General features: G+C 59.9%; 31 protein-coding genes (1 of these 31 running past the window's edge). 18 read left to right on the forward strand and 13 right to left on the reverse strand.

The window, feature by feature from the left end:
* Window positions 1-658: the 3' portion of an OprD family porin gene (locus AC1Q6D_RS08150; RefSeq protein ID WP_103405676.1), read on the forward strand. Its footprint begins 644 nt before the window's first position; only the last 658 of its 1,302 coding nucleotides appear in the window; the start codon falls outside the window, past its left edge; it ends in the stop codon at window positions 656-658.
* 117 nt (window positions 659-775) lie between these two features.
* On the opposite strand, the gene AC1Q6D_RS08155 is transcribed toward AC1Q6D_RS08150, so the two are convergent.
* The 3 genes from AC1Q6D_RS08155 to AC1Q6D_RS08165 form a co-directional block, all read right to left on the reverse strand.
* On the reverse strand, window positions 776-1,720 hold the full coding sequence (locus tag AC1Q6D_RS08155) for a carbohydrate kinase family protein (RefSeq protein WP_103405675.1): 945 nt from the start codon (window positions 1,718-1,720) through the stop codon (window positions 776-778).
* Between the two features lie 73 nt (window positions 1,721-1,793).
* Window positions 1,794-3,086 (reverse strand): glycosyltransferase, encoded by a 1,293-nt coding sequence (locus AC1Q6D_RS08160; RefSeq protein ID WP_103405674.1) that lies wholly within the window; start codon window positions 3,084-3,086, stop codon window positions 1,794-1,796.
* A gap of 77 nt (window positions 3,087-3,163) precedes the next feature.
* Window positions 3,164-3,523 carry a response regulator gene (locus AC1Q6D_RS08165; protein ID WP_103405710.1) on the reverse strand — a complete coding sequence of 120 codons (360 nt, stop codon included), beginning with the start codon at window positions 3,521-3,523 and terminating at the stop codon, window positions 3,164-3,166.
* Window positions 3,524-3,780: 257 nt separating this feature from the next.
* Between AC1Q6D_RS08165 and AC1Q6D_RS08170 the strand changes: the two genes are divergently transcribed.
* From AC1Q6D_RS08170 to AC1Q6D_RS08190, 5 genes are all read left to right on the forward strand, one after another.
* Window positions 3,781-7,269, forward strand: a complete 3,489-nt coding sequence (locus tag AC1Q6D_RS08170) for a response regulator (RefSeq protein ID WP_103405673.1) — start codon at window positions 3,781-3,783, stop codon at window positions 7,267-7,269.
* On the forward strand, window positions 7,269-8,102 hold the full coding sequence (locus tag AC1Q6D_RS08175; protein ID WP_103405672.1) for a CheR family methyltransferase: 834 nt from the start codon (window positions 7,269-7,271) through the stop codon (window positions 8,100-8,102). The genes AC1Q6D_RS08170 and AC1Q6D_RS08175 overlap by 1 nt, the downstream gene beginning before the upstream one ends.
* On the forward strand, window positions 8,099-8,692 hold the full coding sequence (locus AC1Q6D_RS08180) for a chemotaxis protein CheB (RefSeq protein WP_103405671.1): 594 nt from the start codon (window positions 8,099-8,101) through the stop codon (window positions 8,690-8,692). Before AC1Q6D_RS08175 ends, AC1Q6D_RS08180 begins: the two co-directional genes overlap by 4 nt.
* A complete protein-coding gene (locus AC1Q6D_RS08185) occupies window positions 8,686-9,867 on the forward strand; it encodes a hybrid sensor histidine kinase/response regulator (protein WP_090469526.1) in 1,182 nt (393 codons plus the stop codon). Before AC1Q6D_RS08180 ends, AC1Q6D_RS08185 begins: the two co-directional genes overlap by 7 nt.
* A gap of 77 nt (window positions 9,868-9,944) precedes the next feature.
* Window positions 9,945-10,322, forward strand: coding sequence for a response regulator (locus tag AC1Q6D_RS08190; RefSeq protein ID WP_047528667.1), 378 nt, complete (start codon window positions 9,945-9,947; stop codon window positions 10,320-10,322).
* Between the two features lie 14 nt (window positions 10,323-10,336).
* On the opposite strand, the gene AC1Q6D_RS08195 is transcribed toward AC1Q6D_RS08190, so the two are convergent.
* The 3 genes from AC1Q6D_RS08195 to AC1Q6D_RS08205 form a co-directional block, all read right to left on the reverse strand.
* Entirely contained in the window at window positions 10,337-11,995 is a 1,659-nt protein-coding gene (locus AC1Q6D_RS08195) for a response regulator (RefSeq protein ID WP_103405670.1), read from the reverse strand.
* Window positions 11,992-13,494 (reverse strand): ATPase domain-containing protein, encoded by a 1,503-nt coding sequence (locus AC1Q6D_RS08200; protein WP_103405669.1) that lies wholly within the window; start codon window positions 13,492-13,494, stop codon window positions 11,992-11,994. The genes AC1Q6D_RS08195 and AC1Q6D_RS08200 overlap by 4 nt, the downstream gene beginning before the upstream one ends.
* Before the next feature lie 116 nt (window positions 13,495-13,610).
* On the reverse strand, window positions 13,611-14,666 hold the full coding sequence (locus tag AC1Q6D_RS08205) for a HEAT repeat domain-containing protein (protein WP_103405668.1): 1,056 nt from the start codon (window positions 14,664-14,666) through the stop codon (window positions 13,611-13,613).
* A gap of 197 nt (window positions 14,667-14,863) precedes the next feature.
* Between AC1Q6D_RS08205 and AC1Q6D_RS08210 the strand changes: the two genes are divergently transcribed.
* Genes AC1Q6D_RS08210 through AC1Q6D_RS08220 form a run of 3 tightly spaced genes read left to right on the forward strand, consistent with a single transcriptional unit; the run spans window position 14,864 to window position 18,153 of the window.
* A complete protein-coding gene (locus tag AC1Q6D_RS08210; RefSeq protein WP_103405667.1) occupies window positions 14,864-16,999 on the forward strand; it encodes an FUSC family protein in 2,136 nt (711 codons plus the stop codon).
* Window positions 16,989-17,189: a DUF1656 domain-containing protein gene (locus AC1Q6D_RS08215; RefSeq protein ID WP_047528674.1), complete on the forward strand. Its 201-nt coding sequence runs from the start codon at window positions 16,989-16,991 to the stop codon at window positions 17,187-17,189. The genes AC1Q6D_RS08210 and AC1Q6D_RS08215 overlap by 11 nt, the downstream gene beginning before the upstream one ends.
* A 4-nt stretch (window positions 17,190-17,193) precedes the next feature.
* Complete coding sequence (locus AC1Q6D_RS08220; protein WP_103405666.1) at window positions 17,194-18,153, forward strand: HlyD family secretion protein; 960 nt, start codon at window positions 17,194-17,196, stop codon at window positions 18,151-18,153.
* A gap of 184 nt (window positions 18,154-18,337) precedes the next feature.
* Here the strand turns inward: AC1Q6D_RS08220 and AC1Q6D_RS08225 are convergent, their stop codons facing one another.
* The 4 genes from AC1Q6D_RS08225 to AC1Q6D_RS08240 form a co-directional block, all read right to left on the reverse strand.
* On the reverse strand, window positions 18,338-19,759 hold the full coding sequence (locus tag AC1Q6D_RS08225) for an efflux transporter outer membrane subunit (protein ID WP_103405665.1): 1,422 nt from the start codon (window positions 19,757-19,759) through the stop codon (window positions 18,338-18,340).
* Window positions 19,756-22,947 (reverse strand): efflux RND transporter permease subunit, encoded by a 3,192-nt coding sequence (locus tag AC1Q6D_RS08230; RefSeq protein ID WP_103405664.1) that lies wholly within the window; start codon window positions 22,945-22,947, stop codon window positions 19,756-19,758. The genes AC1Q6D_RS08225 and AC1Q6D_RS08230 overlap by 4 nt, the downstream gene beginning before the upstream one ends.
* A gap of 15 nt (window positions 22,948-22,962) precedes the next feature.
* On the reverse strand, window positions 22,963-24,216 hold the full coding sequence (gene mexE / locus AC1Q6D_RS08235) for a multidrug efflux RND transporter periplasmic adaptor subunit MexE (RefSeq protein ID WP_103405663.1): 1,254 nt from the start codon (window positions 24,214-24,216) through the stop codon (window positions 22,963-22,965).
* Between the two features lie 542 nt (window positions 24,217-24,758).
* Window positions 24,759-25,340, reverse strand: coding sequence for a helix-turn-helix domain-containing protein (locus AC1Q6D_RS08240; RefSeq protein ID WP_103405662.1), 582 nt, complete (start codon window positions 25,338-25,340; stop codon window positions 24,759-24,761).
* A 154-nt stretch (window positions 25,341-25,494) separates the two neighbouring features.
* On the opposite strand from AC1Q6D_RS08240, the gene AC1Q6D_RS08245 reads away from it, so the two are divergent.
* Window positions 25,495-26,388 carry a DMT family transporter gene (locus AC1Q6D_RS08245; protein ID WP_103405661.1) on the forward strand — a complete coding sequence of 298 codons (894 nt, stop codon included), beginning with the start codon at window positions 25,495-25,497 and terminating at the stop codon, window positions 26,386-26,388.
* 415 nt (window positions 26,389-26,803) lie between these two features.
* Here AC1Q6D_RS08245 and AC1Q6D_RS08250 read toward each other — a convergent pair whose 3' ends face one another.
* Window positions 26,804-27,718, reverse strand: a complete 915-nt coding sequence (locus tag AC1Q6D_RS08250) for a LysR family transcriptional regulator (protein ID WP_047528682.1) — start codon at window positions 27,716-27,718, stop codon at window positions 26,804-26,806.
* Between the two features lie 269 nt (window positions 27,719-27,987).
* On the opposite strand from AC1Q6D_RS08250, the gene AC1Q6D_RS08255 reads away from it, so the two are divergent.
* Window positions 27,988-29,010, forward strand: coding sequence for a zinc-dependent alcohol dehydrogenase family protein (locus tag AC1Q6D_RS08255; protein WP_047528683.1), 1,023 nt, complete (start codon window positions 27,988-27,990; stop codon window positions 29,008-29,010).
* Window positions 29,011-29,346: 336 nt separating this feature from the next.
* On the opposite strand, the gene AC1Q6D_RS08260 is transcribed toward AC1Q6D_RS08255, so the two are convergent.
* Window positions 29,347-29,589 (reverse strand): hypothetical protein, encoded by a 243-nt coding sequence (locus tag AC1Q6D_RS08260; protein ID WP_146041513.1) that lies wholly within the window; start codon window positions 29,587-29,589, stop codon window positions 29,347-29,349.
* Here AC1Q6D_RS08260 and AC1Q6D_RS08265 point away from each other — a divergent pair.
* From AC1Q6D_RS08265 to pgm, 3 genes are all read left to right on the forward strand, one after another.
* Entirely contained in the window at window positions 29,575-31,059 is a 1,485-nt protein-coding gene (locus AC1Q6D_RS08265; protein WP_256590349.1) for a hypothetical protein, read from the forward strand. The two genes, AC1Q6D_RS08260 and AC1Q6D_RS08265, sit on opposite strands and share 15 nt — an antisense overlap.
* Before the next feature lie 37 nt (window positions 31,060-31,096).
* On the forward strand, window positions 31,097-32,497 hold the full coding sequence (locus AC1Q6D_RS08270) for an aminotransferase-like domain-containing protein (protein ID WP_103405660.1): 1,401 nt from the start codon (window positions 31,097-31,099) through the stop codon (window positions 32,495-32,497).
* A 111-nt stretch (window positions 32,498-32,608) separates the two neighbouring features.
* Window positions 32,609-34,255 (forward strand): phosphoglucomutase (alpha-D-glucose-1,6-bisphosphate-dependent), encoded by a 1,647-nt coding sequence (pgm, locus tag AC1Q6D_RS08275; protein ID WP_047528822.1) that lies wholly within the window; start codon window positions 32,609-32,611, stop codon window positions 34,253-34,255.
* Window positions 34,256-34,366: 111 nt separating this feature from the next.
* Here pgm and AC1Q6D_RS08280 read toward each other — a convergent pair whose 3' ends face one another.
* Window positions 34,367-35,062: a pirin family protein gene (locus AC1Q6D_RS08280; RefSeq protein WP_090469564.1), complete on the reverse strand. Its 696-nt coding sequence runs from the start codon at window positions 35,060-35,062 to the stop codon at window positions 34,367-34,369.
* A 278-nt stretch (window positions 35,063-35,340) separates the two neighbouring features.
* Between AC1Q6D_RS08280 and AC1Q6D_RS08285 the strand changes: the two genes are divergently transcribed.
* The 4 genes from AC1Q6D_RS08285 to AC1Q6D_RS08300 form a co-directional block, all read left to right on the forward strand.
* Window positions 35,341-37,815 (forward strand): UvrD-helicase domain-containing protein, encoded by a 2,475-nt coding sequence (locus AC1Q6D_RS08285; protein WP_103405659.1) that lies wholly within the window; start codon window positions 35,341-35,343, stop codon window positions 37,813-37,815.
* A 256-nt stretch (window positions 37,816-38,071) separates the two neighbouring features.
* Complete coding sequence (gene tssI, locus AC1Q6D_RS08290) at window positions 38,072-40,087, forward strand: type VI secretion system tip protein TssI/VgrG (protein ID WP_492618454.1); 2,016 nt, start codon at window positions 38,072-38,074, stop codon at window positions 40,085-40,087.
* On the forward strand, window positions 40,080-40,955 hold the full coding sequence (locus AC1Q6D_RS08295) for a DUF4123 domain-containing protein (protein WP_492618455.1): 876 nt from the start codon (window positions 40,080-40,082) through the stop codon (window positions 40,953-40,955). The genes tssI and AC1Q6D_RS08295 overlap by 8 nt, the downstream gene beginning before the upstream one ends.
* Window positions 40,952-42,184: toxin VasX (locus AC1Q6D_RS08300; RefSeq protein WP_492618456.1), on the forward strand; the 1,233-nt coding region annotated here is incomplete at its 3' end. The genes AC1Q6D_RS08295 and AC1Q6D_RS08300, both read left to right, overlap by 4 nt.

Raw genomic sequence — 42,184 nt, forward strand, 5'->3', positions numbered from 1 at the left:
CGCTGATCACTTCGATATGTACGGCGTCGATTACACGATCAACGATCGCCTGACAGCCCAGTATCACTACTCGGAGCTCGAAGACATTTACCGCCAGCAGTTCGTGGGCTTGCTGGGCAACCAACCGTTGGGCAGCGGTGTGCTCAAGGCCGATATGCGCGTGATCGACAGTGCCGACAGCGGTGCCGCCCGCGCCGGGTCCATCGACAACCGCGCCCTGAGCGCAATGCTTGCCTACGCCATCAACAGCCATACGTTCAGCGCAGGGTGGCAGCGCATGAACGGCGACAATTCGATGCCGTATCTGGATGGCTCCAACCCGTACCTGGTCAACTATGTGCAAGTCAACGATTTCGCGGCCGCGCAGGAACGTTCATGGCAGTTGCGCTACGACTATGACTTCAAGGGCATCGGCCTGGATGGCCTGACATTCCTGACCCGCTATGTGAACGGCGATCACATCAAGGTGCCTGGCAGCGACGTGGAAGGTAAGGAATGGGAGCGCGACAGCGAGCTCAAGTACGTGGTGCAGAGCGGCACGTTCAAGGATGTGAGCTTGCGCTTGCGTAACGCGACGTACCGAACCAACTACGAAAAATTCGCCCGGGATGTGGATGAGACACGGTTGATTGTCAGCTACAACTTCTCGGTGTTGTAAGCACGGCTGTTTCTGCGCCTGAAGGATCGTCATCGCGAGCCAGCTCGCTCCCACACCGGTCGCTGTGCATGACCAGGAATCGTAGGCGTGAGCTTGCTCGCGATAGGGCCCCCCGGTTCAGCGAAGGTCCAACTGATGGCGATACGGCAAGTCCGGTCCGGTCTTACTGCACGTCAGCGCGGCGGCCTGAACCGCAAACCTGAGCATCGCGTCGATCTGCTCGCGACTCAGTTTTCCAAGACCTTCAACCGAATCCAGTTGGTGCTCGGTCAACCAGGTAATCAATGCCGCCTGGAAAGTATCGCCGGCACCGACGGTGTCGGCGATTTTCACCGAACAGGCGGGAACCGACCATGAACCATGAGCGCGACTGAATACGGTGGCGCCTTCGCCACCCCGGGTCAAAAACACCAACTGGCAACGGTGTTGCATCCAGCCATCGATCACTCGCGCAGGGGCTTGTCCGGGATACAGCAGGCTCAAATCTTCGTCGCTGACTTTGATCAGGTCGGCGTGCTCGACCAGCGTGGCCATCCGTGAGCGCCACAGCTCGATATCCGGCTCGGGATTAAGCCGCACGTTCGGGTCGAGGCTGATCAGGCGCCGGCCACTTTCGCGACGCACCAGTTCCAGTAGTGTGTCGGCCACTGGCTGCACCACCAGCGAAAATGAACCGATGTGCAACCCGCGCACCTGCGGCCCCAGTTCTGGCAGATGTTGCGGTTTCAGTTGGCGGTCGGCGCAGCCTTCACCACGGAAGCTGTAGTGCGGCGAGCCATTGGCCCCGACCGCGACCATGGCCAGGGTGGTGGGCGCCGCGAAATCCACCAGATAGTCGGTGCCTACGCCTTCATCCTGCAACACTTGCAACAAGCGCCGCCCCAGGTAGTCGGTCGACAACCCGGCAAACAGCGCCACGTCCACGCCCAAGCGGCGCAATCCTACTGCAACGTTGAACGGCGAGCCGCCGGCAATCGCCTTGAAATTCACTTTTGAAGCCAGGCCGCTGGCGTCGTTTTCACTGAAGAAATCGAACAGCGCTTCGCCACACACCAGATACATAGTTATTCGCTCTTTAAAGGGAAAGCCGAACACGGTTTTTGGCGCGTCACGTTATTTGAAGCGCAATAGACTTTTAGGGAATGCGATTCTTTGCCTCGATCCATTGCGCCATGTACTGAGTGCTCTTGTGATGATGGTGACGCAACATGCTGCCGGTAAAGTTGTCCCGGCGGATCTGCGCCAAATGCCGTTGGCAATTAACCAGCCTTTCAATCAGGGCGGGCCCGTGAATGGATTGCTGGTAACGGCTGGCTAGCAGAGCCTGCGCTTGACCCTGCGTACGCTGCCACAGAACCTTGTCGGTATACAGCCGCACAGCGTTGTCGGCGAAGTCGCGAGCGGACCGGGTCACGGCGCCGGGCCACGCTTGCTCGCCGTGCATGGCTTCCGCCCCCATCGGGGTGGTGACATTGGGCGTGCCGCAGAGCATCGCATCGACGAGTTTGCCTTTGATTCCCGCACCAAAACGCAGCGGCGCCAGGCACACTCGTGCCGCTGACATGACTTGCAACGCGTCTTCCGCCCAGTTCATCACGTGAAAACCCTGGGCGGCATTGTGCAGCGCGGTCGCCTTGGGCGGCGTGTAAGCACCATAGATGTGCAACTGCGCGTCAGGTATTTGCTCGCGGATCATTGGCCAGATGACGGTTTTCAGCCAGAGCACCGCATCCCAGTTAGGCGCATGCCGGAAGTTGCCAATGTGCAGGAAATGCGCGCGATCTTCGAACGATGCCGGCGGTTGGTTTGGCAGATCAACCATCAGTGGGCACCAGTGCAGCAGATCTCGCGCAAGTTTGAATTGCTCAACCAATAACTCGATTTCCACTTCGGAGGTCATCAGGTTCAAATCACAACGATAAATCGCTGCGATTTCCCGTTTGGCCAGATCGGTATCGGCCATGAACTCGAACTCTTCACGCAATGCAGGCGCGAACAAGTCCGTGAAATCATTGACGTCGTCACTGGCCTTCAGCCGCGCCTTGAGTCGCTGATGCCGGGCATCGCGCAGGCTTTGCAGGTCAGAGGTTTCAAGCACGCGCAGCGCGGCAGGACAATGTTTCTCCACGCGCCAGCCGAACTGTTCTTCCATCATGAAGCGATCGAACACCACCACATCCGGCGCCAGTTCGTGGATGAACGTGTCAAAACTGCTGTTGTTCAACTCGATCGGCACTTCGCGAATGCCCAGCGCCGTGAGGTCGGCCCGGTGCTCACCGCTGCCGGCCGGGCTGCTGAAGGTGATATCCCAACCCTGCTGCAGGAAAGTCTCAAGGATTTGCATCATGTGGCCACCGGCTGCGGAGGAGCGGGGCTCGGGCCAGACGTAGCCAATGACCAGGACGCTGGTTGCGCGAGGTTGACTCATGTACGGGGGTTCCTTGAAGCGTGCAGGGGGCAGGCAAGTAAAAGAGGGGCGGTATTACACCACGGCGGGTAGCAGGATCACTCGAGAATGCTCTTGACCTTGTCCCGCAACTGATCGATGGAGAAGGGTTTGCCAATCACATGCATGCCTTCGGGCGCTTCGATGCTTTCGGCATAACCGCTGGCAAACAGCACCGGCAATTCATGGCGCAGCATGCGCGCCTGCTCGGCCAGTTCCCGACCATCCATCACCGGCAGGCCGACATCGGTCATCATCAAGTCGATGTGCTGGTCTTCGTCATTGAGGAAATCCAGAGCCTGTTCGCAGCCATCGGCTTCAAGAACTTTGAACTCAAGCTCCTCCAGCACATCGACAATCAACATGCGCACGATGGCATCGTCTTCGACGACCAGGATGATGGGAGCGTTGGCGGACATGGTGGCATCTCGAAAATTGGTGAGGGTTGCCAGTCGATCTAAATCGCCGGCGTCTTGCATGAGTAAATGACGACTGCCGACAAGTTCCCCGACAGGCTATAAAAAGAGTAGTGACACAGTACATGGAAGGATAACCGCTCCTGTGGCATCAAATCAGCTGAATGTAGGAAATCGCACAAAAACGCATCAGAAATTGGATCAATGCGCCATTTATGGGGCAAACTCCTTGGTTTTCACCGGTTGGACAAGGCTTGACTATGACCTCTGAGTCTTCAGTTGATGAGCAACGGTTCCGCAAACTCCTGAGCCGCAATATCAGCCTCCCGCTGGGTGTCGGCGCTGTCAGTGCGGTGTTCTTCGTTTCGTTGATCATGTACCTGCTGTCGACGATCCAGTGGGTCGAGCACACGGATCGAGTGATCAATAACGCCAATGAAGCGCTCAAGCTGACGGTCGATCTGGAAACCGGCATGCGCGGCTTCCTGCTCAGCAGTGACGAAAAATTTCTCGAACCCTATGAAACGGCGAAGCCGAGAATCGAGGTCGTCCTCAAAACCTTGCTCGAATTGACTGGCGACAACCCGGCCCAGACCGACCGTCTGCACCGCCTGCAGGCGTTGCAACAGGAATGGGCCGATTATGCGCAAGGCATGATCGATTTGCAGCGAACCAGCGGCGATTATCGCGGCGCGGTAAGGGCTGGGAAAGGCAAGCGCTTGACCGATGAGATCCGCAAGCAATTCGAAGACGTGATCGACATGGAGCAACAACTGCGCACCACCCGCAACGATGAGGTGCGGCGCACGACGGTCTGGAGTATCGGTCTCTACCTGTTGTTCATCGCTGGCATCAGTGGCTTGCTGGCTTACATTGGCCGTCGCGACTTGCTCAATCTGTCCAACAGTTACAGCGCCAACCTTGCCGCGCAGCAGGCCAGCGCCCATCGCCTGGAGCAGCAAGCCTGGCTGCGCAATGGCCAGACCGAACTGGCTGAACAAGTGCTGGGGCAACTGAGCCTCAATCTGTTGGGGCGCAACATCCTGCAGTTCTGTGCGCAGTACCTGGGCAGCGCCGTGGCCGCGCTGTATGTCCGCGAAGAGCACGGCGGCCTCAGGCGCGTGGCGTCCTACGGCTTTTCCCGTGAGCAGGAAGCCCTCGATCAGCAGATCTACAGTGACGAAGGCATTGTCGGCCAAGTGGCGCAACAGGCACGCCTGATCCGCCTGGACAACGTGCCGAGCGATTATTTCAAGGTCACCTCCGGCCTCGGCCAGGGCTTGCCGCACAGTGTGCTGGTTGTGCCGACCAGCGACGACGATCGGGTCAATGGCGTCATCGAACTGGGTTTCCTGCGCCCACTGATCGATCGCGACATCGAACTGCTTGAGCTGATAGCGGCCAACATTGGCACCTCCATCGAGGCCGCGCGTTATCGTCAGCGCCTGCAGGAAGTGCTGGCCGAAACCCAGCAACTCAACGAAGAGCTACAGGTGCAGCAGGAAGAGCTCAAGACCGCCAACGAAGAACTCGAAGAGCAGTCGCGAATCCTCAAGGAGTCCCAGGCACACCTGGAAACCCAGCAGGTGGAGCTGGAGCAGACCAACGAACAACTCGCCGAACAAGCAACCATTCTGGCCGAGCAGCGCGACGCCATGGACCTGAAGAACACCGAGCTCAATCAGGCCCAGCGTCAACTCGAAGAGCGCGCCGAAGAGCTGCAGCGTTCCAGCAAGTACAAGTCGGAATTTCTCGCCAACATGTCCCACGAACTGCGCACGCCGCTGAACAGTTCGTTGATCCTGGCCAAGTTGCTGGCGGAAAACCCTCAGGAGAACCTCAGCGCCGAACAGGTCAAGTTCGCCGAATCGATCTATAGCGCCGGTAATGACTTGCTCAACCTGATCAACGACATTCTCGATATTTCCAAGGTCGAGGCCGGCAAACTCGAGATCCGCCCGGAAAACACCAGCGTTGCGCGTCTGGTGGATGGCTTGCGCGGGATGTTCCAGGCATTGGCCACGGACAAGCAACTGGCATTCCACGCCACGCTGGAAGACAGCGCTCCCGCGTTGATCTTTACCGACCGCCAGCGGCTGGAGCAGGTCATCAAGAACCTGCTGTCGAACGCGGTGAAGTTCACCGAAAAGGGCAGCGTCAGCCTCAGCGTTGCCTCGGCGCCCAACCACGGCATTGCCTTTACGGTGCGCGACACAGGGATCGGCATTGCCGAGGATCAGCAGGAAAGCATTTTCGAAGCCTTTCGCCAGGCCGATGGCACCACCAATCGACGTTACGGCGGCACCGGGCTGGGCCTGTCGATCTCCCGCGACCTGGCCGCTTTGCTGGGCGGCTCCATCAGCGTCAGCAGTACACCGGGAGAGGGCAGCGTGTTCACCCTGGTGTTGCCGCAACAATACGTCGAAGCGGGGGACGACCCTGTCGAACCGATGCGTCCAGTGGTGGTAGCGGCAGCCCCGCCCGTGGCGCCGGCCATCTCGGCACCGCTGATTGTCGAAGACATTCCGCGCTTCGACGATGACCGCAACCGGGCGCCGTTCGCTACCCGCTGCATTCTGGTGGTCGAGGACGAGCCGAACTTTGCGCACATTCTCTACGATCTCGCCCATGAGCTGGGTTATCAGTGCCTGGTGGCCCACGGTGCCGATGAAGGCTACGACCTGGCCCGCGAGTTCAGCCCCGACGCGATCCTGCTGGACATGCGCCTGCCCGATCATTCCGGGTTGACCGTCCTGCAACGCCTCAAGGAGCACGCGCAAACCCGACACATACCGGTGCACGTGATTTCCGTTGAAGACCGGGTCGAGGCGGCGATGCACATGGGCGCCATCGGTTATGCGGTCAAGCCCACCACTCGCGAAGAACTCAAGGACGTCTTTGCGCGCCTTGAAGCCAAGCTGACCCAGAAAGTCAAACGCGTGCTGCTGGTGGAAGACGATGACCTGCAGCGCGACAGCATTTCCCGTCTGATCGGCGACGATGACATCGAAATCACCGCCGTCGGCCTGGCGCAAGATGCACTGGACCTGCTGCGTACCACGATCTTCGATTGCATGATCATCGACCTGAAACTGCCGGACATGCTCGGCAATGACCTGCTCAAACGCATGTCGACCGAGGACATCTGCTCGTTTCCGCCGGTGATCGTCTACACCGGGCGCAATCTGACCCGGGACGAAGAAACCGAACTGCGCAAGTATTCGCGCTCGATCATCATCAAGGGCGCGCGTTCGCCCGAGCGCTTGCTGGATGAGGTCACACTTTTTCTGCACAAAGTCGAATCCCGGCTGTCCCATGAACGACAGACCATGCTCAAGACCGCCCGCAGCCGCGACAAGGTGTTCGAAGGGCGCAAAGTGCTGCTGGTGGACGACGACGTACGCAACATCTTCGCCCTCACCAGCGCACTGGAGCAAAAGGGCGCAGTCGTGATCATCGGGCGTAATGGCCTTGAGGCGATTGATCGATTGAATGAAGTCGAGGACATCGATCTGGTGTTGATGGATGTGATGATGCCGGAGATGGATGGCTTCGAAGCCACCACCGAAATCCGCAAGGACCCGCGCTGGCGCAAACTGCCGATCATTGCGGTGACGGCCAAGGCCATGAAGGACGATCAGGAGCGCTGCCTGCAGGCGGGCGCCAACGATTACCTGGCCAAGCCCATCGACCTGGATCGCCTGTTTTCGCTGATTCGTGTGTGGTTGCCGAAGATGGAACGTATCTAGTGGAGCGCAACTATTCAGGTGAGCGAAACAGCGAAATCGAATTGCGCTTGTTGATCGAGGCGATCTACCTTAAGTACAGCTACGATTTTCGCGATTATTCCGGCGCTTCGATCAAGCGCCGGGTGACGCACGCGCTGAGCCAGTTCGAGTGCGGCACCATTTCGGCCCTGCAGGAGAAGGTTCTTCACGATCCGAAGGCATTCATGCAATTGCTGCAGCTGCTGACGATTCCAGTCAGTGAAATGTTCCGTGATCCCTCGCATTTTCTGGCCATACGCAAGGAAGTGGTGCCGCTGCTCAAGACTTACCCGTCGATCAAGATCTGGATCGCCGGCTGCAGCACGGGCGAAGAGGTCTATTCGATGGCGATTTTGCTGCGCGAAGAAGGCCTGCTCGATCGCACCATCATCTATGCCACCGACATCAACCCGCGCTCCCTGGAAAAAGCCAAGCAAGGCATTTTTTCGATGGAGAATGTCCGGGCCTATACGTCTAATTACCAGCACGCCGGAGGCCAGCGCTCCTTCGCCGATTACTACACGGCTGCCTATGGCTACGCGATTTTCGACAAGTCGCTGTGCGAGAACGTGACGTTCGCCGACCACAGCCTGGCGACCGACAGTGTATTTTCAGAAACACAATTAATTTCATGTCGTAACGTATTGATTTATTTCAATAAAAAATTGCAGGATCGCGCGTTCGGGTTGTTTCACGAGTCACTGTGCCACCGTGGATTTCTGGTGCTTGGGAGCAAGGAAACCCCGGATTTTTCGGCCTATGGCAATCAGTTCGAGTCCTTGGCCAAGCAGGAGCGGATCTACCGTAAATCATGAACGACGCCATGGGCTTGCCTTCTATAGAAGCAATCGTGATCGGCGCGTCGGCAGGCGGGGTTGAAGCGCTGCTCAATATCCTTACCCCGCTGCGCGAAGGCTATGGGTTGCCGATCGTTGTGGTACTGCACCTGCCGGATGAGCGGCGCAGCCACCTGGCGGAAGTATTTGCCCGACGGGTGGCCCTGCCGGTTCTGGAGGCCAGCGACAAAAGTCGCATCGAAGCCGGAACCCTGTATTTCGCCGCGCCCGGCTATCACTTGTCAGTGGAGCAGGACCGCAGCTTTTCCTTGAGCCTTGAAGACCGCGTGCATTATTCGCGACCCGCCATCGACTACTTGTTCGAATCGGCTGCCGATGCCTATGGGCCGAAACTGGCTGCCGTGCTGCTGACCGGCGCCAACCGCGATGGCGCCCACGGCCTGGCGCAGGTCAAGCGACGTGGCGGACTGACGGTCGTGCAGGACCCGGACGAGGCGCAGGTCGCGACCATGCCCCAGGCGGCGCTGGATATTCACCAGCCTGACCACATACTCACTATCCGCGGCATTGGCCGTTTGCTTGTCGAGCTGGAACAAATCGCATGCTAAGTAATTTCCAGGCCAAACTGCTGATTGTCGACGATCTGCCGGAAAACCTGCTGGCGCTCGAAGCGCTGATCAAGCGCGAGGATCGCATCGTCTACAAGGCGCTTTGCGCCGATGAAGCCTTGTCGCTGTTGTTGCAGCACGAATTCGCCATGGCCATTCTCGATGTGCAGATGCCCGGCATGAATGGTTTTGAACTGGCCGAGTTGATGCGTGGCACGGAAAAGACCAAAAACATTCCGATCGTGTTCGTCAGTGCCGCCGGTCGCGAGCTGAATTACGCATTCAAGGGCTATGAAAGCGGTGCCGTGGACTTCCTGCACAAACCGCTGGACATTCATGCGGTCAAGAGCAAGGTCAATGTGTTCGTCGAGCTGTTTCGTCAGAGCAAGGCCATGAAGCAACAGGTCGAGGCGCTGGAGCAGAGTCGGCGCGAGCAGGAAGCGCTGCTCAAGCGCTTGCAGAGTACCCAGCTGGAGTTGGAGCAGGCCGTGCGGATGCGCGATGACTTCATGTCGATCGTCGCCCACGAAGTGCGCACGCCGCTCAATGGCCTGATCCTCGAGACCCAGTTGCGCAAGATGCACCTGGCCCGGGATAACGCTGCGGCGTTTACCCTCGACAAGATGCAGGCCATGGTCGAACGCGATGAGCGGCAGATCAAAAGCCTGATTCGCCTGATCGAAGACATGCTCGATGTGTCGCGTATTCGCACCGGCAAGCTGTCGATTCGACCGACACGCTTCGATCTGTCGGAACGGGTTCGCAACCTGTTGCAGAACTTCGCCGCACAGATCGAGGCCGCCGAGTCGTCGGTGACCCTGGTGGCCGAGCAACCGGTGGTCGGCCAATGGGATGAGTTTCGTATCGAGCAGGTCATTTCCAATCTGCTGACCAACGCCCTGCGTTACGGGGCCAAGAGTCCGATTACCGTGAAGGTGTACAGTGAGCGTGGTGAAGCACGGGTGGAAGTGCGTGACTTCGGGATCGGCATCAGTGAAGAGAACCAGCACAGGATTTTCCAGCAGTTCGAGCGCGTCACGGCCAAACACGCCGTCGCCGGGCTTGGGTTGGGATTGTTTATTTCTGAACAGATAGTGACCGCCCATGGCGGTACCATTACCGTCGAAAGCCGGATTGGCGAAGGCGCCCTGTTTCGCGTTTGTCTGCCGCTGTAGGAAAACAGTCCGATAAACGCAACCTCTGATCGACCCCATGGTCGTATCAGCAGCTATTGACCGAACAAAGGCTTCCCATGAGTGAAGATGCACAAGATGTCGTATTGATCGTCGAAGATGACCCCTCGATTCTGATGGTGCTGTCGGCCTATCTGTCGGGGGAGGGCTACCGGGTACTGCAGGCCGAAAACGGCGAGCAGGCCTTCGAGATCCTCGCCAGCAAGCCGCACCTGGACATGATGATCACCGACTTCCGCCTGCCGGGCGGAATCTCCGGGGTGCAGATCGCCGAGCCCGCGATCAAGCTGCGACCGGAGCTGAAGGTGATATTCATCAGCGGCTATCCGCAGGAAATCCGTGAAACCGACAGCCCGATTACGCGCACGGCGCCTATCCTCGCCAAACCGTTCGACCTGGATGTGTTGCAGGAAATGATGCAGGACATGCTGTCCTGAGGAGGGCGGGTGCTTCAGACGCTGATCATCTCCCGCACCTTCGCCGTTAACAGGTCGAAGGTGAACGGCTTGGTGATCATCTGCATGCCAGGGTCGAGGAACCCCCCGCGCACCGCCGCGTGCTCGGCATAGCCGGTGATGAACAAGACCTTGAGCCCGGGCCGGTACTGCCTGCCGATTTCCGCCAGTTGCCGGCCGTTCATGCCGGGCAGGCCGACGTCGCTGATCATCAGGTCGATACGCTGCCCCGAATCGAGAACCGGCAACGCGGCGGCTGCATCGCCAGCCTCGACGAAGGCATAGCCCAGCTCGCTCAATACGGTACTCACCAACACCCGGACCGCCGGGTCATCCTCGACGATCAGTACCGTTTCGCCATTCTGCGCGAACAGAGGATGCTGGCGAACGACCGGATTGTCCCGGGGCAGGTCGCCACCGAAGCGCGGCAGGAACAGGCTCACGGTCGTGCCTTGGTCCACTTCGCTTTGAATGGCGACATGGCCCCGGGATTGTTTGCTGAAGCCATAGATCATCGACAACCCCAGGCCGGTAGGCTTGGTGGTGAAGAACGGGTCAAAAGCGCGGCTGATGGTGCTTTGCGGCATGCCGCAGCCATTGTCGGTGACACTGAGTACCACGTAGTCACCCGGTTTGAGGTTGCTGTGGGCTTCGGTGAAGCGGGCGTCCAGTTGCTGGTTCGCGGTCCGCACCACCAGTTTGCCGCCATCGGGCATGGCATCGCGGGCGTTGATGACCAGGTTGAGCAGGGCACTTTCCAGTTGATTGGGATCGGCCTCGGCCACCCACAGGTGCTCGCTCAGCTGCATTTCCAGACGGATGCTTTCGTTGATGCTGCGTTGCAGCAATTCGCCCATGGAAATCACCAGGTTGTTCATCTCCACCGGTTTGGAATCCAGCGACTGGCGACGGGAGAATGCCAACAGACGGTGAGTCAGGCCCGCCGCGCGATTGGCCGAGGTCACGCCAAGGTCGATCAGGCTGTCCAGGTCTTCGGTGCGGCCACGGGCCAGACGCCGGCGCAGCATCTCCAGGCTACCGATGATGCCCGTCAGCATGTTGTTGAAGTCATGGGCGATACCGCCAGTGAGTTGGCCGACGGCCTCCATTTTTTGCGACTGGCGCAACACTTCTTCGTTTTGACGCAGCTGTGCGGTGCGTTCTTCGACTTGCTGCTCAAGGGTTTCGAGGGTGTTCTGCAAGCGCAGTTCGCTTTGGCTCAAGTCGATCAGCCGGTCCCGGGCCTCGTACTGTCGTCGACGTCCGCGCAGCGCAGTGGTCACCAGGCTGATCAATGTCTCCGGATGAAAGGGCCGCTCAAGGAAGGTGACATTGCCCAGCTGCGGGCCAAAACGTGAGGCGGGGTTTTGTTCCGGGCCGCCATGATGGGTCAACAATACGATCGGCAGGTCCGACCAGGCCGGCTGTTGCTCGATCAGGCCCAGCAAGGGGTCCAGATCAACGCCCAACAAGGCCTCGGCGGAAATCAGCAGCAACCCCGCACCTTGTTCCAGTTCCCGGCAGAGCTCGACCAGACCTGCGCAGACAATCCCATCGAATCCCGCTTCTCGGAGCAACATCAAGGCGATCTGGCCGTCACGCCCCAGCGGCGCGAGGATGATCGCACGCTCGGACGTGGCTTCGATCGCCGTCATGGGCTTTCTTCCCCGAGCAACGGGTTGCTGGCGCCCAGATAAGTGGGTACGCCGCGCAAAACGCCCTGGAATGATTCCAGCGGCTCACCGATGGTCATGCCATGGCTGCTGATGCGGTACTCGCGAATGGTGGATTCATGGCTGCCGGTGCGTTTCTTGATCACCGAAATCGCCCGGCGCACCTTGCCCACGGCTTCGAAGTAGCGCAGCAGAATCACCGTGTCCGCCAGATAAGTGATGTCCACCGGGGCCTGCATATCGCCGACCAGTCCATGCTGGGCGACGGTCATGAAGGTCGCGGCGCCCTGACGGTTGAGGTACAGCAGCAGCTCGTGCATGTGCAGGACCAGGGCGTTCTCTTCGGGCATGGCCGCCTGGTAGCCATTGATGCTGTCGATGACCACGGTCTTGATGTTGCGCTCGTCGACGCAGCGACGAACCCGGTGGGAGAACTCGCCGGGGGACAGTTCAGCGGCATCCACCTGTTCGATCAGCAAATTGCCGCCGTGCTGCAGTCCCTGCAAATCGATACCGATGTTTTTCATGCGCTCGAACAGCAGGCCCAGTTCCTCGTCGAAAATGAACAAGGCGGCTTTTTCACCCCTGGCCACGGCGGCGGCTGCGAAGATCATGGAAATGAGGGATTTGCCGGTACCGGCCGGACCGAGAATCAACGTGCTGGAGCCGGTTTCAATCCCGCCGCCGAGCAGCGCGTCCATTTCCGTGATGCCGCTGGTCAATTGCTGGCGCAGGTAGCGCCCGCGGTGTTCGGCGGCCACCAGGCGTGGAAACACATGCACGCCGTCGCCCATGATGGTGAAGTCGTGAAAGCCGCCACGGTATTTCTGGCCCCGGTACTTCACCACCCGGATACGCCGCCGTTCGGCGCCGTAGTTGGGGGTCAGCTCCTCCAGGCGGATCACGCCGTGGGCCACGCTGTGCACGGTTTTGTCGAGGGACTCGGTGGTCAGGTCGTCGAGCAGCAACACGGTGGCGTCATAACGCACGAAGTAATGTTTGATCGCGAGGATCTGCCGGCGGTAGCGCAATGAGCTCTGGGCCAGCAGACGGATCTCGGACAGGCTGTCGAGCACCACGCGGGTTGGCTTGAAGCGTTCGACCACTTCGAAGATTTGCTTGGTGGCCTCGCCCAATTCCAGGTCAGAGGAGTACAGCAGCGACTGCTGGTGCTGGGCATTGAGCAGGCTTTCCGGCGGCGTCAGTTCGAAAATATGCACGTTTTCGCCCAGTTCCCAACCGTGGGAGCGGGCGCCCTGGCGCAGTTCACGTTCGGTTTCGGACAGGGTGATGTACAACGAGCGTTCGCCGGCCTGGGCGCCAGCCAACAGAAAGTGCAGGGCAACGGTGGTCTTGCCGGTGCCCGGTTCGCCCTCCAGTAGAAACACGTGGCCGCGAGAGAGTCCGCCATCGAGGATGTCATCCAGCCCTTCGATACCGGTGGCGGCTTTTACACTGATCAACTCGTTGGATATAGACAAAAAATGCCCTCTCTTGACTAGGGGAACGAGGCAGTGGGCGCTGAGTGCCACAAGGGTCTGCCTGTTCACTTGACCTTGGGTCGAGACGAGCGTTCAACAAAATTTACGCAGGGATGTCAGAGTCCCTGCTGCAGGGCCGGGTCGTCCGGATTCATCTGTTCGAGTTGCGCCGACAGGATCTGCACATTCTGCAGTTGTCCGCTTTCCTTCCAATAATTGATCAACAGCACTCGCGCCCTGCGATCGTTCGGGTGGCGCTGGACGATCTCCTGCAATTGCTTCTGCGCCGCTTCCAGCTCCTGTTCACCGTGCAGGGTGGTGGCCAGGTCATAGCGATAGTCCTTGTTGTCGGGCTCAAGTTCCACGGCTTTGGACAGGCCCAACAGCGCGAATTCACTCTGGCCATGATTGAGCAGCCAAAGCCCCAGGGCATGCTGCAAATAGGCGGAGTCGGGCTGTGCTTTCAATTGCCTGGCCAACAACTGCCGGGCGGCATCGCTTTGTCCCAGCTTGTCCAGCACATCAATCTGCATGACCAGCGCCGGGAGGTTGTCGGGGGCCAGGCGCAGGGCGTTTTCAAGCGCCTGCTGGGCCTCCTTGAATTCGGCGTTGTGCAAATGCAGTCGAGCCAGCTGATAGTGATTCTCGGCACTTTCCGGCGCGCTTTTGAGTACCTGCTCCCAGGCATCGATGGCTTGTTCCAGTGGCCCGAAATACAAGCCGAGGTCGTCCGGTGACAAGCCCAGCAAGGCGTTGACGGCGGCCAACCGCACATTCTGGTCCCTGTCATCGAGCAACGGCCCGAGCAATAAGCTGCGCTGGCCGCTGGGCACCAGCCCGCTGATGCTTTTGATCGCCGCGATACGTACTTCGGGCGACTCATGTTGCAAATCGGCGTCTGCCAGTTTCAGGGCCACCGAACTCGGGTAGTTTGGCAGTTCGGCGTGCAGCCAGATGCGCCGCTTGGGCGATAGATCGGGGCGGCCCAATTGCTGGTACAGCACCCGCGCAGCGCCCGGATGGCCGGCGCGGGCCTGGGCCAGCGCCTCACTGTAGCCGCGCTTGATCGCTTCGGGCACCACTGGCGCCGTGCTGCGCAGGTACACCCAGGCGAGGCCGATGACAAGCAAGGCGCAGAGACTGATAAGCAGATAACGGCGGGACTGGGGCATGCAGAATCCGGAAGCTGGCAAGCTTTTGCAAAGTCAGCAGCTTCGGTCAGGCGGAGCGCTGAGTCAAACCCTGGCTCATCTGAATGCCTGCTGAGGGGGAGCGGGATCGACGGCTTTACCTCCAAGTTGCGTCGACGCGCTGTCGAGACGCGGAAGCTGTGACTACGCTTGCTGGATAAGCGCCAACGAGCACCCCCATGCAAGCACTGTTGCAGTACTTCAAGGCGATTCTCCACCCCGGTCCCGGGGTGTTGCTGTTTGCCTTGAGAACCATTGCGGCCGGGCTGTTGACGCTTTACCTGGCCTTCCTGTTCGACCTCGACCAGCCCAAGTGGTCGATCATGGCCGTGGTCATCATCAGTCAGCCACTGGGCGGCATGGTGCTGGCCCGCAGTTTCGGCCAGGTCATCGGCACCACCATGGGCGCGGTCGTGGCGGTAGCCACCATGGCGGTCTTTCCCCAGGCGCCCCTGCCTTTCATTACCACCCTGGCCTTGTGGCTCGCGTTCTGTACCGCCGGTGGCACCCTGTTGCGCTACACCAGCTCCCAGGCGTTCGTCCTCAGCGGCTACACCGCCGTGGTCATTGCGCTACTGGCGATTCCCGACCCGGACGGCACATTCCTGCTGGCGGTGACCCGAGTCACCGAGACTTTGTTAGCCGTCGCCTGTGTGTGCGTGGTCAGCCTGCTCACCGCGCGCCCCGAAGCCGTCGCCCGGGACTATTTCGCCAAAATCGATCAGATCACCAAACTGCTGGCGACCCATGCCAGTGCCGTCCTGCGCACCGAGGAAAGCGAGGCGGATTTCCAACGTCGGCAAATGCAACTGCTGGGTCAGATCAGCGCCCTGGAGGGCGTACGTCGGCATTTGTACTTCGATGCACCTCGCTTGCGTAGCGCCAACGGCCTGGTGCAACTGCTGGGCAATCAACTGGTGCTGCTGACCGCGCGGCTCACCGCCCTGCGTCACCAGCGGCTACTGCTGACGGAGCGCTGGGAAGGGGCGTTGCCCGAGGAAATACAGCGTCTGCGCGCCGAAGAGCTGGCCTTTCTCGATGAACTGGCGCAACAGGGCCGCTCGCTGTCGAGCGAAAAGCGCCACCATTTCACCTCGTTGCGCCAACGCTTCGACGAACTGGCCTACAGGGCCGAGCAATTGACCGAGGCCATGCCGGCCACCTTGCGCTCGCTGGCCTGGTCGCTGCGCTGGGAACAAGCGCGCCTGCTGCAACAACTCGAACAGATACTGGAACTGAGCGACGCCATCCAGAGCGGGCGGCCCGCCAGCAGTGTCTTTCGCGGCCAGGAAAACCCGCTGCACCTGGATTTCACCCTGGCGACCATGAACGCCATCCGCGCATTCTCCGCGATATTGGTGGCTGGCCTGATCTGGATCGAAACCGGCTGGGACGGGGCGCGGGGCGGCATGGTGCTGCTGGGGATTCTTTGTTCGCTGATGTCGACGTTTCCACGGCCGCTGCTGGTGGTTCAAAGCTATGCCAGAGGGTTTGGCCTGGCGTTGCTGGCGTCGGCACTGCTGCAGTTCATGTTTGTCCCGATGATCAGTAACTTCGAAATGCTCGCATTGCTGCTGACACCCTTGCTTTATGCCGTCGCCGTGGGGCTGTCCAGCCCGCCCACCACCGGCACCGGTATAGGGCTGGGGCTGACGACATTTCTGCTGCTGGGCCCGTTGAATGTCGGGCTTGGACAAAACACCGCCATCCAGTGGTTCGAGTTTGCTGGCGCCTACATGTGCGCGACGGTGCTGGGGTTGAGTGTCTACGCGCTGATCTTTCCGTTCAGGCCGGTATTGCGGATGCGCCGGCTGTTCAAGGAGAACTGCGAGCAGGTGTACGCCTTGCTGAAAGTCCCGGCCACCGATGAAAACCAGTTTGCCTTCGAGAGCCGCATGGTCGATCGCCTGACCATGATGCTGGGATTGCTGCCGGCGACCCAGGACCAGGGATCGCGGGATGTGTTTGAAGTCAGTCTCGGTTGCATGGCCCTGGGTATCGCCTTGAACCAGCTGCGGCAACAGGGACAGGGCAACGCGTTGTTGACGCCCGCTGTGCAAAGCCAGGTGTTCGCCACGGTCCGTGAAACCGGGCGGCTGGTCGCTGGCCGCCCCGGCATTCAGGCGGATCACGTGATCGACAGCCTGCATGCCTTGGGTGATGAACTGGACGCCCTGCATTCCAGCGTTCATGAACATCTGTGGTCGGTCTTTCGCATGCGCGTGGCGCTGTTGATCGTGGTGTCATTCCTGGAGCGCCATCGCCGTCACTTCGAACCGCTCGCCCCACAAGGAGTACCTGCGCTTGCCCATTGATCTGGAAATAGGCGGTGTCTACCTCCCGCCCATCGCCCAGGCGCTGCTGCTGGGCCTGCCGATTTTCCTGGCGCTGGACTGGGTGCTGCGGCGCCTGGGCGTGCTGCGTTTCGTCTGGCATGAAGCGTTGTTCGAGGGCGCGTTGTACGCCTGCGTGTGTGCGACGCTGATTTTGCTGATGGGAGCCTGATGCCTTGAAGAAGATCCTTTCGCACCTGACGACCGTGGCTGTGGTCGTGCTGGCGTTCGTCCTTGGCTGGTTTGCCTGGGAGCATTACACCCGCGCCCCCTGGACCCGGGACGCCCGGGTGCGTGCCGATGTGGTGACCCTGTCCGCCGATGTTTCGGGGCGCATCGTCAGCCTCGGCGTGCAGGATAACCAGCACGTGGATAAAGGCCAGTTGCTGCTGGAGATCGACCCGGCGCGCTATGCCCTGGCGGTTGAACATGCCAAACGCTCCGTGGAAGTGGCGAAAGCATCGCTGGGGCAGTCTGAAGCGACCATCGTCTCCAGCCAGGCGTTGTTACGCCAGCGCCAGAGCGAAGAGCGGCGCCGGCGCACACTGAAGGAACGCTCCGCCATCTCGGGCGAGGAATGGGAAAAATCCAACACCGAAGTCTCGGTGGCCCAGGCTGATTTGTTGCGTAACCAGGCCAACCTGGGGCTGGCGCAGGCCAACGTCCAGCTGGCGATCGCGGCATTGACCCAGGCCGAACTGGATCTTCAGCGCACGCGCGTGGAATCGCCAGTCAGTGGCTACGTCACCAACCTGCTGACCCGTCAGGGTGACTACGCCACGGTGGGTGGCCCGCTGTTGGCGCTGGTGGACAGTGACAGCTTTTATGTCAGCGGCTACTTCGAGGAAACCAAGTTGCCGCGAATCGCCGAGGGCGATCGGGTCGACATTGAATTGATGAGCGGCGAAAAATTCGGTGGCACGGTGCAAAGCATTGCCTTCGCCATCGCCGACCGGGAAAACCTGCCCGGTGGCCGGCTACTGGCCAACATCAACCCCAGCTACACCTGGGTCAAGCTGGCGCAACGGGTGCCGGTGCGGATCAGGATTGACGAGGGTTACGCCGGTAAAGACAAGCTACGCGCGGGGACCACGGCCACCGTCACCGTCGAGGAAAATCCCAAACCTAAAGACTAACGCTGTTCTTGCGAATCCCGCGGGCACGCCTCCCACTTTGGTTGCCTGGCAGGCCCCGGCAGGTGGTGCGTTATCGGCGTTTCCCGGGATTGCCTGAAAAGCAAAAAAAAGCCCCGCGACCGAATGAGGCGCAGGGCAAGGGAATTGGTTGGTTGCGGCCAACCAAAGGAGCGCTTGAAAAAGTTTAGTTGCTGGCGACCGTTTCCGGCTGCCAGCCACCGCCGAGCGCCTTGTAGATCGCGACGATGCCGCGATACAGGTCGACTTCGGCCTGGGCCTGGGTGTCTTCGGCCGCCAGGCGCTCACGCTGGGCATCGAGCAACACCAGGAAATCGGCGGTGCCTTCGCGGTAGCGGATCTCGGCGAGGTCGGCAGCGGAGCGGCTCGATTCGCTCTGGCGAATCAGCGAGATCAGGCGTTGTTGGCGTTTGCCGTAGTCGCTGAAAGCGTTCTCCGATTCTTCCAGGGCCAGCAAGACTTGCTGCTCGTAGCTCGCCAGGGCGCCTTCGGCGTCGGCGTCGGCACCGCGCAAGCGGGCCTTCACGCTGCCCAGGTCGAACGCCGCCCAGGTGATGCTCGGGCCAAGCGCCCAGGCGTTGGCCGCCGAGGAACCGATCTGCGAACCACGCCCGGCGGTGAAGCCAAGGAAGCCGCTGAGGCTGACCTGCGGGAACAGATCAGCCTTGGCCACGCCGATGCGCGCTGTGGCCGAGGCGAGTTTGCGTTCGGCGCTACGAATGTCCGGGCGACGTTGCAGCAATTGACCCGGATCACCAATGGGCAACGCCTTGGCAATGGCCGGCAAGTTTTTCGGGCTCAAGTCGATGCTCAACTTGTCCGGGCGTTGACCGAGCAGGGTGGCAATGCGGTTTTTCTGCCGAACCTGTTCGGCCTGCAATTGCGGCACGCTGGCTTCGACCGACGCCAGTCGTGCGTCGGCGCGTTCCACGTCAAGTTGATCGCCGACGCCGGCATCACGCAGGCTGATGGTGATCTTGCGCGACTCTTGCTGGTTTTCCAGGTTGGCCAGGGCGATCTTTTCCCGCAGTTGTGCGCCGCGCAGTTGGCCGTAGGAGTCCACCAGCTCGGCAATCATCGTGACTTGCAGTTGATACAGATCGGCCTCGACCGCTTGTTGCTCGGCGTTGGCCGATTCCAGGTTGCGCTGGATGCGGCCAAACAGGTCGATCTCCCAGGCCATGTCCAGGCCCAGGTCATAGCGTTCGCTGTTGACCCGGTTGGTGGTCTGGCCGGGAATCTGCCCCTTGGCCAGGTCACTGCTGACCCGGCTGGTAATGGTCGGCATGGCATCATTGCTGACGTCATCGCGTATCGCCCGCGCCGCTTTCCAGCGGGCGAAGGCGACGCGCAAGTCGCGGTTGCCCTTCAGGGACTCGGTCACCAACTGGTTGAGGGTCGGGTCCTCGAATTGCTGCCACCAGATGCCTTCGAAACGGGAGCGGTCGAAATTCTTCTGACCGGCCGCGCCATCGGTGGCGGTGGTGATGTGGGCCGCCTCGGTGGCCGGGGTCTTGTAGTCCGGGCCCACGGCACAGGCGCTCAGCGCCAGTACCAGGAGACTCGGCAGGAAGGCTTTCACACTCATGAATGCGACTCCAGCGGCTTTTGCAGTTTCAGCGCCTTGGCGGCTTTTCGTGCCTCACCGCGCTCGACAAAGTTGCGAATCAGTACGTAGAACACCGGTGTCAGCAACAGACCGAAGAAGGTCACCCCGAGCATTCCGGAGAACACCGCCACACCCATGGCGTGACGCATTTCGGCACCGGCACCGCTGGAGAACACCAGTGGCACCACACCCATGATGAACGCGAAGGAGGTCATCAGGATCGGCCGCAGACGCAGGCGGCAGGCTTCCAGTACCGCGGCCAGCGGGTTGAGACCCTCCAGCTGTTTATCCTTGGCGAACTCGACGATCAGGATCGCGTTCTTACACGCCAGGCCCACCAGTACGATCAGGCCGATCTGGGTGAAGATGTTGTTGTCGCCACCGGACACAATCACCCCGGTGATGGCCGACAGCAGAGTCATCGGCACGATCAGGATCACCGCCAGTGGCAGGCTCCAGCTTTCGTACTGCGCCGCGAGCACCAGGAACGCCAACAGAACACACAGCGGGAACACGAACAGCGCGGTGTTGCCGGACAGAATCTGCTGGTAGGTCAGGTCGGTCCATTCGTAGGTCATGCCGTTCGGAAGTTCTTCCTTGAGCAGTTTCTCGATGGCTTTTTCGGCCTGGCCGGAGCTGTAGCCGGGGGCAGCGGCACCGTTGATTTCAGCGGTGATGAAGCCGTTGTAGTGCATCACGCGGTCCGGGCCCGAGGTGTCGCTGACCTTGATGAAGGTCGCCAGCGGGATCATCTCGCCTTTGTTGTTGCGTACTTTCAGCTGACCGATCTGGTCCGGTTCAAGACGGAACTGCTGCTCGGCTTGAACGTTGACCTGATAGGTACGACCAAAGCGGTTGAAGTCGTTGGCATACAGCGAACCCAGGTAGATCTGCAGGGTGTCGAAGATGTCGCTGACGGCCACGCCGTGGGTCTTGGCTTTTTCCCGGTCGATGGCGGCATCGACCTGCGGCACGTTCACGGTGTAGCTGGTGAACAGGTTGGCCAGTTCAGGAACGCTGTGGCTCTTGGCAATGATGTTCATGGTTTGCTTGTACAGCTCGTCGTAGCCCAGGTTGCCCCGGTCTTCGATTTGCAGGCGGAAACCACCGATCGTGCCCAGGCCCTGTACCGGCGGCGGCGGGAAGATCGCAATGTAGGCACCTTGGATGTCGGCGAACTTGGCGTTCAGCGCGGCCGCAATGGCACCCGCCGATTCGCTTGGGTCCTTGCGCTCGTCAAACGGCTTGAGCGGGGTGAACACGATGCCGGCGTTGGGGCTGTTGGTGAAGCCGTTGATCGACAGGCCTGGGAAGGCCACCGAGTTGGCGACGCCAGGTTGCTTGAGGGCAATCTCGGACATCTGCTGGATCACTTCATCTGTGCGATCCAGGCTTGCAGCGTCCGGCAGCTGGGCAAACGCCACCAGGTATTGCTTGTCCTGCGCCGGGACGAAACCGGTCGGGGTGCTGGAGAAACCGAAGAACGTCAGGACCATCAGACCCGCGTACAGCAACAGGGCGATGCCGCTGCTGCGGATCACGCGGCCAACGGTGCCGACATAGCCATGGCTGGCCTTTTCAAAGAAACGGTTGAAGGGACGGAACAGCCAGCCACCGAATACCTTGTCCAGGAGTTTGGAGAAGCGGTCTTTCGGCGCATCATGGCCTTTCAACAGGACCGCAGCCAGGGCGGGCGACAGGGTCAGCGAGTTGAAAGCCGAGATCACCGTGGAAATCGCGATGGTCAGGGCGAACTGCTTGTAGAACTGGCCGGTCAACCCGGAAATGAAGGCTGCCGGGATAAACACCGCACACAGCACCAGTGCCGTGGCGATGATCGGCCCGGTCACTTCACGCATGGCGCGCTTGGTCGCTTCGACCGGATTGAGGCCCAGTTCGATATTGCGTTCGACGTTCTCCACCACCACGATCGCGTCGTCCACCACGATACCGATCGCCAGTACCAGGCCGAACAATGACAGGGCGTTCAACGAGAAGCCGAACAGGTGCATCACGGCAAACGTACCGATCAGCGACACCGGCACCGCCACCAACGGAATGATCGAGGCGCGCCAGGTTTGCAGGAACAGGATCACCACCAGCACCACGAGGATCAGCGCTTCGAAGAGGGTGTGAACCACCGCCTCGATGGAGCCGCGCACGAAGATCGTCGGGTCATAGACGATGCTGAAGTCCATGCCTTCGGGGAAGCTCTTCTTCAGCTCCGCCATCTTGTCGCGCACTTCGTTGGAGATCTCGATGGCGTTGGAGCCTGGACGCTGGAAGATCGGGATCGCCACCGCCGGCTGGTTGTTGAGTTGCGAACGCAGGGCGTACTGGCTGGAGCCCAGCTCGACGCGCGCAATGTCTTTCAGGCGCGTGATTTCACCGTTGTCGCCGGAGCGAATGATGATGTTCTCGAACTCTTCTTCGGACACCAGGCGACCCTGGGTGTTGACCGACAGCTGGAACGCGGTGGCGTTCGGTGCAGGCGGCGCACCCAGTGCACCGGCGGCGACCTGACGGTTCTGTTCGCGGATCGCAGTGACCACGTCGGTGGCAGTCAAGTTGCGCGAGGCGGTCTTGTTCGGATCGAGCCAGACCCGCAGCGAGTAATCGCCCATGCCGAACAATTGCACATCACCGACACCGCCCAGGCGCGCCAGCTCATCCTTGATGTTGAGCAAGGCATAGTTGGACAGGTACAGCATGTCGTAGCGTTTGTCCGGCGAGGTCAAGTGCACGACCATGGTCAGGTCGGGCGACGCCTTGTCCACGGTGATACCGATGCGCGTCACTTCTTCGGGAAGTTTGGGCTCGGTCCGGGTCACGCGGTTCTGGACCTGCACCTGCGCGTTGTCCAGGTCGGTACCCAGGGCGAAGGTGATGGTCAGGGTGATCTTGCCGTCGGCGGTCGACTGCGAGGACATGTACAGCATGTTCTCGACGCCGGTGATGGCTTGCTCCAGTGGAGCGGCCACGGTTTCACCGATGACTTTGGGGTTGGCACCGGGGAAGTTGGCGCGGACCACGACGGTCGGTGGCACCACTTCCGGGTATTCGCTGATCGGCAGCTGGAACAGCGAGATCGCGCCGGCGATCAGGATCAGCAGCGACAGCACCGCGGCGAAGATCGGCCGTGAAATGAAGAATTGGGAAAAATTCATCGGAGTCGTTATTCCTTAACCGCGTGGAGTCGCAGCAGCCAGTTTCACAGTCGTACCCGGCGCAACCTTGGCAGGCGCGACCTGAGGCAGATTGCTGGCTTCCAGCGCTTGGCGTTGTTGTGCCAGGGCCGCGAGGGTTTGCTCGCTGGCCATCGGGATCACTTCAGGGGTGACTGGCGAGCCGGGGCGTACCCGTTGCAGACCCTTGACGATGATGGTGTCGTCCTTGTTCAAACCGTTGCGCACGATGCGCAAGCCTTCGATTTTCGGGCCCAGCTCGACCGCGCGGTAGGCGGTTTTATTGTCGGCATCCATCACCAGCACGAACTTCTTGCCCAGGTCGGTGCCGACGGCTTCATCGTTGATCAGCATGGCGTTGTAGGTACCGCTGCCGACCAGTTTCAGGCGCGCATAGAGGCCCGGGGTGTAGCTGCCGTCGCTGTTGTCGAAGACGGCGCGACCACGGATGGTGCCGGTTTTCGGGTTGACCTGGTTGTCGACGAAGTTCATCTGGCCCAGGTGCGGGTTGCCGTCTTCGTTGGACAGGCCCATGTAAACCGGGGTGGTGGCGCCACGTTTGCCCTGGCGGGCGAGCTGGGTGTACTTGAGGAACACACGCTCGTCAGCGTCGAAGTAGGCGTAGACCTTGTCGGTGGAAACCACGCTGGTCAGCGCGGTGGTATCGGCGGTCACCAGGTTGCCGGCGGTGATTTCCGCGCGGCTGACGCGACCGCTGATGGGCGCGGTGACGCGGGTGAAACTCAGGTTCAGTTTGGCCAGGTCCAATTGCGCCTGAAGCGCGCCGACGGCGGCGCGGGATTCTTGAGCGGCGCTGGTACGCGAATCGGCCAGTTCAGCGGAGATGGCATTGCTGGTGCGCAGGCGTTCACCGCGCTGGGCTTCATTTTCGCTGCGGGTAGCGTTGGCGCGAGCCTGGGCGACCAGCGCTTCGAGGCGGCGGACCTCGGCCTGGAACGGACGGGGATCGATCTGGAACAGCAGGTCGCCTTTCTTGACCAGGGCGCCCTCGGTAAAGGCCACGTCATCGATCTGGCCGGAGACCCGTGGACGAATTTCTACGGTTTCCGGGGCTTCAAGGCGCCCGGTGAATTCGTCCCACTCGTTGACCGGTTGCTCCAGCACCTTGGCCACGCTGACCTTGGCCGCCGGCATCGTGGCTGCGGTTTGTGGAGCTTTGCCGCAGGCGCTCATCACCACGACGGCCAACACGGCCAACGGGAAGCGCAAATATTTGAGTGATTGTTCCATGGATGCATCCGCCAATGTATTGAGATTGGCGAATGATGCGCGGCAGGGTTGGTGCGGACGAATCGAACGGGGCGAAGATAACTATCATTCGGAATGATGAGAGAGGCCCGGCGAGCTCTCTAGCCTGCGCCTTATATCAAGTCAGGATCAACCCGGTTGATGGCATTTGTGTGTTGCCGCCGACGCAATGGTCTGGTTGGCAGCCTGGTCGCGACCATCGCTGGCTAGTAGCGATGGCGCCGGATGCCTTCACAAAGCACTCAAGCCAGACTGTCCGGATCCGCGAAGAACATTTTGACCAGGCTCTAGAACAATATTTTCAGGCAGAAAAATGTCAAATATGCCACCAATGTTGCCCCCTACTTTTACCCCCCAAGTCGCTCTTGATACACGAACGAAAACGGCGAGAGCTGGCCGAACTCCATTAGGGTTCTAATGGTTACTGTTAACTCCACATTGGAGTCAGGGGCATCGCCAGTCGCTGTCAGCGCGTCCAGGAAATGCAAGGCGATTCAACATTTGGCGTGTCCATGGCGCCTACCTTAGGAATGCTCTATCACCATCACCGCAGTAGTGTCCGCCTCGAGTGCTTCGAACACGTGAGGCACATTCGCCAGGTAGCTGATGTAGTCGCCAGCGTTCAGCAACACAAGTCCGCTCGCCGGGCCAATACGGGCGCTGCCACTGCACAACACCACGTGCTCTACGGTTCCCGGTGGGTGAGGCTGAGACAGCCGAACTTCACCGGGCTGCACCTTGAGCCGGTAGATGTCGCGCTGTACTCCCGCCGGGCAATCGGCAAGCAGTGTCGCTGCGTAATTGGCAGTCTCGGCATAGGTGGTCATGCCCTCGTTGGCGCGAATCACCCGTAACGGCTGTTGGGGTTGCTCGAAGAACCGGGTGACTTGCAACCCCATTGCCATCGCCAGCGACCACAAGGTTTCGATACTGGGGTTACCGATTCCCGACTCTAATTGAGACAAGGTCGACTTTGCCACCCCGGCGCGCTTCGCCAGCTCGGTCAAGGAAAGCCCGGCGGCCAAGCGTTCGCGTTTGATTGAAAGCGCCAGCAGATCGATTCGGCTCGGATGACTTTTTGGCAGGGCGTTCGTTATATCGGTCATTTGTTTTATAAATCATCCTTAAGTGATTGACGCTCTTGGGTGTCCTGTTCATTATAGTGGTCATTAGTTCATTATAAAGTTCGTTTTGCCGAACCAACCCCTGCGAACGGCGGCTTAGGTTACGGCAATGTCGACGGCAAGGAAGCAGTGAGTGATGAAGTCGCAAACCCGTGGGACGCTCGAAATGATTTCGGCCATGGTCATCTCCGGCACGGTGGGCTGGTTTGTCATCGTGTCGGGGCAGAGCCCGGAGGCCGTGGTGTTCTGGCGTTGCTTGTTCGGCGCCATGGCGATGCTGGTCACATGCCTGGTGCTTGGGGTGCTGCGCCGCTCCCTGATCACCGCCCGGCAGTTCATTCTGGTGTGCCTGGGCGGGGTGGCGCTGATCCTTAACTGGGTGCTGCTATTCAGTGCCTACAAACATTCCTCTATCGCCATTGCCACGGTGGTCTACCACGTTCAGCCGTTCATGCTGGTCGGTCTGGGTGTGCTGTTTTTCGCTGAACGCCTCAGCGTCGCCAAGGTTGGCTGGCTGCTGTTGGCCTTCGCCGGGCTGATGCTGATCGTGTCCGCCAAGGGCAGTGGTCAGGCCACCGGCGCCGACTACGTGCTCGGCGTCTGCCTGGCCCTGGCTTCGGCCTTTTTCTACGCCGTGGCGGCGGCGATCACCAAGCGCCTCAAGGACTTGCCCGCGCACCTGATCGTGCTGATCCAGATGGTGGTAGGCGTGCTGGTCCTGGCCCCGTTCGTGGATTTCAGCAGGGTCGATACAGCCGAGGGCGCCTGGACATATCTGATCATTATCGGCGTGGTCCATACCGGGCTCATGTCGACCCTGCTGTACAGCGCCATCCAGAAAATCCCCACGGCGTTGGTCGGCGCACTGTCGTTCATCTATCCGATCGTCGCCATTCTGGTCGACTGGGTTGCCTTCGCCCATCCGCTCAGCGCCCTGCAAGTGCTTGGCGCGAGCGCGATCCTGCTGGCGGCGGCGGGCATGAATTTTGGTTGGTCGCTGGGCCGCGCCCCGCGTCAGGAAGTGACCTAGGGTCGGACGTGACACCGCACGCCATCTGATATCTGCATCGGCTGTTTTTTGGGTTTTGGAGGTTCAGGGCTGGAAGATGCAGATTCCGCCGCTCAAGCTCTTCTATAACCCTGTAAAAAATGGATCGGTGGAGAGCCACTGATGCGACCTCGACTCATCCACTGATGTCTCAAGCCTCCAACGGATGCACATATTCTCCAGTCCGCACGTCGGGATAGTTAGGGGTCTTACATCTCCCTCAGTGCACCCGTTCTCATCAATAGCCTGCTTGGCCTCAGGCTGGGGGCATCCTTTTCAAACCATCCAAGCATGCCCTCAGATGTGCCCCCAATGTAGCAATCCACTGGAAGTGATTGGAGCTCCATGGTTTGTGGAAAGGCAAAAATGATCAGCTGAACAACCTGTTAGACGACCCCTAGAGACTATCCGGATCCCCGAAAAACATCTGAATCCGCGACCGCAACCAGCGTTCGCCCGGATCGTTGTCCTGCGACCCACGCCACGCCATGTGCAATTCGAAGCTGCGCACCGGCAGCGGTGGATCTTCGGCCCGCACACCGCCTGCGGCGGTCAGCGCGTCGGCTGTATAGTCCGGCACGGTCGCCACAATGTCGGTGCCGGAGAGGAGGGTGCTCAAGCCGTTGAACTGCGGGACGGCCAGTACCACGTGACGTTTGCGCCCGAGCTTTTCCAGTTCTTCATCAATGAAGCCGCTGAGATCGCCCGCGAATGACACCAGCGCATGGGGCCGTGCGCAGTAATCATCCAGGCTCAAAGGCCCCGGCACAGTGTCGGCCCGCAGCAGCTTGGGCTGGCTGCGGCGCAGTACTTTGCGTTTGGCGTTCGCCGGCAAATCAGTGGTGTAGCTGACACCGATGGAAATTTCGCCGGATGCCAACAGTCCCGGCATCAGGATGTAGTTGACCCGTCGCACCACCAGGACGATCCCCGGGGATTCGGCGCGCAGTCGCTTGAGCAACATGGGCAGCAAGGCAAATTCAACGTCGTCCGACAGCCCGATGCGAAACACAGCGGTACTGGTGGCCGGGTCGAACTCGGCCGCACGGCTGACTGCGGTGGAAATCGAATCCAGCGCCGGCGAGAGCAGGGCGAAGATCTCCACGGCCCGGGCGGACGGCTCCATGCTGCGGCCGGTGCGCACAAACAGCGGATCATCAAACAGCCCGCGCAGGCGCGAAAGCGCCGCACTGATGGCCGGTTGGCCGAGGAACAGTTTCTCGGCAGCGCGAGTCACACTGCGCTCGTGCATCAATGTTTCGAATACGATTAACAGGTTCAGGTCGACACGACGCAGGTCATTACGATTCATCTGGAGTCCTGGCAGAGTCAGCAAACTTGACGTGTGCAGCCATATGAGAACAATGGCCAGCGAGAATATTACGGGGAAAGGCTGGTACTCTGCACCGAGTAATTCAGTTTTCCTACAAGGACGGCTTCGGTTTCCTACGACATTTGAGAATGTTGGCGCTGCGGCGGAATCAATGACAGGCATGTCGACTATTAATAGCCACTGATAGTCTTGGGCTAAAAGCCCAGCTAGAGTTCAGGGCATTAGAGGTTTAATTGGCGAGGTTTGCGATGTCCCGCACGATCCGTTTTCACAAGTTTGGTCCAGCCGAGGTGCTCAAATGCGAAGAGCATGCGGCGTCTCTGCCTGCACCGGGTGAAGTGCAGGTGCGCGTCGAAGCCATTGGGATCAGTTGGTACGACACACTGTGGCGCCAGAACCTGGCGCCGTCCCACGCCCGTCTGCCGTCCGGCCTTGGCCAGGAAATGGCGGGTATCGTCACCGCTGTCGGTGAAGGTGTCGATGACCTGGCAGTCGGTGACAAGGTCGCCAGTTTTCCGGCCGAAAGCCCCAACGACTACCCGGTCTACGGCGAGCTGATCGTGCTGCCGCGCACATCACTGACCCGCTATCCCGACGTACTCAGCCCGATTGAAGCGAGTGTGCACTACACACCGCTGCTGATCGCCTATTTCGCTTATGTCGATCTGGCGCGGGTCAAACCCGGGCAATTTGCGCTGGTTACCGACGCCAGTCACTGTGCCGGCCCATCGTTTGTACAACTGGGCAAAGCCTTGGGCGTCCGGGTGATCGCGGCGACCAAAACTGCGGATGAACGTGAATACCTGCTGTCGCTGGGTGCCGAGAAAGTGATCGTCACCGAGGAAGAAGATCTGCTGATGCGGATCAACAAGATCACCGACAACCGTGGTGTGGATGTGGTTTTCGATGGCTTGGGTGGGCCGCAGATGTCGCTGCTTGGCGATGTACTGGCGCCTCGGGGCAGCCTGGTCCTGTATGGCCTGCAAGGGGGCAACCAGACGCCATTCCCGGCCTGCGCAGCGTTCCAGAAGAACATTCAGTTCTTTGTGCACTGCATCGGCAACTTCACCGGCAAGCCGGAACTGGGCATCATCCAGGATCAGGTGGCATTGCACCGTGCCCTGCGCGACATTAACCAGCTGACCGCTGACCGCGTGGTATTGCCACTCAAGACTCGGGTCTTCCCGTTTTCCGAGTTTGTCGAAGCACACCGCTATATGGACGAATGCCCATGCCGTGAGCGGGTTGCGCTACAGGTCGAACCGGCCTGATCCCCCCCAAAAAGTCCGTGCTTGCACGGACTTTTTACTGTCGGCACCTTGTGCCATGAGACACCCCATCGGCCTGCCGACGGGCCGGTTCAGCAACTGAACTGGTTTTTGCTCTCGATCTGTAGCTTCTAATCAGCATCTAAGCCCTGATAATTGAATGATTACTTTCATCTCAAGGAATGAGTCATGGTCAGGTATCAGATCGATACTTTTCGCTATGCAGCACTAATACATATCCAAAAAAGAGTGGGCTGTTACGCCGTTACCGAACATTCGCGGGCAACTTCTTTCTTTATTTTTTGTATTACGCGTCTGTGGGGCTCTGTCGGAAACTTCCTAGGACGTCGAGCGCAAACGGAAGAAACCTTGCCAGCAGGGCGTTTCCTCAGCGCAGACGGCATTCAATACGTTGGTAACGTCCAAACCGTTCAAATCTTGGCCAGAAAACTTAAGTGCTAACATTTGGCAATCATGTTCCGTAACTAAATCATCTCCAGACAATTCTTTGCGCTGTGCATGCAGTTGTTGCGCGATATCGAACTTATGAGCATCAGGTAAATAAAAATGACCAGCATCCATGATCAAGCGATGAACTATGTCTATCAACAAGTGTTGCAGCGCCTGCTGGGTTTTTTTTCCCGTGCCGAACGAACTGCGTTGCAGTTGTTGATCCAGCGCCTGGCAGTGGCGGCTGGCGGTATGGATCAAATAGCGGACTTCAAGGTGCTGGCGATCCAGTCCGGTTCCCGTGACAGTTGCTACACCCTGGCGATGCTGCGCGCCGCGCAATTGACGATCGCCACCCGGTCCCCGGCGACATTCCAGCTGCGAGTGGCCACCTTGCGCTTGAACAGCACCAGCACGACGGCGCTGGAAAACATTCATCGGACGTGCAGCGCGTTGTTCCTCTTTGACGATCCACGGGTCGAAGTGCTGATGGTCGATAACAGGGAAGTCCTGCCGTTCGATCACGTGGCACCGACGTCCAGGGCCGGGCGCGAGTCCCATCGAATGAACCAGTTGATGATTGGCCATCGTCGTGTATGGGATCAGCCGCTTGATCTATGGGACGACGGCTATCTGGCCACCGGCGAGTTCTATGGGCAAATTGCCCGCTGGAACCATGGCGTCGATGCTTTGGTCAGCGGCGACGCGCTTCGCCAACAGAAGCAATTTATCGAAGGGTTGAGACGTGCCATCGCGAAAGCCGGACTTGAGCCATTGAGCCATGTCCAGCCGGGTTACGACGGCCTGTTCGCTTTGCTGGACGAATTGGGAGGCGACTGCTTCCGCGCGTTATATGGCGAGCACGGCCAGGCACCCTGGCGTCCGGCCGATCAGTTTGAAACCTGTCGGCGTACCGCGTTCATCAATATTCACGACATTCTGGTCAACAATCTGGAAGACCGTTGGCCATTGTTGACCGAGTTTCTCGGTCTCCAGGCGGACGAGTTGTCGACTCAGCTCAGCGAGAATGAATACGTGAGTCTTGACGTTCTGGCGCACGTTCGAGGGCTGCAAGCCTGCTTCGTGCAGGGGCAAACCTATGAGGAGGGCGTCGCCCGATACCTGCAGCGCACCTTGGTGATGATGCGCCGCAAACAACTGCCGGAGCGCCTGTGCGAGCAGGCGGTGGAAACCTTCGGCAACCCGGCGACGCTGGCTGAGCTACGCGCGCGTACGGCGGCCGAGATCCAGCGCAATCTTGGCTTGAGCGAGGCACAACTGCTGTGTCTGCTGTTTGCGCCTTTCGTCGACAGTGGCGCAAACCTTGAGCGCTTCCTGCGTCAGTGCCACCCCGGCATGCTCGTGGCCATGCCCGACCTGCACCGGGCCATGCAGGGGCAACCGGTCGCCGAGCAGGTCATGCAATGGATGGTTGATGTCAGCGGCTTGCCGGTCAGCCTGATCGGTAAGCTGTACCACATGAAATCGGTATCCGCCCATGAGGGCTGGGCGGGCGAGTCGGCAGGTGCCGACACGCCGCCGATCATTGAGGGCAGCGAAAGCGCCGCCCCCGTGACGAGTGAATGGTCGGCGGGTCGGTGAAAGTGAGATTCAGACGCCTCGTTATCGGCCACCTCCCATGAAAGGGCCGCGGGAAACGGATTTTGCGTATCAGGCGGTGTACCGCTATCTGACCAGCCTGATCAGCGAGCATGCCACTGATGCGCGCGTTCGCCTGCCATCGTTGCGCCAACTGGCCCAGCGCCTGAACGTATCGATCTCGACCATTCAGTACGCCTACTCGCTGCTGGAGAAGGAAGGGCGCGTCTACTCGTTGGCCAAATCCGGTTATTACGCAATGCCGGTGCCGTCCATCAGCACGCTCTACAGTGGCGACGACCTGCTGGAAATGGTCTACAGCAATGCGCGACGCCCTGGCACGCTGAACCTGAGTGCTGACGAGCCCGCATCGCTACAGTCACTCGACAGCCCGTTGTTGCTGTTGGAAAGAGAGCTGCTGCGCCAATATCCACGCCAGCCGCAACCGTCGTCACAACCCTGTGGCGAACTGGAATTGCGCACCGCCCTGGCCGCGCGCTACACCTCGTCGCCGGTGCGGTGCTGGCACGCCGATGATGTTTACATCGGCGCCGATCTTCGGGGCGTGCTGGAAATCCTGATCACCGTGTTGTGCCTCAGGGACGCTACGGTAGTGGTCGAGTCGCCGTGCGACTGGGCGCTGTTGCGCTTGCTTCAGGAGGCGTGCGTGCGGGTGATCGAATGGCCGGTGCTGGCTGACGGCGAGCTGGATATCCTGCGTCTGAAGGACCTGCTCGAAAGCGAATCGGTGCGGTTGGTCATGGTGTCCTCCGGCCTGAACATGCCCCGAGGCAGCCGGGCCCCGGATCACAACCGCCAAGCCATCGCACAACTGCTGGAGCGGTATGACTGCCAGGTCCTGGAAAACGATTGTTACGGTGAGCTGGGTTTCGAGCCGGAGGGTCTGCGTTTTCGCGACCTGTTGCCTGTCGAACGATTGATCGTGTTTTCCACCTTCGAAAAAATCATCGGCCCCGAAGCACCCTACGGTTATCTGCTTTCGCGCCATCTGAGAGATGAGTTGCAACGGCATTTTCTGTTGCGCGCCTTCCGTCTTTCGCCGATCCGCCAGAAAGCCATTGCCCGTTTGTACGGCAATGGACGCGTGGATCAGCATCTACAGGTACTGCGACGGCGGCTCAAGGACAGCAAGACGCAGATGACCCAGCTGCTGCAGGAGCGGATGGGTGATGCGTTGCAGTTCGTCGAGCCGCACGGTGGTGCAACCATCTGGGTGAACTCGTCGCGCCGGGTCAATGTGCGTCGGGTTTTTCAACGCCTGCTCAAGCACCAGGTGGTGATTGCACCAGGAGAGCTGTTCAGCCTCCAGGGGCTGCACGCACAACATTTGCGTTTGAGCCACACCTTTGGAGGCGAACAGGACCTGGCGGAAGCGCTGGGCTTGCTGGGGGACGCTTTGCGCCTGGAAGCAATCGAGTAAGCAGGGCGGCAAAACATCAGCCACACTGATGGATCGATCCCATCGCACTATGGTCAAACTGCCAGTAAACTGCGCTCCTATCCCTGAACCACTCTATTCCAGAGGTTTTGCATGACACTCAGTCCTTTTGCGGGTAAACCGGCACCGGCAGAATTGTTGGTCGACATCCCGCGACTGGTAACGGCTTATTACACGGGCCAGCCTGACGCCTCGATCTCCACCCAGCGCGTCGCCTTCGGCACGTCCGGGCACCGGGGCAGCTCGTTCGACCTGAGTTTCAACGAATGGCACGTCCTGGCGATCAGCCAGGCGATCTGCCTGTATCGCGAAGCCCAGGGCATCGATGGCCCGCTGTTTGTCGGCATCGACACCCACGCGCTCTCCACCCCGGCCGGTGCCAGCGCCCTTGAAGTGCTCGCCGCCAATGGGGTGACGGTGATGATCGCCGAAGGCGACGAATACACGCCGACCCCGGCGATTTCCCACGCGATTCTCTGCTACAACCGCGGACGCACTTCGGGGCTTGCCGACGGTATCGTCATCACGCCGTCCCACAACCCACCGCAAAGCGGTGGCTACAAATACAACCCGACCAATGGCGGCCCGGCCGATACCCACATCACCAAGTGGATCGAAGCCAAGGCCAACGAGCTGCTGGCCAACAAGCTGGCCGGCGTCAAGCGCATCAGTTACGAACAGGCACTGAAGGCCAGCACCACCCATCGTCATGACTACCTCAATACCTATGTCGCCGATCTGATCAACGTGATCGACTTCGATGCCATTCGCGACGCCAAGCTGCGTCTGGGTGTCGATCCGCTGGGTGGAGCAGGGGTGCGCTACTGGTCGGCGATTGCCGAACACTACCGTCTGGACCTGGAGGTGGTGAACAAACAGGTCGATTCGACCTTCCGCTTCATGACCGTCGACTGGGACGGCCAGATTCGCATGGACCCATCGTCCAGCTACGCGATGCAGGGCCTGATCGGCCTGAAAGAACGTTTCGATGTGGCATTCGCGTGCGATCCGGATCACGACCGCCATGGCATTGTCACGCCGTCCGGCGGCCTGCTGGCGCCGAACAATTACCTCGCGGTCTCGATCGACTACCTGTTCCAGAACCGCCCGCTATGGCGTGCCGATGCCGCCGTGGGTAAAACCGTGGTCAGCAGTGGCTTGATCGATCGCGTGGCCAAGCGCCTGGGCCGTCGCCTGTACGAAGTGCCGGTTGGTTTCAAATGGTTTGCCGATGGTCTGTTCGACGGTTCTCTGGGCTTTGGCGGCGAAGAAAGCGCCGGTGCCTCGTTCCTGCGCAAGGACGGTGGCGTCTGGAGCACCGACAAGGATGGCCTGATCCCGGCCCTGTTGGCGGCAGAAATGACTGCTCGCACGGGTCGCGATCCAAGCCAGGCCTACCGTGCCTTGACCGATGAACTGGGCGAACCGTTCTCGGTGCGGGTCGATGCCAAGGCCAACCCGGAACAGAAAGCCCTGTTGAGCAAGCTGTCGCCGGCGCAGGTGACTTCCACCGAACTGGCGGGCGAGGCGATCCAGAGCATCCTCAGCCACGCTCCGGGGAACGACCAGGCCATCGGCGGCCTGAAGGTCATGACCGAGAACGGCTGGTTCGCGGCGCGTCCGTCGGGCACGGAAGACATCTACAAGATCTACGCGGAAAGCTTTGTCAGCGACGAACACCTCAAGCAATTGGTGGCCGAAGCTCAAACGTTGGTGGATGGCGCCATCTCCGCCAAGTGATTGAGGGACCTGTGGTGAGGGGGAAAGCCCCCTCACCACAAATGGACAGGCAGAAAATAAAAAAGGGGCAACCATCACGGTCGCCCCTTTTTTTGCCCGGCGTTTATTGGATCAAGCCAGATCCACCAACACGATTTCGCTGTCCTCGATGGCCGTTACCCGCAATACGGATTCTTGCGCGACCGCAACACCGTCTCGAGCTTGTGCGCGTAACCCATTGATTTCAATGATCCCAGTTGCCGGCACCAGGTAGGCGCGACGACCGTTCTCCAGGTGATATTCAGCGGTTTCGCCGGCCTTGAGGTTGGCCGCCACCAGCCGTGCATCGGCACGGATGCGCAAGCTTTGATCGTCGCCAACCTTGCCGCTGGCCAGGGTCACGAAACCTTCACGCTGGCCTTTAGGGAACGGCTTGGCGCCCCAGGACGGCGCCAGGCCGGATTCGTTGGGAATGATCCAGATCTGGAAGATCTTGGTGGGCGTCGCTTCCAGGTTGTACTCGCTGTGGGCAATCCCGGTGCCAGCGCTCATGACCTGTACGTCACCGGCTTCAGTGCGACCTTTGTTTCCAAGGTTATCCTGGTGGCTAATGGCCCCTTCACGGACATAGGTGATGATTTCCATGTCGCGATGTGGATGTTGCGGGAAACCGGTGCCAGGGGCGATTACGTCGTCGTTCCAGACCCGCAGGTTGCCCCAGTTCATGCGTTTGGGGTCATGGTACTCGGCGAACGAAAAATGGTGATGGGCATCCAACCAGCCGTGGTGAGCGCCACCGAGCGAGTTAAAAGGTCTGAGTTCAAGCATGATCGTCTCCTGAAAGGTTCGTCATGGGGCGGCAGGCCTGGGCCATGAAGCGAGACCGGTGGTTGATGACGGGCATCATCCATCAGGCAAGCATCGATAAAAAGCGTAAAAAATGCCGCATAACAATCGAAATGGCTGATAAGTTCGACCCTCAAAACATTCTCATCTCACCTTCAGTTCATCGCATAAGCTAATGAGTCATAAGCAATTCACTAGAACTCGACGGCAAATGCAGACACCATAGCCCTCAACAGCCTCACACCCTGGAGTCCGTCCGCGTGCCGCAACACACCCCCGATCTTCCGCCTGAACTACGTCCTCTGGCCGAGATGCCGCTGCTCAAGCGCCTGGCCGCCCGATTCTTTGGTCACGGCTTGACGCGGTTGCGTGCGCAACACCGAGCGTCCTGGCTGCACGGTCAGGCTGACGGCTTCCGCAGCGGGCACATGGCGGGAGTGGACTACGGCTATAAGGAAGGCAAGCTCGAAGGCTTGGAAGAGGGGCGACAGGTCCTGCTGATTCGCGACTCGCGCTCGACCGAACATCGTCCCCCCACTATCGACGATCACTTGTTCGACGATTGGCGTTTGCCGCTGAACGCCGAGGTGAAGAAGCGCATGAAGGCCGATGTCGCGCGACTGCTTGCGCCTCATGCCCAGCCCAGCGCGGCCCAGTGGAAAATGATCTTCAGCGACACACCGACCACTTCGGTAATCGCCGGCGCGGGCGCGGGCAAGTCGACGACCCTGGTGCTGCGGATCGTGCTGCTGAGCCATTATCTGGGCTTCGAGCTGAGCTCGATGACCGTGGTGACCTTCACCCGAGAGTCACGCAAGGACTTCATCAACAAGTTGATCGAACTGTTTGCTCTCTGGGGGCGTTCGCTCACCTTCAAGGACGCTCGCGATCTGGTACGGACCTTCCACTCGCGGATCCTGCCGATGGTCCGCAGTTTGCCAGGCTTCGAACGCCTGCAAGCCTTTGAGAACCTCAGTCATCGTGCACAAAACGGCGAGGAGGACGCAGACAGCAATCCATTTGACCTGCGCATCAATGACGCCCAGCGTCAGCAACTGAACGCCTGTTTTCACGCCTTGCATAAGCGTGATGAGCGTTTTCGCGAATTGATCAAGCCGCTGTCGCGCCACGCCCTGCAGCTCAAGGAGCTGGAGCGTGATCACCCTGATGTACAAAAACGCATGGCGGTGACCGAGCTGGCTGCCAAGCGTGACGAGGAACTGTGCGACACGGTGGAAGACTTGTGGTTCAGGGCGCGCGCCTGGCCAATCAAAGGCATTGAGCCGAATCGCCAGACCTTCGATATCAACGGCTCGACTTTCCATTGCCATGGCTACATTCCGTCCCTGGACGCCTGGGTGATGCTGGGCTTCGATCCTGGGGAAAACCCCCAGGTCAGCCGCCCGAACGCCAAATTGACGGTTCGTGCGGAATGGGCAGTAAAGCGCACACTGTTTCAAGCTTTCTGTCGTAAGCCATTGATTTGGCTTGATAGTTACGAATCATCCAGGCGTGTGTTGGCTGCGTTGGCCGGCGACGCCAGTGCCGGGCCGGGTTTTGATTACAAGGTCAAGGGTGAGCTTACTTCCGCGCCGTTGCTGGACTGCTTTGTCGCCGCCGCCGGGTTTATCGAGAACCTCGGCCTGGATGTGCCGAACGCAGTCAGCCAGATGAGCTTTGCCAAGGACGACCCGGACCGGTTTTTCTTCGAGGCATTGAGTCTGTACTGGCGTGCGCTGGAAGACCATTTGCTCGACCAGAAGCCGCCGATCATGACCTACAACCGAATGTTTGCCTTGTTCAGCGAACATTCCCCGGAAAACCTGAAACTGCTCAGTGACGAGCTGTTGCGACCCTTGTCACATTTAATGATCGACGAATTTCAGGACGTATCGCCGCAAATCGTCTCCTGGATTCGCGCCAGTCTGGCCGAGATCCGCCGTCGGGGGCCGGCCATGCATGTGGGCCGCGGAGCGCAGCGCTCGTCCTTGCTCTGCGTGGGGGACGACTGGCAGTCGATCTACGGTTGGCGCGGTAGTTCACCTGGCTATTTCATGGAGTTCAACAAGGAATTCTCGTCGCCAGGCACCACCAGGGTCATGCTCAGCGACAACTATCGCAGTCACCAACACATCATCGACGCCGCTGAACACATCGTTCGTGCCGCGCCAGCAATTCCGGGCAAGAAGGCCAAGGCCAGCGGCGAGCCCAAGGACTTGTGGCCCGTCAAGGTGCTCGACCGTGATGATCAGGCCATGGCGGCGTGCCTGATGGAGCATTACCGCAAGGGTGATTCAATCTTGATGCTTTATCGAAAAAGTAGCGATAAGTCATTGATAGAGCAGCATATTCAGTCTGTAGTTAATGTTGATTCTAGCTTGCCGTATGAAGCACGGCGCCTCAAGCAACTGACCTACCACAGCGCCAAGGGCTTGCAGGCTGATGCCGTATTCCTGCTCGGCGATTGTCAGCACTTGACCAGTTCACCGTACAAGAATCAGGTCTACCGCATGGCGGGCCTGGGCAAGGCCGGTGACAGCGAGCCTTATGACACCGCGCAGAAGGACGAAATCCTGCGGCTGGCCTACGTCGGCATCACCCGGGCCGTCAGTCATTGCTACTGGTATGTCGATGCCCAGGATACCCAAGCGGTAAATATGCCCAAGGCATCCGATCGCATCGGCAAGGGCAAGGCGTTTTTTGCCGATCATCGTTTGCCCAAGGCATTGGCGTAGATTCCCGGACATCTCCAACTTCGCAATTGCCAAGGAACTGCCGAAGGCGAAAAATTTTAATTCACCAAAAACCACGGTAAACGTGGTTTTTTTCTAAACGGATATTTTTGTATAGGAAGCTTCCTTCCGGCTTTAAAGACGCTTCCTACATTCATCTGTTTTTTGCCTTGCTAGTGTGCCCGCCAGCTTTCGCGAGCACGAACCAGGGACGGTTTGGACATCGCGCTCTTTTCCTCCTTTGCTTAAGGATAAGCGTATGTTCCGGTCGGCCAATGCAGCGCATTTCGTGTTGCAGATTCCTGCTATCCGTCACGACTTCAAGGTGCTGGCCTTCAAGGGCACTGAAGCCATCAGCACGCTTTACAGCCTCCACATTGAACTGGTCAGCGAGTACCCGGACTTCGATCTGGAAAGCTTGCTCGGCCAACCCGCGTTTCTGCAATTCGGCCTTGATGGCGAAGGCATACATGGGCATATCGAAGATGTGCTGATGGGCGAGTCGGGTAAACGCCTGACTCGCTATCACCTGACCCTGGTGCCGGCGCTGCACTATTTGCAGTTCAGTCACGACCAGCGGATTTTTCAGGGTATGAACGTGCCGCAGATCATCACCCAGGTGCTCAAGGGCCATGGCATTCAGGCCGATGCCTTTGCCTTCCATGTCAGCACCAGCGCGTCGCGCGAGTATTGCACTCAATACGGGGAGGACAATTTTACGTTCCTCCAGCGCCTGTGCGCCGAGGACGGCATCGCGTGGCATCACCAGCACTCGGCGGACGGTCATTTGCTGGTGTTCACCGATGATCAGGTGTTCCTGCCCAAACTCGGGGCCACGTCTTATCAGCAGGACTGCGGCATGGTGGCCGAGCATCCGGTGGTCAGCCGCTTCAGCGTGCGTACCGGCACGCGCACCAGTACCGTCACCCGGCGTGACTACGACCTGAAACGCCCGAGCCTGTTGCTCGAAAGCCGTTTCAGCGCCGAATCCACCCCGGAACTGGAGGATTATCGTTACCCGTTGTTGCTGGGGAACGAAAAGCGCGGCGACCACCTTGCCCGTCAGGCGCTGGAGCGGCATCGCAGCGACTATGAACTGGGCGAGGGTGAGAGCGATCAGCCACGCCTGCGTTGCGGCCATCTGTTCGGCCTGACGGACCACCCCCGGGAAAAGTGCAACGACTTGTGGCTGTTGCTCAGTGTTTCCCACGATGGCCGACAACCCAATGTGCTCGAAGAGGCGGTCACCCCTGACGTCAAGGCCGCCGACGGTTTCACCCAAGGCTATCGCAACACGTTCCGCGTGATCCCCGCGCAGGTGGTTTTCCGTCCACCGCTGCCGCCGCGCCGCGCTCCATTGGTCAGCCAGACGGCGCGGGTGACCGGGCCTGAACACGAAGAAATCTACTGCGATGAGTTCGGCCGGGTGAAGTGCGAGTTCCCGTGGGATCGTGCCGAATTCAACAGTGAACGCAGCAGCTGCTGGATCCGCGTTTCATCGAGTTGGGCCGGGGAAAACTTCGGTTCGGTGACCCTGCCGCGCATCGGCATGGAAGTCGTGGTGACTTTTCTGGAGGGCGATCCGGATCAACCGCTGATCACCGGCTGCGTGGCCAACAAGGTCATGTCCGCGCCTTATCCCTTGCCCGAGCACAAGACTCGAACCGTGCTGCGCAGCCACAGTTCGCCGCACACCGGTGGGTACAACGAACTGATGATCGAAGACCGCGCCGGTCAGGAAAAAATCTACCTGCGGGCCGAGCGCGATGTCGAGCAACTGATCCTCAATGACAGCCACAGCCTGATCCGCCGCAACCGCGTCGAGCAGGTTGACGCCAACAGCACCAGCCTGATCAAGGCGGATGAACGGCACACCACCGACGGGATGCGCAGCACCGTCATCGGCACCCACGACCTGCTCAACGTCGGCAGCAACAGCAGTACCACGGTTGAAGGCACCTGGGTGATCCAGGCCGGTCCACAGGCGCGGGTCACCGCCAGCCAGGTGGTGATCGATGCCGAGGCGAGCCTGACGCTGTCGGCCGGCGGCCATCACCTCGTGATCCATTCGGGCGGGATCTTCAGCAGTGTGGCCATTGTCGAGGGCGGTGTGCCGATGGCGGGGTTACCACCGCTGTCCGCTGCTCCAACAACCGCATCCGCCCTGCAAGTGCCCTTGTTACCCCGCACGCAGCGTCTGGCCCTGATGGCCAGACAACCAATCTGCGCAGTTTGTGAAGCCGCCCAACAGCAAATAGGTGAAGACAATGCTTGAGTTACCTCCATTGCCGGATGATTTGCCATGGTCTGTATCGGCGTACCTGCTTCTGGACGGTGTCAGTGTCCCCAACCTGCCGCAACGTCTGAGCCGTTGGGATAACCCGGTCCATGGCCTCTACCAGGGTACGCGCTGGCAGGAACTGGCGGATATTTCACCGCGTCTGGTCACCCTCAACGGCGCAGACGATCCTGTGCTGGCTCACTTTCAGGAAAACGCAGCACTGGAGTGGGGTTTTTTGCTGTTCAGCGATGCCGATGTGTCAACGCTTCTAAAGCACTGGCGTCATCTCCTGACCGTCAAGCACCCGAGCGCGGGGGAGGTCATGCCACGCATCGCCGACCCAGCCGTCATGCATCATTTGTTCGACCTTGCACGGCAAGCCAACAGTGCGCGCTGGTTCGGCCCCGTCCAGTACCTGTGTCTGCCGGATGGTCTTCAGGCCGCCTGGCTACAACATCAGCGTCCGGATCTCCCCGCGCCAGACAGCAGCGATACCTATCGGTTGACCGAGGAGGAACTCACGGCCCTGGAAGAGGCGCAGTTTCATCATGTGGTACTCGACCTCAACGATCACCTGCAGCGTTATTTCCCCGGTTTCATGGCGTCCTGCCCAGACCGGGAGCGCCTGCAGTTTGCCGAAAAAACAGCGCGGGAGGCGCATCGGCTCGGCTTCACCTCGGAGCAGGAAATCACCCTCTACGCCAATGTATATGCCTATCTATCCGGCCAGCCATTGAGCGATCACCCGGACATCGTCGAACTGCTGACGGTGTCGACCCAACAATCACCGTTGAGCCGCGTGCAACGTGCAGCGGAGCTGGCACATGAGCGCTCGACCCAGCTACCGGGAGACGTGCCGTGACAGCCCAACCACCGCTCCGAGGCGCGGCCAACATTGCCGCCATGGCCAAGAGCGCCCAAGACATCCGTTCGCCCATCGGCCTGTGCCCCTTGATGAGCGAAAAAGTGCAGTTGCTGCCGCTGCGCTATGGACTGGTCGAGCACCTCGACCCTTCATCCGAACTGACCCTGCCGTTCAAGCTGAACAGCCAGCCCCTGGGCATACGCCTGCTGCGCGACGGTTACCTGTACATCATCGACAACGGCACCGGCTACCTGCATGAATACCGCGTCGAGCAGGGGCAGATCAGCAAGCTGTTGTGGCAGGGCCCGGAAGTGGCGGGCGATACGCGCACCACGTCGGTTGGCGAGCCTCATTTGGTCTTCGCCCGGCAACACACCTTGTTTGCCAGCTATTCGGAAATCCAGTGGACGGCCTACAAGTGTTCGCAAGTGCTCAAGGACGCCGCCGAGCGTGAGCGCTTGATGCAACGCATCGAGCTGGCCAAAGCCTGTCCGGACCGGGGCGGCGCCGATTTGCTGAGCCGGCGCCAGGCCCAAACCTGGCTGGCCGAGGTTGCGGAAGCGGACGCGCCCGCCCAGGGCCACGAGTCATTGCCTGAGGGCGCCCATCCGCAAGAGCGCCAGCCTTACGTTTGGGAAGACAGGCCGCTGTTCAAGGCCACGGTGATCGAAGCACTCACCAGTCAGGTATTGGGGAGTTATCAGAACGACTGCCTGTTCCTGGTCTTGCGCGATGACTTTGGCGTGATGCGCGATCTGGCCAGCGCCCAACTGAACGTCGCGGACTGGATCGAGCAGTGGAGCGCCGACGACGCGGCCCAGCGCCAGTACCTCACCGGTGCCTACATCCAGTCCTTGTACGAGGTGACACCGGCGCGCCTTGAGGCGCTGGCCACCCGCGATGCCGATGTCAAAGCCCTGATAGAAGTCACCGACGCCGCGCAGCAGGCCGCCCTTGAAGAGTATCTGCGCATCCGGCGTGACCATGACGGCCCGCCGATCCATGGCGATGAGGCCCATTGGCGCAAGGCCGCGACAAGCGATCCCTATGCGCGAGCCGCCGTCAACCTGCAGGACGCCTTGGGCGCAGTGTTGTGGCAAAAACATCAGAGCACCATTGCCAGACTCCACGGGCAAACCTGGGAAGCATTGCACGGCGAGGCTATAGGCCAGCGTGGCATTGATCATCTGGTCAATCGGGCGGAGATGGAAGCATCCGTCCGCCGG

This window comes from Pseudomonas sp. MT92 (assembly GCF_058792515.1).

What these genes read in the sequence shown, in the direction of transcription:
- AC1Q6D_RS08270 (WP_103405660.1), top strand. Translation starts at nt 31,097, where the DNA reads ATGAAAGGGCCGCGGGAAACGGATTTTGCGTATCAGGCGGTGTACCGC.
- AC1Q6D_RS08280 (WP_090469564.1), bottom strand. Translation starts at nt 35,062, where the DNA reads ATGCTTGAACTCAGACCTTTTAACTCGCTCGGTGGCGCTCACCACGGC.
- AC1Q6D_RS08195 (WP_103405670.1), bottom strand. Translation starts at nt 11,995, where the DNA reads ATGACGGCGATCGAAGCCACGTCCGAGCGTGCGATCATCCTCGCGCCG.
- AC1Q6D_RS08225 (WP_103405665.1), bottom strand. Translation starts at nt 19,759, where the DNA reads ATGAGTGTGAAAGCCTTCCTGCCGAGTCTCCTGGTACTGGCGCTGAGC.
- AC1Q6D_RS08255 (WP_047528683.1), top strand. Translation starts at nt 27,988, where the DNA reads ATGTCCCGCACGATCCGTTTTCACAAGTTTGGTCCAGCCGAGGTGCTC.
- AC1Q6D_RS08160 (WP_103405674.1), bottom strand. Translation starts at nt 3,086, where the DNA reads ATGAGTCAACCTCGCGCAACCAGCGTCCTGGTCATTGGCTACGTCTGG.
- AC1Q6D_RS08295 (WP_492618455.1), top strand. Translation starts at nt 40,080, where the DNA reads ATGCTTGAGTTACCTCCATTGCCGGATGATTTGCCATGGTCTGTATCG.
- AC1Q6D_RS08155 (WP_103405675.1), bottom strand. Translation starts at nt 1,720, where the DNA reads ATGTATCTGGTGTGTGGCGAAGCGCTGTTCGATTTCTTCAGTGAAAAC.
- AC1Q6D_RS08210 (WP_103405667.1), top strand. Translation starts at nt 14,864, where the DNA reads ATGCAAGCACTGTTGCAGTACTTCAAGGCGATTCTCCACCCCGGTCCC.
- AC1Q6D_RS08240 (WP_103405662.1), bottom strand. Translation starts at nt 25,340, where the DNA reads ATGACCGATATAACGAACGCCCTGCCAAAAAGTCATCCGAGCCGAATC.
- AC1Q6D_RS08185 (WP_090469526.1), top strand. Translation starts at nt 8,686, where the DNA reads ATGCTAAGTAATTTCCAGGCCAAACTGCTGATTGTCGACGATCTGCCG.
- AC1Q6D_RS08250 (WP_047528682.1), bottom strand. Translation starts at nt 27,718, where the DNA reads ATGAATCGTAATGACCTGCGTCGTGTCGACCTGAACCTGTTAATCGTA.
- AC1Q6D_RS08165 (WP_103405710.1), bottom strand. Translation starts at nt 3,523, where the DNA reads ATGTCCGCCAACGCTCCCATCATCCTGGTCGTCGAAGACGATGCCATC.
- AC1Q6D_RS08260 (WP_146041513.1), bottom strand. Translation starts at nt 29,589, where the DNA reads ATGGATGCTGGTCATTTTTATTTACCTGATGCTCATAAGTTCGATATC.
- AC1Q6D_RS08180 (WP_103405671.1), top strand. Translation starts at nt 8,099, where the DNA reads ATGAACGACGCCATGGGCTTGCCTTCTATAGAAGCAATCGTGATCGGC.
- AC1Q6D_RS08265 (WP_256590349.1), top strand. Translation starts at nt 29,575, where the DNA reads ATGACCAGCATCCATGATCAAGCGATGAACTATGTCTATCAACAAGTG.
- tssI (WP_492618454.1), top strand. Translation starts at nt 38,072, where the DNA reads ATGTTCCGGTCGGCCAATGCAGCGCATTTCGTGTTGCAGATTCCTGCT.
- AC1Q6D_RS08245 (WP_103405661.1), top strand. Translation starts at nt 25,495, where the DNA reads ATGAAGTCGCAAACCCGTGGGACGCTCGAAATGATTTCGGCCATGGTC.
- mexE (WP_103405663.1), bottom strand. Translation starts at nt 24,216, where the DNA reads ATGGAACAATCACTCAAATATTTGCGCTTCCCGTTGGCCGTGTTGGCC.
- AC1Q6D_RS08230 (WP_103405664.1), bottom strand. Translation starts at nt 22,947, where the DNA reads ATGAATTTTTCCCAATTCTTCATTTCACGGCCGATCTTCGCCGCGGTG.
- AC1Q6D_RS08190 (WP_047528667.1), top strand. Translation starts at nt 9,945, where the DNA reads ATGAGTGAAGATGCACAAGATGTCGTATTGATCGTCGAAGATGACCCC.
- pgm (WP_047528822.1), top strand. Translation starts at nt 32,609, where the DNA reads ATGACACTCAGTCCTTTTGCGGGTAAACCGGCACCGGCAGAATTGTTG.
- AC1Q6D_RS08170 (WP_103405673.1), top strand. Translation starts at nt 3,781, where the DNA reads ATGACCTCTGAGTCTTCAGTTGATGAGCAACGGTTCCGCAAACTCCTG.
- AC1Q6D_RS08205 (WP_103405668.1), bottom strand. Translation starts at nt 14,666, where the DNA reads ATGCCCCAGTCCCGCCGTTATCTGCTTATCAGTCTCTGCGCCTTGCTT.